The organism is Streptomyces sp. NPDC012935, from assembly GCF_042900345.1.
Taxonomy (GTDB): Bacteria; Actinomycetota; Actinomycetes; order Streptomycetales; family Streptomycetaceae; genus Streptomyces.
In genome coordinates, this window is record NZ_JBIBBC010000003.1 from 455,379 (window position 1) to 510,767 (window position 55,389).

Annotated in this window: 53 protein-coding genes (2 of these 53 running past the window's edge); 22 read left to right on the top strand and 31 right to left on the bottom strand. The window is 71.3% G+C overall.

Annotation, left to right across the window (positions count from 1 at the left end; translation table 11 throughout):
• On the top strand, nt 1–901 hold the 3' portion of the coding sequence (locus tag ACFY5C_RS10865) for an acyltransferase family protein (protein ID WP_389443012.1). 194 nt of this gene lie to the left of the window's left edge; only the last 901 of its 1,095 coding nucleotides appear in the window; its start codon lies off the left edge, out of view; the stop codon is at nt 899–901.
• A gap of 9 nt (nt 902–910) precedes the next feature.
• Here the strand turns inward: ACFY5C_RS10865 and ACFY5C_RS10870 are convergent, their stop codons facing one another.
• From ACFY5C_RS10870 to ACFY5C_RS10880, 3 genes are all read right to left on the bottom strand, one after another.
• Nucleotides 911–1,507 (bottom strand): TetR/AcrR family transcriptional regulator, encoded by a 597-nt coding sequence (locus ACFY5C_RS10870; protein WP_389443014.1) that lies wholly within the window; start codon nt 1,505–1,507, stop codon nt 911–913.
• 19 nt (nt 1,508–1,526) lie between these two features.
• A complete protein-coding gene (locus tag ACFY5C_RS10875) occupies nt 1,527–3,590 on the bottom strand; it encodes a discoidin domain-containing protein (RefSeq protein WP_389443016.1) in 2,064 nt (687 codons plus the stop codon).
• A 136-nt stretch (nt 3,591–3,726) separates the two neighbouring features.
• On the bottom strand, nt 3,727–4,503 hold the full coding sequence (locus ACFY5C_RS10880) for a class I SAM-dependent methyltransferase (RefSeq protein WP_389443018.1): 777 nt from the start codon (nt 4,501–4,503) through the stop codon (nt 3,727–3,729).
• Nucleotides 4,504–4,908: 405 nt separating this feature from the next.
• Here ACFY5C_RS10880 and ACFY5C_RS10885 point away from each other — a divergent pair, with 405 nt between their 5' ends.
• Entirely contained in the window at nt 4,909–6,852 is a 1,944-nt protein-coding gene (locus tag ACFY5C_RS10885) for a glycoside hydrolase family 5 protein (protein ID WP_389443020.1), read from the top strand.
• A 30-nt stretch (nt 6,853–6,882) separates the two neighbouring features.
• Complete coding sequence (locus ACFY5C_RS10890) at nt 6,883–7,584, top strand: CPBP family intramembrane glutamic endopeptidase (RefSeq protein WP_389443022.1); 702 nt, start codon at nt 6,883–6,885, stop codon at nt 7,582–7,584.
• A gap of 4 nt (nt 7,585–7,588) precedes the next feature.
• Here ACFY5C_RS10890 and lpdA read toward each other — a convergent pair whose 3' ends face one another.
• From lpdA to ACFY5C_RS10910, 4 genes are all read right to left on the bottom strand, one after another.
• Nucleotides 7,589–9,001, bottom strand: coding sequence for a dihydrolipoyl dehydrogenase (lpdA, locus tag ACFY5C_RS10895; RefSeq protein ID WP_389443381.1), 1,413 nt, complete (start codon nt 8,999–9,001; stop codon nt 7,589–7,591).
• Between the two features lie 158 nt (nt 9,002–9,159).
• Nucleotides 9,160–10,008 (bottom strand): hypothetical protein, encoded by an 849-nt coding sequence (locus ACFY5C_RS10900; protein ID WP_389443024.1) that lies wholly within the window; start codon nt 10,006–10,008, stop codon nt 9,160–9,162.
• A gap of 173 nt (nt 10,009–10,181) precedes the next feature.
• Nucleotides 10,182–13,376, bottom strand: coding sequence for an amidohydrolase family protein (locus ACFY5C_RS10905; RefSeq protein WP_389443026.1), 3,195 nt, complete (start codon nt 13,374–13,376; stop codon nt 10,182–10,184).
• 134 nt (nt 13,377–13,510) lie between these two features.
• Nucleotides 13,511–14,101, bottom strand: coding sequence for a hypothetical protein (locus tag ACFY5C_RS10910; protein WP_389443028.1), 591 nt, complete (start codon nt 14,099–14,101; stop codon nt 13,511–13,513).
• A gap of 182 nt (nt 14,102–14,283) precedes the next feature.
• Between ACFY5C_RS10910 and ACFY5C_RS10915 the strand changes: the two genes are divergently transcribed.
• Nucleotides 14,284–15,600, top strand: coding sequence for a sensor histidine kinase (locus ACFY5C_RS10915; RefSeq protein WP_389443030.1), 1,317 nt, complete (start codon nt 14,284–14,286; stop codon nt 15,598–15,600).
• On the top strand, nt 15,597–16,199 hold the full coding sequence (locus tag ACFY5C_RS10920; protein ID WP_389443031.1) for a DNA-binding response regulator: 603 nt from the start codon (nt 15,597–15,599) through the stop codon (nt 16,197–16,199). The genes ACFY5C_RS10915 and ACFY5C_RS10920 overlap by 4 nt, the downstream gene beginning before the upstream one ends.
• Nucleotides 16,200–16,220: 21 nt before the next feature.
• Here the strand turns inward: ACFY5C_RS10920 and ACFY5C_RS10925 are convergent, their stop codons facing one another.
• Nucleotides 16,221–16,652 (bottom strand): helix-turn-helix domain-containing protein, encoded by a 432-nt coding sequence (locus tag ACFY5C_RS10925; RefSeq protein ID WP_389443033.1) that lies wholly within the window; start codon nt 16,650–16,652, stop codon nt 16,221–16,223.
• A gap of 73 nt (nt 16,653–16,725) precedes the next feature.
• On the opposite strand from ACFY5C_RS10925, the gene ACFY5C_RS10930 reads away from it, so the two are divergent.
• The 3 genes from ACFY5C_RS10930 to ACFY5C_RS10940 all read left to right on the top strand — a co-directional run bounded on the left by ACFY5C_RS10930 (nt 16,726) and on the right by ACFY5C_RS10940 (nt 19,507).
• On the top strand, nt 16,726–17,616 hold the full coding sequence (locus tag ACFY5C_RS10930) for a class I SAM-dependent methyltransferase (protein ID WP_389443035.1): 891 nt from the start codon (nt 16,726–16,728) through the stop codon (nt 17,614–17,616).
• Between the two features lie 92 nt (nt 17,617–17,708).
• On the top strand, nt 17,709–18,419 hold the full coding sequence (locus tag ACFY5C_RS10935) for a ThuA domain-containing protein (protein ID WP_389443037.1): 711 nt from the start codon (nt 17,709–17,711) through the stop codon (nt 18,417–18,419).
• Entirely contained in the window at nt 18,389–19,507 is a 1,119-nt protein-coding gene (locus ACFY5C_RS10940; RefSeq protein ID WP_389443039.1) for a Gfo/Idh/MocA family protein, read from the top strand. Before ACFY5C_RS10935 ends, ACFY5C_RS10940 begins: the two co-directional genes overlap by 31 nt.
• Before the next feature lie 25 nt (nt 19,508–19,532).
• Here ACFY5C_RS10940 and ACFY5C_RS10945 read toward each other — a convergent pair whose 3' ends face one another.
• Nucleotides 19,533–21,011, bottom strand: coding sequence for a glutamate--cysteine ligase (locus ACFY5C_RS10945; RefSeq protein WP_389443040.1), 1,479 nt, complete (start codon nt 21,009–21,011; stop codon nt 19,533–19,535).
• Nucleotides 21,012–21,215: 204 nt separating this feature from the next.
• Here ACFY5C_RS10945 and ACFY5C_RS10950 point away from each other — a divergent pair, with 204 nt between their 5' ends.
• Nucleotides 21,216–22,385 carry an MFS transporter gene (locus ACFY5C_RS10950; RefSeq protein ID WP_389443042.1) on the top strand — a complete coding sequence of 390 codons (1,170 nt, stop codon included), beginning with the start codon at nt 21,216–21,218 and terminating at the stop codon, nt 22,383–22,385.
• Between the two features lie 43 nt (nt 22,386–22,428).
• Nucleotides 22,429–22,842 (top strand): VOC family protein, encoded by a 414-nt coding sequence (locus ACFY5C_RS10955; protein WP_389443044.1) that lies wholly within the window; start codon nt 22,429–22,431, stop codon nt 22,840–22,842.
• A gap of 55 nt (nt 22,843–22,897) precedes the next feature.
• Here the strand turns inward: ACFY5C_RS10955 and ACFY5C_RS10960 are convergent, their stop codons facing one another.
• Nucleotides 22,898–23,473: a DM13 domain-containing protein gene (locus ACFY5C_RS10960; RefSeq protein WP_389443046.1), complete on the bottom strand. Its 576-nt coding sequence runs from the start codon at nt 23,471–23,473 to the stop codon at nt 22,898–22,900.
• Between the two features lie 158 nt (nt 23,474–23,631).
• Here ACFY5C_RS10960 and ACFY5C_RS10965 point away from each other — a divergent pair, with 158 nt between their 5' ends.
• Nucleotides 23,632–24,372: a maleylpyruvate isomerase family mycothiol-dependent enzyme gene (locus ACFY5C_RS10965; RefSeq protein ID WP_389443048.1), complete on the top strand. Its 741-nt coding sequence runs from the start codon at nt 23,632–23,634 to the stop codon at nt 24,370–24,372.
• A 41-nt stretch (nt 24,373–24,413) separates the two neighbouring features.
• Here ACFY5C_RS10965 and ACFY5C_RS10970 read toward each other — a convergent pair whose 3' ends face one another.
• On the bottom strand, nt 24,414–24,791 hold the full coding sequence (locus tag ACFY5C_RS10970; RefSeq protein ID WP_389443050.1) for a MarR family winged helix-turn-helix transcriptional regulator: 378 nt from the start codon (nt 24,789–24,791) through the stop codon (nt 24,414–24,416).
• An 85-nt stretch (nt 24,792–24,876) separates the two neighbouring features.
• Between ACFY5C_RS10970 and ACFY5C_RS10975 the strand changes: the two genes are divergently transcribed.
• Nucleotides 24,877–26,355 (top strand): MFS transporter, encoded by a 1,479-nt coding sequence (locus tag ACFY5C_RS10975; protein WP_389443051.1) that lies wholly within the window; start codon nt 24,877–24,879, stop codon nt 26,353–26,355.
• Here the strand turns inward: ACFY5C_RS10975 and ACFY5C_RS10980 are convergent.
• A complete protein-coding gene (locus ACFY5C_RS10980) occupies nt 26,339–26,902 on the bottom strand; it encodes a GNAT family N-acetyltransferase (protein ID WP_389443053.1) in 564 nt (187 codons plus the stop codon). The genes ACFY5C_RS10975 and ACFY5C_RS10980 overlap by 17 nt on opposite strands.
• Before the next feature lie 123 nt (nt 26,903–27,025).
• Between ACFY5C_RS10980 and ACFY5C_RS10985 the strand changes: the two genes are divergently transcribed.
• On the top strand, nt 27,026–27,331 hold the full coding sequence (locus ACFY5C_RS10985) for a DUF6332 family protein (RefSeq protein ID WP_389443055.1): 306 nt from the start codon (nt 27,026–27,028) through the stop codon (nt 27,329–27,331).
• Here the strand turns inward: ACFY5C_RS10985 and ACFY5C_RS10990 are convergent.
• The 3 genes from ACFY5C_RS10990 to ACFY5C_RS11000 all read right to left on the bottom strand — a co-directional run bounded on the left by ACFY5C_RS10990 (nt 27,292) and on the right by ACFY5C_RS11000 (nt 30,007).
• Nucleotides 27,292–27,957, bottom strand: coding sequence for a response regulator (locus ACFY5C_RS10990; RefSeq protein ID WP_389443057.1), 666 nt, complete (start codon nt 27,955–27,957; stop codon nt 27,292–27,294). The two genes, ACFY5C_RS10985 and ACFY5C_RS10990, sit on opposite strands and share 40 nt — an antisense overlap.
• Nucleotides 27,954–29,213 (bottom strand): sensor histidine kinase, encoded by a 1,260-nt coding sequence (locus tag ACFY5C_RS10995; protein WP_389443058.1) that lies wholly within the window; start codon nt 29,211–29,213, stop codon nt 27,954–27,956. The genes ACFY5C_RS10990 and ACFY5C_RS10995 overlap by 4 nt, the downstream gene beginning before the upstream one ends.
• A 104-nt stretch (nt 29,214–29,317) precedes the next feature.
• Nucleotides 29,318–30,007 carry a TetR/AcrR family transcriptional regulator gene (locus ACFY5C_RS11000; RefSeq protein ID WP_389443060.1) on the bottom strand — a complete coding sequence of 230 codons (690 nt, stop codon included), beginning with the start codon at nt 30,005–30,007 and terminating at the stop codon, nt 29,318–29,320.
• A 140-nt stretch (nt 30,008–30,147) separates the two neighbouring features.
• Here ACFY5C_RS11000 and ACFY5C_RS11005 point away from each other — a divergent pair, with 140 nt between their 5' ends.
• Nucleotides 30,148–30,597 (top strand): nitroreductase family deazaflavin-dependent oxidoreductase, encoded by a 450-nt coding sequence (locus ACFY5C_RS11005; protein ID WP_389443062.1) that lies wholly within the window; start codon nt 30,148–30,150, stop codon nt 30,595–30,597.
• Nucleotides 30,598–30,654: 57 nt separating this feature from the next.
• Here the strand turns inward: ACFY5C_RS11005 and ACFY5C_RS11010 are convergent, their stop codons facing one another.
• The gene (locus tag ACFY5C_RS11010; RefSeq protein WP_389443064.1) at nt 30,655–31,911 is read right to left on the bottom strand and encodes a geranylgeranyl reductase family protein; all 1,257 of its coding nucleotides are present in this window, start codon (nt 31,909–31,911) and stop codon (nt 30,655–30,657) included.
• 133 nt (nt 31,912–32,044) lie between these two features.
• Between ACFY5C_RS11010 and ACFY5C_RS11015 the strand changes: the two genes are divergently transcribed.
• Both ACFY5C_RS11015 and ACFY5C_RS11020 read left to right on the top strand, forming a co-directional pair.
• Nucleotides 32,045–33,400 carry a dipeptidase gene (locus ACFY5C_RS11015; protein ID WP_389443066.1) on the top strand — a complete coding sequence of 452 codons (1,356 nt, stop codon included), beginning with the start codon at nt 32,045–32,047 and terminating at the stop codon, nt 33,398–33,400.
• Nucleotides 33,401–33,424: 24 nt separating this feature from the next.
• Nucleotides 33,425–34,483, top strand: coding sequence for a protein kinase family protein (locus ACFY5C_RS11020; RefSeq protein WP_389443068.1), 1,059 nt, complete (start codon nt 33,425–33,427; stop codon nt 34,481–34,483).
• On the opposite strand, the gene ACFY5C_RS11025 is transcribed toward ACFY5C_RS11020, so the two are convergent.
• The 3 genes from ACFY5C_RS11025 to ACFY5C_RS11035 all read right to left on the bottom strand — a co-directional run bounded on the left by ACFY5C_RS11025 (nt 34,450) and on the right by ACFY5C_RS11035 (nt 36,952).
• Nucleotides 34,450–35,493 (bottom strand): NUDIX domain-containing protein, encoded by a 1,044-nt coding sequence (locus tag ACFY5C_RS11025; protein WP_389443070.1) that lies wholly within the window; start codon nt 35,491–35,493, stop codon nt 34,450–34,452. The two genes, ACFY5C_RS11020 and ACFY5C_RS11025, sit on opposite strands and share 34 nt — an antisense overlap.
• Before the next feature lie 143 nt (nt 35,494–35,636).
• Nucleotides 35,637–35,915: a hypothetical protein gene (locus ACFY5C_RS11030; protein WP_389443072.1), complete on the bottom strand. Its 279-nt coding sequence runs from the start codon at nt 35,913–35,915 to the stop codon at nt 35,637–35,639.
• A 50-nt stretch (nt 35,916–35,965) separates the two neighbouring features.
• Nucleotides 35,966–36,952 carry a TIGR01777 family oxidoreductase gene (locus ACFY5C_RS11035; RefSeq protein WP_389443074.1) on the bottom strand — a complete coding sequence of 329 codons (987 nt, stop codon included), beginning with the start codon at nt 36,950–36,952 and terminating at the stop codon, nt 35,966–35,968.
• Between the two features lie 181 nt (nt 36,953–37,133).
• Here ACFY5C_RS11035 and ACFY5C_RS11040 point away from each other — a divergent pair, with 181 nt between their 5' ends.
• A complete protein-coding gene (locus ACFY5C_RS11040; protein WP_389443076.1) occupies nt 37,134–39,143 on the top strand; it encodes an NPCBM/NEW2 domain-containing protein in 2,010 nt (669 codons plus the stop codon).
• A gap of 53 nt (nt 39,144–39,196) precedes the next feature.
• Here ACFY5C_RS11040 and ACFY5C_RS11045 read toward each other — a convergent pair whose 3' ends face one another.
• Nucleotides 39,197–40,147, bottom strand: coding sequence for an ROK family protein (locus ACFY5C_RS11045; RefSeq protein WP_389443078.1), 951 nt, complete (start codon nt 40,145–40,147; stop codon nt 39,197–39,199).
• A gap of 270 nt (nt 40,148–40,417) precedes the next feature.
• On the opposite strand from ACFY5C_RS11045, the gene ACFY5C_RS11050 reads away from it, so the two are divergent.
• Together ACFY5C_RS11050 and ACFY5C_RS11055 are read left to right on the top strand one after the other, a co-directional pair.
• Nucleotides 40,418–41,467, top strand: coding sequence for a LacI family DNA-binding transcriptional regulator (locus ACFY5C_RS11050; protein WP_389443080.1), 1,050 nt, complete (start codon nt 40,418–40,420; stop codon nt 41,465–41,467).
• A gap of 19 nt (nt 41,468–41,486) precedes the next feature.
• A complete protein-coding gene (locus tag ACFY5C_RS11055) occupies nt 41,487–42,257 on the top strand; it encodes a hypothetical protein (protein ID WP_389443082.1) in 771 nt (256 codons plus the stop codon).
• A gap of 2 nt (nt 42,258–42,259) precedes the next feature.
• Here ACFY5C_RS11055 and ACFY5C_RS11060 read toward each other — a convergent pair whose 3' ends face one another.
• Both ACFY5C_RS11060 and ACFY5C_RS11065 read right to left on the bottom strand, forming a co-directional pair.
• Entirely contained in the window at nt 42,260–44,359 is a 2,100-nt protein-coding gene (locus ACFY5C_RS11060) for a protein kinase (protein WP_389443083.1), read from the bottom strand.
• A gap of 103 nt (nt 44,360–44,462) precedes the next feature.
• Entirely contained in the window at nt 44,463–45,758 is a 1,296-nt protein-coding gene (locus ACFY5C_RS11065; RefSeq protein ID WP_389443085.1) for a DUF6986 family protein, read from the bottom strand.
• Nucleotides 45,759–45,962: 204 nt separating this feature from the next.
• Here ACFY5C_RS11065 and ACFY5C_RS11070 point away from each other — a divergent pair, with 204 nt between their 5' ends.
• The gene (locus ACFY5C_RS11070; protein WP_389443087.1) at nt 45,963–46,874 is read left to right on the top strand and encodes an endonuclease/exonuclease/phosphatase family protein; all 912 of its coding nucleotides are present in this window, start codon (nt 45,963–45,965) and stop codon (nt 46,872–46,874) included.
• An 81-nt stretch (nt 46,875–46,955) separates the two neighbouring features.
• Here the strand turns inward: ACFY5C_RS11070 and ACFY5C_RS11075 are convergent, their stop codons facing one another.
• The 4 genes from ACFY5C_RS11075 to ACFY5C_RS11090 form a co-directional block, all read right to left on the bottom strand.
• Nucleotides 46,956–47,918, bottom strand: coding sequence for an electron transfer flavoprotein subunit alpha/FixB family protein (locus ACFY5C_RS11075; RefSeq protein ID WP_389443089.1), 963 nt, complete (start codon nt 47,916–47,918; stop codon nt 46,956–46,958).
• Between the two features lie 74 nt (nt 47,919–47,992).
• A complete protein-coding gene (locus ACFY5C_RS11080) occupies nt 47,993–48,781 on the bottom strand; it encodes an electron transfer flavoprotein subunit beta/FixA family protein (RefSeq protein ID WP_389443091.1) in 789 nt (262 codons plus the stop codon).
• A 242-nt stretch (nt 48,782–49,023) separates the two neighbouring features.
• On the bottom strand, nt 49,024–49,533 hold the full coding sequence (locus ACFY5C_RS11085) for a flavin reductase family protein (RefSeq protein WP_389443093.1): 510 nt from the start codon (nt 49,531–49,533) through the stop codon (nt 49,024–49,026).
• Between the two features lie 209 nt (nt 49,534–49,742).
• Entirely contained in the window at nt 49,743–50,156 is a 414-nt protein-coding gene (locus ACFY5C_RS11090) for a TlpA family protein disulfide reductase (protein ID WP_389443095.1), read from the bottom strand.
• Between the two features lie 77 nt (nt 50,157–50,233).
• On the opposite strand from ACFY5C_RS11090, the gene ACFY5C_RS11095 reads away from it, so the two are divergent.
• The gene (locus ACFY5C_RS11095; protein WP_389443097.1) at nt 50,234–50,650 is read left to right on the top strand and encodes a DUF4395 domain-containing protein; all 417 of its coding nucleotides are present in this window, start codon (nt 50,234–50,236) and stop codon (nt 50,648–50,650) included.
• Nucleotides 50,651–50,837: 187 nt separating this feature from the next.
• Nucleotides 50,838–51,566: a lysophospholipid acyltransferase family protein gene (locus tag ACFY5C_RS11100; RefSeq protein WP_389443099.1), complete on the top strand. Its 729-nt coding sequence runs from the start codon at nt 50,838–50,840 to the stop codon at nt 51,564–51,566.
• Between the two features lie 12 nt (nt 51,567–51,578).
• Here ACFY5C_RS11100 and ACFY5C_RS11105 read toward each other — a convergent pair whose 3' ends face one another.
• The 5 genes from ACFY5C_RS11105 to ACFY5C_RS11125 form a co-directional block, all read right to left on the bottom strand.
• Nucleotides 51,579–52,274 carry a B3/4 domain-containing protein gene (locus tag ACFY5C_RS11105; RefSeq protein WP_389443101.1) on the bottom strand — a complete coding sequence of 232 codons (696 nt, stop codon included), beginning with the start codon at nt 52,272–52,274 and terminating at the stop codon, nt 51,579–51,581.
• 20 nt (nt 52,275–52,294) lie between these two features.
• Nucleotides 52,295–52,867 (bottom strand): transglutaminase family protein, encoded by a 573-nt coding sequence (locus tag ACFY5C_RS11110; RefSeq protein WP_389443103.1) that lies wholly within the window; start codon nt 52,865–52,867, stop codon nt 52,295–52,297.
• Nucleotides 52,868–52,951: 84 nt separating this feature from the next.
• The gene (locus ACFY5C_RS11115; RefSeq protein WP_389443105.1) at nt 52,952–54,022 is read right to left on the bottom strand and encodes a threonine aldolase family protein; all 1,071 of its coding nucleotides are present in this window, start codon (nt 54,020–54,022) and stop codon (nt 52,952–52,954) included.
• A complete protein-coding gene (locus ACFY5C_RS11120) occupies nt 54,019–54,768 on the bottom strand; it encodes an SDR family NAD(P)-dependent oxidoreductase (RefSeq protein ID WP_389443383.1) in 750 nt (249 codons plus the stop codon). Before ACFY5C_RS11120 ends, ACFY5C_RS11115 begins: the two co-directional genes overlap by 4 nt.
• Before the next feature lie 44 nt (nt 54,769–54,812).
• On the bottom strand, nt 54,813–55,389 hold the final stretch of the coding sequence (locus tag ACFY5C_RS11125; protein WP_389443107.1) for a DUF6421 family protein. It continues 821 nt past the right edge of the window; only the last 577 of its 1,398 coding nucleotides appear in the window; its start codon lies beyond the right edge, outside the window; it ends in the stop codon at nt 54,813–54,815.

Sequence of the window (55,389 nt, forward strand, 5' to 3'; positions counted from 1 at the left end):
CATGCCGGCGTTCATCGTGATCTCCGGATACTTCTCCCGAAGCTTCGAAGGCCGCCCGCCGCAGCTCAGACGGCTGGTGACCGGTCTCGTCGTCCCGTACGTCGTCTTCGAGACGGCGTACACCCTGTTCACCCGGTGGACGGACCAGGAACCCGACCGCCCGATCAGCCTGCTGGACCCGCTGTATCTGACGTGGTTCCTCGCGTCCCTCTTCCTGTGGCGGCTGAGCGCACCCCTGTGGCGGCGGGTGCGCCTGCCGCTGCCGCTGGCGCTCGCCGTGGCGATGCTGGCCACCCTCTCGCCGTCCATCGGCAACGACCTCGATCTCCAGCGCACCCTGCAGTTCCTGCCGTACTTCGTGCTGGGTCTTTTCCTGCGCCCGGAGCATTTCCGGATGGTGCGCCGTCGCGCGGTGCGGATCGCGGCCGTGCCCGTGTTCGTGGCCGCGTTCGTGGTGGCGTACTGGGCGGTGCCGCGGATGGCCGGGGCTTGGTTCTACCACCGCGACAGTGCCGAGGAGCTGGGCGCGCCCCAGTGGTACGGGGCCGTGATGACGCCGGTGCTGTTCGCCTGCTCGCTGGTCCTGGTGGCCTGCTTCCTCGCCTGGGTGCCCGGGCGGCGGATGTGGTGCACGGTGCTGGGCGTGGGCACGCTGTACGGCTATCTGCTGCACGGGTTCGTCGCCCAGGCATCCAAGTACTTCGGCTGGTACGACCCCGCCTGGATGCGGCAGCCCATCGGCCCGGTCGTTGTCGGCGTCGTCGCAGCGGTGGTCGTGACCGTGCTGTGCACTCCCCCGGTGCGGCGGGCGCTGCGGTTCGCGGTGGAGCCGGACATGCGGTGGCTCTTCCGGCGGGACGCGACGCAAGAGGCCCGCGATCGGGCAGCCGTATCCGGGTGAGCGCCCCCGTCAGGTTTCGCACACCAGTCCGGCGATGTGCGCGGTGACCGTGTCGAGGATGCCGTTCCAGGCCGCGTCGTCGCCGAGGACGAGGTAGTTGAGGGTGAGGCCGTCGGTCATGGCGGCCAGATAGCGGGCCAGTACCGGGACGGGTACGCGGAGCCGGACGCCCATGGTCTGCCGCAGCTGCTCGATGAGCTCGGCGTACGTCTCGGCGTACAGCTCGTACTGGCGGCGTGCCAGGTGCTCGAAGCCGGGCTGGCGCAGGGCGTACTGCGCCAGCTCGTAGGTGAGCATGTGCTCGTCCGGGTGGGCGCGGACGTGGTCCCAGTACGCCTCGAAGCCGGCCCGGACGGTCTCCTCGAGGGTGGCCCGGGGCCGTAGGGCCTGCTTCACCACCGTCACGTAGTGCCCGGTGATGGTGGTGATGACGGACTCGATCAGCTCCTGCTTGGAGTCGAAGCAGTAGTGGAAGACGCTCAGCGAGACGCCCGCCTCGGCGGCGATGGACCGGGTGGTCGTCCTGGGGACGCCGTCCCGGGCCATCGCCCTGATCGCCGCTTCGGTGAGCTGTCGCCGCCGCTCGGCGGACGGCAACCGTGCCATGGAGCCCCTCTCGTGGGTGTCAGCCGCTGTGGACGCCGACCTCGTAGAGGGAGTAGCCCCAGTCGGTGCCTCGGTCCAGGCCCTGGACACGTACGTACCTGGCCGGTGTGGAGCTGAAGCGGGCCGTGTCGAGGCCGCCGTCACCGGCCGTCGTGGACCAGGCGGTCTGCCAGTTCACTCCGTCGGTGGACAGCTCGATGCGGTACGACTTCGCGTACGCGCGTTCCCAGTCGAGCGTGACCCGCTTGACCACGCGGGTGGAGCCGAGGTCGACCTTGTACCACTGGTCGTCGCTCCAGTCGCTCGCCCAGCGGGTGCCGCCGTCGCCGTCGACGGCCCGCCCCGGCTTGTAGCTCGTGAACAGGCTCCACTCCGAGGAACTGGCCGACGTGCTGGCGCCGCGCGCGAGATTGACGCCGGCCTCGTGGTTCTCGGAGGCCGCCCAGGTGTTGAGGTAGGACTCGGCGCCCCGGAAGAGGTCGTCGACCACGTCCTGGCCGCCGACGCGGCGGATGTCCTCGATCCAGTCGGGCACGAGGCCGTAGTGGGCGGCGCCGTCGGTGTTCAGGTCCCAGGTGCGCTGACCGGTGGTCTGCCGGTCGATGACGGAGCCGCCGTCGACGCTCTTGAAGGGGTACGTCACCTTGTTCGGGGCGTCCGCTCCGCGCGGGCCCGGCCAGCCGCCGACGCCGTTCATGTCGGTGCCGTAGCCGTAGCCGACGCCGTACTTGTCCCGGAGGGCCTCCGTGCGCTTCGCCTCGGAGATGAAGCCGTCGGAGCCGTGCATGTACTGGGCGATGAAGCCGCCGAGGCCGTAGACCCGCTCGGTCCAGTCCATGTCCATCCAGCTGTGCGAGGAGAGCACGCCGGGGTAGGACGCGGACTCGAAGATGTCGAGCACCCGGCCGGTGGCCTTGACGCTCATGTGGTCGATCTCCAGCATCATCCCGCGGTTCATCATGCCGCGGACGGCGTACTCGCCGAGATCGGTGAGCCCTCTGACGTTGCACTGGGCGTCAGCGCTGTACGAGGGGACCTCTGTGCCCGCCGGGAGCTTCCTCTCGGCTGCGGCCGCCGCCGCGTTGCCGATGGGGTTGTCGTGCTGCGGACCCTTGCACGTCTCGGTCTTCCAGAAGGTGCCGGTCGACAGGAACTGGCCGACGTTGATGGCCGTTCCGAGCGAGCCGGAGTCGAAGCGGACCCCGCACAGGGCGTTGTCGAACTTGTGGCACAGGAACATGCTGCGCACGCCCAGCGCGTGCAGCTCGTCCAGGCCCTTGTCGATGTCCTCCTTGCTGCACTGCGCGATGTCGAGGATCTGCTTGCAGCCGAAGGGCTCGGAGGTCTCGACGCCGAGGATGACCGCCAGCTTGCCCTGTTCGATGACCTCACGGGCCTGCGCGCTGTCGGTGACGACGCGGAACCAGCCCTTGCCGGTGCCGCCGTACATCTTGTCGACGAAGGCCTGCATGTCGTACGTCAGCTTGGCCTGCAGCCGGATGGACGTCATCTCGTCACAGCTGCGGTCCTTGAAGAAGTAGACCGAGCAGATCACGCCGTTGGTGACGAGGTCGTTGACCAGCACGCGCTGGCCGCCGCGCCAGGCCCGCTCGACCCAGGCGTAGTAGTTCTGCTGGTGGGTCAGCGAGTCGTGCGCGGGCCAGTCCTTGAAGGTCGGCCAGCCGTTTGGGTCGTGCTTGCCGTCACCGCCGTTGGTGATGAAGTCGAAGATCGCGAGCGAGCCGTCGGGGTAGTGCTCGGGGCAGTCCTTGAGGGCGTCGGCGACGCCGGCCTCGGAGAACGGCTTTCCGCAGATCAGGCGTCCACCGAAGGCCTCGTTGGAGAAGATGTGGTCGTGCGCGTCCACGAAGCCGCGCACCTCGCCCTGGGCGTTGGTCCCCTTGAAGGGCTCCCCCGTGACGTTGACCTGTGAGTCCGGCGCCGGCCGTGCTGTCGGGTTCCACCAGTCGGTTCCGGCCGCCGAACTCGGCGCGGAGCCCAGCGCGAGGGACAGCACGAGCAGGAGGAGCGACACCACGGTCACGTTCTTGCGTCTGCGGTACGGGCGTCCGGAACTGGTCACAGCCCACGTCCCTCGGTCGGCGGGATCGCGCGGTCGACTGATTGTCATGACCTCGCAAGATGTGCGAACGAGGATCGCCACTCCTGCTTTACGAGTCAAGGGTCCGGGACAGTTGACCTGATGACGGGGTGTCGGTTCACCCGGGATGCGTGACCCGGATCTTGGACTGGCCGTGCGGGAGTGCCTCCCAGTCCGCCATGAAGCGGGCTCGCAGGCCGTGTTTCTCGGCCAGCGTCAGGAGGGTCTCGGTGCGGTAGTAGAAGTCCTCCCGCAGGACGTGGTGCTCCTGTCCTTCGGTGCGGTCGAAGGTGAAGTCGAACCAGCCGCCGGGAGCGAGCACCCGGCCGACGTTGGCCAGGCACTCCTCGATGACCGGGAGTGGTGAGTGCGAGAAGACGCTGTGGGCGTGCACCACGTCGAAGTGGGCGTCGGGCAGGAAGCTCAGCTTCAGGTCGCGCACCGGGGTGAGCACGGGCAGCCGCTGCTGCAGCCCCATCGCCACGATGGTGTCCTGCGCTGCGAAGAGGATGTCGGGTGAGATGTCGATGCCGTAGTAGTGGCCGGGCTCCAGGTGGCGGATGAACCGCCAGCCTCCGCGCAGGTTGCCGCAGCCGATCTCCAGCATCCGGTGCTCGGGGCGCAGGCCGTGGCCGAGGAGGTAGTCGAACTGCATCGCCCCGAGGGCCAGCCATCGCTCGCGGTTGCGGCTGCCGACGGCCGCGTCCGGGTCGGCCCGGGTGTCGGAGCGCATCACGGCCCGGTAGTAGGAGACGTGGTCCGGGTGGCGGCGGCGCAGCCACATGTCCCGGGCGGTGCGGACGAGATGACGGGGCACGCGGTCCGGGTGGCGCAGGGCGTAGGTGAAACGGTGGCCGAGGGACGAGCGGTTGGCGGTGAGCTTCTTGGCCGGCATGGGTGGGCCTCCCGGGGACGCGGTACCACCGAGGATGCTCAACAGGGCCGCACCGCGCCACAGGTGCGGGCCGGGGGTGGCGGCTGGTCCGTTTGTGTGCGGAGCCACGGTCGGCCGGATGGGTGAGAGATGCGCTTCCGGGCACTGTCACACGCCCGGACGGGGAGTCGCCGCCGGTTTGCGGCCCCGGTCGCCGTTGATGCACAGCCACCTCCCGACGAACGCGCCCCCACCCCCGCAGTGCGCGGGCCTTGCAGCCGGCACTCCGAGAGGAACGCCGGCAGCCGGCCGACACCCCGGCGCCTGGGCGTTGTTCGCGCCTACGGCGTGTGAGGCCCGCGAAAGACTGGACCAATGTCACGTCATCCACCATGATGACGCCGCCATGACAACACAGCCGTCGGGATGGTGACCGTGCGCGGATCCTTGGTGAGGGCGACTCTCGCCGCCGTACTCCTCCTCGTCCCGCTGGCGTCCCTGCCCGAGGCCGCGGCCGAGCAGCAGCCGGCCACCGCCGAGGCGGTCGTCCCGCCCGCCGCCACGGCCGAAGCGCAGGACTGGACGCCGCCGCTGAGCACACGGGGCCGCTGGATCGTCGACGCGGACGGGGACCGCTTCAAACTGCGCTCCGGCAACTGGCACGGCGCCAGCGGCACCTGGAACGGTTCGGGCGACCAGGCCGACGACGCGAGCCACCACGCCGGCGAGAACTCCGGCCGGATACCGCTCGGCCTGGACCGCGCCTCGGTGTCCGACATCATCGCCGGGTTCCGCGAGATCGGGATCAACAGCGTCCGGCTCCCGTTCTCCAACGAGATGGTCCACGACAGCCGTCCCGTCACGGACGACTCCGTCGCCGCCAACCCGTCGCTGCGCGGCAGGACTCCGCTGGAGGTGTACGACGCGGTCGTGCGCGACCTCACGGCGGCCGGCCTCGCGGTGATCCTCAACAACCACACCAACACCACGCGTTGGTGTTGCGGAGTCGACGGCAACGAACGCTGGAACGCGAGCCAGTCCACCGGGACCTGGGAGAACGACTGGCTGTTCATGGCCCGCCGCTACCGGGACAACTCGCGCGTCGTCGGCGCCGACCTCTACAACGAGGTGCGCCGCAACGTGTGGGACGACCCCAACTGGGGCCTCGGCGACGACCACGACTGGTTCGCCGCCTCCCAGCGCGTCGGCGACCGCATTCTGGCGGAGGCCAACCCGAACCTGCTGATCGTCGTCGAGGGCATCAACTGGACCGGCATCCCCGTCGACGGCCTGCCGCACGAGCGCCCCACCCTGGAGCCCGCCCGCCGCCTGTCCCACACCCTCATCGACTCCGGCAAGCTGGTGTACTCCGCCCACTTCTACGACTACACCGGACCGAACCACAGCGGCGCCACAGGAACGGGCGAGACCAGCGATCCGCGCTACCGCGACCTGAGCCCCGGCGAACTGATCGCGGTGCTCGACCGGCAGGCGTTCTTCGTTGCCGCCGAGCAGGACCAGCACTTCACCGCCCCCGTCTGGATCAGCGAGTTCGGCGTCGGGGGCCGCGACGAGACCGGCCACAAACCCCGGGCCTGGTTCGAGAACTTCGTGGACCAACTGATCCGCACCGACGCCGACTTCGCGTACTGGCCACTCGTCGGCTGGCACCAGGACCGCAAGGGCAACGGCTGGGCGCTGCTGCACTGGGATGCCGAAGGCCGTCGTATGGGCCTGTACGACGGCGACGACTGGCGGGCCGCCGCCTGGACGAGGCTCATCCAGGCCGACGCCCGCACCGGACCGGTGGCACCGGTCGCCGACTGGTCCATGCTCAGCCCCGACCACGGCGACTTCGTCCAGTCGCGGCGGATGCGCGCCCGGCCCGACTGGGACTCCGGCGCCCGCAAGGCCGTCTGTCCCGACGGACAGCGCCTGCTCGGTCTCGGCCACACCGGCAACCGGGGACTGTGCTCGGACGTGACGGCCGGCGCCCTGTGGGACCCGGCCGGCGGACACGAGGTGGTGGTGGACGAGCGTCACGTGACCCCGGGACGGGACTGGGCGTCCGGATACACCAAACTCCAGTGCGCGGAGGGGCAGTTCCTGATCGGCTACAGCGTCCGCGGCACGGCCGTCTCCGCCGCCCTGTGCGCCGCGGCCCCGGCCGGGAGGCTCGGCGCGAGTGGCCGTACGGTCTGGTTCGACCGGGGCGACAACCGGGGGCCTGCCGCCAAGGGCGGCGACTTCGCGCAGGGCCACTACAAGGGCCAGTGCGCGGACGACGAGTACGCGGCCGGCATCGCCTACACCGGACGGGTGGGGTCGGCCCGGACGCCCGACGCGCTGTACTGCCGCGAACTGGGCTGATCGCCGCCGCCGGGGGATGCTGGAACCCGGATGCGGATCACCTGTGCTCTCGCCGTGCTCACCGCCGCGAACCTGCTGAACAACTGGCTCGCGCGGAGCCCAGCCATGTACGTGGTCGTCTGCGTGATCGCGACGGCCGTGCTGCTGATGATCGCCCGCTGGGACGGCCTCACCCCCGCCGACCTGGGGCTCGACCCGGCGGGGGTGCGCCGGGGGCTGCGGTGGGCTCCCGTCCTGGTGGCGATCGTCCTGTTGGTCCTGCTCGTCCTGCTCGCCGTTCCGGCCGGGCGCGAGGCCTTCCGGGACGGCAGGGCGGCGGACCTGTCCCTGGAGGGGATGCTCTGGGGAGCACTGGTGCGGGTGCCCTTCGGGACCGTGCTGCTGGAGGAGACCGCCTTCCGGGGCGTGCTGTGGGCCATGATCCGGCGCCGGCACGGCACGGCCTGGGCCACGGGCGTGTCGTCGTTGCTGTTCGGGGTGTGGCACCTGATGCCGTCCCGTGGCGTCAACCGCTCCAACGCCGCCGTGGGGTCCGTCTTCGGGGAAGGTCAGGCCGGTGTGGCACCGACGGTGGCCGCGGCGATCGTCGCCACGGCCGTCGCCGGTGTCGTCCTGTGCGAGCTGCGCCGCCGCTCCGGCAGTCTGCTGGCGCCGATGACCCTGCACTGGGCGGTCAACGGCTTCGGTTACGCCTTTGCCTGGGGCGCGGCGCGCTGGTGGCTCGACGGCTGAACGGTCAGAAGTTGATCATGTGTCCGGCGAGGCCGTGCACAGCCTCCTTGACCGCCTCGCCGAGGGTCGGGTGCGCGTGGACGTTGCGGGCGACCTCGTGGACCGTGAGGTCCCACTGCTGGGCCAGGGTCAGCTCCGGCAGCAGCTCGGTGACGTCCGGGCCGATGAGATGGCCGCCGAGCAGTTCGCCGTACTTCGCGTCGCTGATCAGCTTCACGAAGCCGGTCGCGTCGCCGAGGCCGTGCGACTTGCCGTTCGCGGTGAAGGGGAACTTCGCCACCTTGACGTCGTGGCCGAGCTCGCGGGCCTGCACCTCGGTGTAGCCGAAGCTGGCGACCTGCGGCTGGCAGTAGGTGGCCCGCGGGATCATCACATAGTCCAGCTCCATCGTCTCGGCGTCCGCGATGGTCTCGGCGGCGATGATGCCCATGGCCTCGGCGGCGTGCGCGAGCATCAGCTTCGCCGTCACGTCGCCGATGGCGAAGATGTGCGGGACGGACGTACGGCAGCGCCCGTCGACGTCGATCGCGCCGCGCTCGGTGACGGTCACGCCGGTCTTGTCCAGGCCGTAGCCCTCGACGTTCGGCTGGAAGCCGATCGCCTGCAGCACCTTGTCGGCCTCCAGGACCTGCTGGCTGCCGTCCTTGCCGGTGACCGTGACGCGCACCTGCTCGCCGGACTCGTCGACGGCGTCGACGCGAGTGGAGGTGAGTACGTCGATGCCCAACTTGCGGTACTGCTTGGCGAGTTCGGCGGATACCTCGGCGTCCTCCAGCGGGGCCATCCGGTCCAGGAACTCGACGATCGTGACCTTCACGCCGTAGTTGTGGAGCACGTAGGCGAACTCGACGCCGATGGCGCCGGCACCCGCGATGACGATCGACTGCGGCAGCTCCTCGGCCAGGATCTGCTCCTCGAACGTCACCACCCGCGCGCTGCGCCGCGTACCGGGAAGCAACTTGGGCGTGGCGCCGGTGGCGATGATGCACTGGTCGAAGCCGATGGTGCGGGTCTCGCCGTCGTAGCCGGCCACCTGGAGGGTGTGCGGGTCGAGGAAGGTGCCGCGGCCGTCGATCTCGGTGATCTTGTTCTTCTTCATCAGGTAGTGGACGCCCTTGACCCGGCCGTCCGCGACCTTGCGGCTGCGGCGGAACGCCTCGCCGAAGTCGAAGGAGACCTGCCCGTCCACCTTGATGCCGAAGGTCTTCGCCTCGCGCGTGAAGATGTGCGCCAGTTCGGCGTTGCGCAGCAGCGCCTTGCTGGGGATACAGCCCACGTTCAGGCAGACGCCGCCCCAGTACTTCTCCTCCACGACCGCCACCCGCTTGCCCAGCTGGGCGGCGCGGATCGCGGCGACGTAGCCGCCGGGGCCCGCTCCGAGGACCACGACATCGAAGCGCTCGTCCTGCTCGACCATGGAGATGTCCTTCCTGAGTACGACGTCCTGCTCTGCTGGTGCCGGCCCTCGCCGGGCGATGGCGTACGGCTTCTTCCAGCATGACCGCATCCACGGGGTTGTGTGGTGATGCGGGAGGGTGACGACGATCTCAGGGGAGGCGCGCTCAGGCGGTCGGGTCAGTTTTCCGTGCCGAGGCACAGGAGGTTGAGCACGCAGAGCTGCGCCGGCGAGGTCGCTTCCGGTGCGGGGCTCGTGGGCGACGTGGAGGTCCCGGAGTCGGAGCCCTCGGTCGGCGTCGGGGTCGGCGCCTGCTGCCCGGCCTCGGTGCCGCCGCTGCCGCCGGGGTTCCCGCCTCCGGGATGCGCGGAGGAAGCCTGCGACTGCGGGGCCGAGGTCGCCGTGGGACTCGGAGTGGTGGCCACGTCCGGTCGGGTGAGGTCCCGCGTGGTGCGCGGGGCCGTGACGGACTCGCGAGCGGCGTTGGTCGGGGACGGCTTCGACGTGGCCGGGTCGGTGCGCCGGGCGTCGGGGGTGTCCGGCGGAGTGGACGCCGGGCGAGTGAGCTCCGTGTGCTGCTGCTCCGGGAGGCCCGCGTTAGGGCGCTCCGGGGCGGTGGCTGCCTGGGCCTTGTCACCGGCCCCGCGGTCCAGCGCCGAGACGGTCAGGCCGCCGCCGACCAGCGCGACGGCGGTGGCGACCACGGCCCGGCGCTGGTTCTTCTTCCAGCGGGCCCGCTGCCGACGGCGCGCCGCCCGGCCCTCGGGGACGGCCGGTACGCCGTCCGAATCACCGGAGGGGGCTGCGGTCACCGTCTCGTGCGCGCCGGCCGACGGCGTCGCCTCGTCACGGAAGTAGCCGTCGTACCACGTGTCGACCGCAGGGTTGCTCCGCTTCACCGCGCCCGGCGCCGCCGACACGGTGCGCCCCGCTGTCGTGGAGGGAGCGATGTCCGGGGCGTAGGCGCCGCATCCGGGGCACACGAGGGCCCCGTTGAGATGCCGGCGGCACGAGGAGCAGTAGTCCATCTGCGGTCTTCCTGGGTTGACTGCGCCATCGGCTCTGCTCGGCCGCGGCCTGGTCACGTCTGCACGTGGGGTCGAACGGCCAGAACGCTAACGATCCTTTCAAAAGGCTGTGTGCATCCCGGGTGATACTCCTGCGCAGATCTTTCACGAAGTGTGTGTGTGCCGTGACCTGCTCAGAGGTCGCAGCACCCCTCGCGGCGCATCTGGCGGCCCACCTCCAGCCAGTCGTCCGTCACCCGGCGCTCGGCGGCGGCGGTGGGGGCGGTGGCGGCGAAGGCGTCCACCAGGTCCGCCTGTTCGAAGAGGACGCCGCCGCGCAGGGCCGCCACCGTGCGGATCAGCGTGGCGAAGTCGGTGAACGGGTCGCCGTCCACGACCGTGAGGTCCGCGAGCTTGCCCTCCTCCACGGTGCCCAGGTCGGCGTCGGCGCCGAAGACCCGCGCGGGCAGCAGGGTCGCGGTGCGCAGCGCCTCGGCCGGTGACAGGCCGGCACGGTGCAGGGCGCGCAGGGCCAGGTGCAGATGCAGGCCGACCGGGACGATGGGTTGGTCGGTGCCGAGCGCGATCAGGCCGCCGTTTGCGAGGACGCGCCGGTAGACGTCCATCTCCCGCCCCAGCGTGGCCAGTTGGGCTTCGCCGGGCGGCTGCCCGGCCTGCTGTCGGACGAGTGCGGTGTCCCAGGGGGGCATGAGGGCGGTGACACGCGGGTCGTCCGCCAGCGCTGAGTCGGCGCCCAGCAGGGCCAGTGCCGTGAAAGGCGTGGCGACGAGGTGGAAGTCGGTCGCGGTGTAGATCTCCTCGACGTCCTGGTAGGCCTGCCCCGCCGCGGACGTCGCGTGGCCGAACTCCAGCCGCTGCGTCGCCTGCAGATGGGTCGTCACGTCCTGGCCCAGCTGCACACCGGGGCTGCACAGGTGACTGCCACTGCGCACTCCGAGTCGCTCGTGCCCGAAGTCCGCGGCCTCCTTCATCACCCATCCGGGCGCCCTTACGTACGTCTTCACGAAGTCCCAGTCCAGTGCGGCACCCCGCGCCAGCGACCGCTGCAGACCCTCGCGGGTGCGGTGGGCGCGGCCCATGCTGTAGGCGACGCGTGTCCCGTCGAGCAGCTCACCGGTGGTCAGCAGCCGGGGCCCGGCGAGGACACCGGCGCAGACCGCCTCCCGGATTCGGGCCTGTTCGTAGGCGAAGCCGCCCAGCGAGACAGCCGTCGTGATGCCGTACGCGAGCTGCAGCGCGGTCTGGCGGCCGCCGTACGTGGTCTGCCAGGGGTGGGTGTGGGCGTCCCACAGGCCGGGGATCACGGTGCGGTCGCTCGCGTCGACGCGGTGTTCGGCCGGGCGGCCCGCTCGGTGCGGGGACACGTCCGCGACACGGCCGTCGCGGATCACGACGTCGACGTCCTCGCGGACGTCCGTTCCGGTTCCGTCCCAGAGGCGGCCCGCGTGCACCACCGTGTCCGCCGGGCGCGGTCTGCGGTAGTCGAGCGGGACGCGGACGGTACGGGTTGTGCCGCTGCGGATGTCGGTCAGGCGCAGGGTGCCCGCGGAGAGGTAGAGCAGGGTGCGGGCGTCGGCCGACCAGGAGGGGTGGTCGGCCGGTTCGGTGGTGAGGCGGCGCGGCTCGCCGTCCGGGGTGCCGTCGGCGCGGACCGGCAGCAGCCACAGCGCCGACTCCGCCACCACGGCCATCCAGCGGCCGTCCGGCGACCAGACGGGGCCGGAGTCGTAGCGGTCGGAGAGCGAGGTGTGGGGGGCGAGGGCGTGCAGGGCTGCCGTTCCGGTGGCCGTGTCGACGACGCGGATCAGGTTGTAGCCCTCACGGAACCGCTGGTTGAGGCGGTTCCGGTCGCACAGCGCCACATACCGGCCGTCCGGCGACCAGCTGGGGCGGCCGGGCAGCCCACCCGCTCCCAGCGGCGCGGCGAGGACGTGTTCGGCCCCTTCGGGCAGGTCGCGCACCAGGAGGTTGCCGGACATGTCGAGGCAGGCCAGCCGCGTCCCGTCCGGCGAGAGGGCCGGGAAGACGCGCCCGCCCTCCGCGAGGACGGTCTCCTCATCGGAGCGGAGGTCCCGGCGCCGTACGGCGAACAGTCCGTCACGGTCGTCGGCGTAGACCAGCGCCGCACCGTCGGGCGTCCAGGCCGGCGCCAGGACATAGCGGGTGGCGGGGACCTGCAGGACCTTGCGGGGTGCCCGGCCGCCTGCCGTCCCGGTGGTCCACAGCGCGTTGAGCGCGGCGAAGGCGACGCTACGGCCGTCGGGCGACAGGGCGGGCAGGTGCAGGGCGCGGACGGGACGGGCGCCGGCGCCCTCGAAGTCGTACGCCTTGCTCCGGTAGCGGGGCCGGTCCACGGGCAGCGTGGCCGTGAAGGGGATCTCCTCGCCGTCGCCCGGCGCGTCGGGGTCGACCAGGCGGAAGTGTCCGTCGACGTTGAGGAGCAGCCGGTCGGCGTCCGTCCAGCGCGGCGGCGCGGGGAGGACGGCGCCCTGCACGGCGACCGGTGTGCCGTCCACGACGAGGGTGCAGGACGCGGCAGGTGAGGCCGTGGTGCGTAGGTGTGCCAGGCGCCCGGTGGGCGACACGGTGGGCGTCATGAGCTGGGCGCCGGAGTCGTCGGTGTGCTCGGTGGTGACCGGACCGGTGCCGTCGGCGGTCACCGACGCGATCGTGGTCGCGCGGAGGGTGCCGGCCTCGGTGACGACGGCCCGCACGAACAGCACCCGCTGCCCGTCGGGCGACCACGTGGGGTCGAAGTCCTCCCAGCGGACGTCCTGCCCGGGACCCTGCTGGTCGGGCCGCCCGGTGAGCCGGGTCAGCGCGCCCGTGCGCACGTCCACCGTCCAGATGCGGTACGGAGAGCCGGTCACGGTGTCGCCGCCGCGCTCGGAAGCGAACGCGATCCGGGAGCCGTCCGGCGACCAGGCCGGGCCCCGGTCGTCCCAGGGCCCGTCGGTGAGTTGCCGCAGCCCGGTGCCGTCGGGCCGCAGCGTCCAGAGGTGGAAGCCGCCGCCGCGGTAGGCGCAGACGACGAGGCGGCTGCCGTCGGGCGAGAACTGCGGGCGCGTGGGTTCGAGGCCGGGCGGGGTGAGCGGGACGGCCGTGCCGCCCTTCCTCGGGATGGACCAGAGCACGTTCTGCACCTCGGCGACCAGCCGGTCACCGGACGGGGCGAGGGTCGCGGAGCCGCCGGTGGCGGCGGTGAAGGAGAGGGTGGTCGCGGCGGAAGCGGCGGCCAGGGCCGGCGTACTCACGGTGGAAAGCGTAGATCCGGTGACGGCCGCGGTGGCGGTTGCGGTGACCTGGAGGAATCTGCGGCGGGAGAGCGGGCCGAGGCGGGGGGCGGCTGCGGTGTCTTCGGGGTCCAAGGGAGCTCCCAGGGCGCGGAGTTGGCGTACCGGACAGGAGTGACCACTGGTGGCAACGTACGGGGCGGTTCCCGGTTACGCGCCCGCCCCGGCGTTTCCCGGCCGTTTTCGGCCACTGGGGGCATCCGTTTCGGCTAGACCAGGAAGAGCAGTTGGACGGCGACGAGTACGTCGATGACGCCGCACCACTCGGCGAACGTACGCGAGACGACCTTGTCGAGCCGCAGGTGCACGAAGTCCCAGACGCCGTGGCAGAACCAGCCGGCCGCCACCAGGTACCGGCCCAGGTCCGGATCCACCGCGAGCCCCGCCGACGCGAGCCCGCAGAAGACGACGGCGCCCGCGGCCTGCACCCCGAACGTGGCCGGCCCGTGCGGAGTCCCGCGGACGGCGCCCCACACCAGGACGGCCGCCGCGAGGGCGACCAGGACCGTCGACGGGGCGACCACATCCTGGGTGGCGAGGGCGAACACGGCCACCAGTCCGGCCCCGAGCACCGGCCAGGTCGCCTGCGGCCTGCCGATCTGGTGGACGACCAGATAGATCAGGGGCAGCAACGGCAGGGTCTCGGCGAATCCTCCGACGGCGTCGGCCACGTCCTGCGAGCCGGACGCGATGACGTTGAGGGCGACGACCGCGGCAGCCAGCGCGGTCGGCCAGCGCCGCCTGAGCGCTGCGGTCGGATGCGGCCGTACGGCCGTCGCGTGAGTGGGGCGTGCCTGCATGACGGGCTCTCCTTCGGTACGAGGGCGGGGAAGCGGCTGCAACTGCCGCATCCGCTGCCGACGCCCTCAGCCTCCGCCGCCACGAGGCCCGCCAGTAGTGCCGAATCCCCCTGCGCACGCCTGGCGTTGTCACGTCCTCGGATGACATTTGTCATGCGGCCGGGCTGGGCCACAATGACCGTGTGGCGGGCAGGAAGATCGATCGCGAGGCGGCGGGGCTGACGGGCTTCCGTCGCTACACGTGGTGGACCGTGCCGGGCATGACCGGTTGTGTCCTGGCCCTCTTCGTCGGCGGGTGGGTACTCGACGGCGATGTCCCGCTGTGGGCGCGCGCACCGGCCGCCGCCGCGCTCGTCGTCGAGGTGTGGGCGTGCGTCGCCCTGCTGAGCCGGCGGCTGACCCTTCTGCCCGTCACCGGCGCACAGCCCGGCGGACCGCCCGTGGGCCTGCTGACCGCCGCGGTCGGGGCAGGAGTCGTGCTCGCGGCGTTCCCCTTGGCCCTGCACAACTACGGGCTGTGGCCGGTGGCGCCCGCGTTGGTGGTCGCGATCGTCGCGACGTACCTCTCGCCACGGCGCAGGCGACTGCTGGTCGGGGGCGCCGTGCTCCTCGCCCTGTTCCCCGGCAGCGTCGCCGGCCTCGCACAGGGCGACGGGGCGTCGGCGTACGCGGCCCTGTTCCCGGCGGGGCTGGTCGCCTTCACGGCCTGGGTGACGCTCGGCCCGTTGTGGGCCTGGGACACGGCACGGCGGCTGGACGAGGCACGGCGGCTGGAGGGGGAGCTGGCGGTCAGGGAGGAAAGGCTGCGGTTCGCGGCCGACCTGCACGACATCCAGGGCCACCATCTCCAAGTGATCGCCCTGAAGAGCGAGTTGGCGGAACGGCTCGTCGAGCGGGATCCGGCGCGGGCCGCCGCGGAGATGAAGGAGATACGGCAGCTGGCGGCGGACGCCCTCAGCGACACCCGGGCGGTGGTGCGGGGTTACCGTCGGACGACCCTGGACGACGAGATCGGCAACGCGACCCGGGTGCTGGCCGCCGCCGGCATCGACGCGAGGATGACGCTCGACCCGGATGCCGTAAGCGCCGCCCTCGCGGACTCCGCCCGGCACCTCCTCGGTCTGGTGATGCGGGAGGCCACCACCAATGTGCTGAGGCACAGCCGGGCCGGACACGCCGAGGTCGACTACCGCACCACCGACGGCCACGCCCGCCTGCGCGTGCGCAACGACGGTGCCGAGGAGCATCCGGCCGCCCTGGACGGCACGGGACTGCGCGGCCTCGCCGAGCGGCTGGAGGCCGCCGGTGGCGAGCTGAAGTGGCAGCACGACGGCGATCGCTTCGTGGTCGAGGCCGCACTGCCGACGTGTTCGCCGGGATCGCAGGGATCGCCGAAGGTATTGGGGTCACCGGAGGCATTGGGGTCACCGGAGCCCCCGGCATCACGAGACTCGCCGTCAACGCAGTCGCCGAACCCCGAGGCCGGAGCCGCCCGATGATCCGTCTGCTGATCGCCGACGACGAGGACCTGCTCAGAAGCGCCCTGGCCGCCCTGCTGGCGCTTGAGCAGGACCTCACCGTGGTCGCCGAGGCGTCCACCTCCACGGAGGCGGTGCGGCTGGCCCGCGAGCAGCGCCCCGACATCGCCGTACTCGACCTGGAGATGCCGCCCACCGACGGGCTCCGTGCCGCCGAGGAGATCCGGGCCGAACTGCCCACGCAGATCGTCCTGGTGACGCGGCACGCCCGGCCGGCCGTGCTGCGCCGGGCCCTGGCAGCCGGCGTCCGCGGCTTCGTCCCCAAGACCACCCCGGCGGTCCGGCTTGCCGAGATCATCCGGGACGTCGCCGCCGGACGCCGCTACGTGGACCCCGACATCGCCGCCTCCGCGCTGACCGAGGACGACTGCCCCCTCACCGCCCGCGAACTGGAGGTGCTGCGCGCGACCCGCACCGGCGCTTCGATCGCCGAGATCGCCGAAGCCGTCCACCTGGCCCCCGGCACGGTCCGCAACTACCTCTCCGCGGCCATGTCCAAGCTGGGCACCCCGACCCGCCATGCGGCCGCGCACCGCGCCTGGGAACAGGGCTGGATCTGATCCCTCGCCCCCTGGCGAGGCTCATGGCGCTCCCGGCGCCCGCTTCCTCGGGACCGCGACAGCGCCGGATGCGGCCGCCTCGAGGAGGCGGCGGAAGGTGGGGCATTCCATGTGGCTCGGGGCGGGGCAGGATGCCGCGTGCCGCAGGGAGTCCCGCAGGACGCCCAGTTCGCGGATCCTCGAGTCCAGTTCCTCCGCCTTCGCCGAGAGCATCTGCCGGTCGATGCGCGGCTGCCCGTCCGGCGCGAACATGTGCGCGATCTCGTCGAGCGAGAACCCGGCGGTACGCCCCAGCGCGATCAGCGCCAGGCGCTCCAGTACGCCAGAATCGTACTGTCGGCGCAGGCCGCGCCTGCCGGTCGAGGCGATCAGCCCCTTCTCCTCGTAGAACCGCAGCGTGGAGGCGGGAACGCCGGCGCGCCGCGCCACCTCGGCGATGTCCAGGTCCGTCATCCGCTTGACCTCAAGTCGACTTGAAGTAGCACGCTGTCACCCCGGCCCGATGAACGCAAGCGCAGGAGGCGATATGGACGACAGGCGCAGGACCGATGACGAACAGGCGGCCCGGTGGAGCGGGCCCGGTGGGAACGCCTGGGTCGATACGCAGGAGGTGCTGGACGGCATGCTCCGGCCGTTCGAGGAGCTGCTCATCGAGGCGATGCCGGCCGGACAGACAGGGCAGGTGCTGGACGTCGGCTGCGGTACCGGCGGCACCACGGTGGCGGTGGCACGGCGGCTGGGTCCGGCGGGTCGCTGCGTCGGCATCGACATTTCCGAGCCGATGATCACCGCCGCGCGGGCGCGCGCCGAGCGGGAGGGTACGGCGGTGTCCTTCGTCCACGCCGACGCGCAGGAGCATGTCTTCGAGCCCGCCACCTTCGACGCGGTCGTCTCGCGCTTCGGCGTCATGTTCTTCAGCGACCCCGTCCGGGCCTTCGCGAACCTGCGGGGCGCCGCCAGGGACGGAGCCTCGCTCCGGTTCATCGTCTGGCGCGGCCCCGCCGAGAATCCGTTCATGACGACGGCCGAGCGCGCCGCGGCGCCGCTCATGCCGAACCTTCCCGTCCGCCGGCCGGACGAGCCGGGGCAGTTCGCCTTCGCCGACTCGGACAAGGTCCGTCGCATCCTGACGGACAGCGGGTGGTCCGGCATCGACATCCGGCCGGTCGAAGTGCCCTGCACGCTGCCCGAGCGGGAGCTGATCCGGTACTTCACCCGCCTCGGTCCGGTCGGGCAGGCGCTGCCCGAGGTGGACGAACTAACCCGCGCGAGGGTCATCGAGACCGTCCGCGCCGCCTTCGACAGCTTTGTGCAGGGCACGGAGGTCCGTTTCACGTCGGCCTGTTGGATGGTCGGCGCCCGGGCGACGTCCGTGTCATCCCCGTCGGCCTCGCCCGCGTCGCCCACCTCGCCGTAGCGAAAGTTTCGCAGAATCCGGCGGCTCTTTCCGAAGGGCTGGAGCCCGGCGCATAGTGATGACGCTGTTCTCCTGCCTCACGAAGGGACGCGATGACGCGGAAGAAGGCCCTGGTGGTCCGAGGTGGCTGGGAGGGGCACGATCCGGTCCGGGCCACGGAGTTGTTCCTGCCCTTCTTGCGGAACAACGGCTACGCCGTCCGGGTCGAGGAGTCGACCGACGTCTACGCCGACGCCACCGAGATGGCCGGCACCGATCTCGTCGTGCAGTGCGTCACGATGTCGCAGATCGCTGCCGAGCAGGTGGCGGGACTGAGCGCGGCGGTCGTGGCCGGCACCGGCTTCACCGGCTGGCACGGCGGCATCGCCGACTCGTTCCGCGCCTCCTCCGACTATCTCCACCTGGTGGGCGGGCAGTTCGCGACGCATCCGGGCAAGGAGCCGTGCGAACGCCGGGGAGTCCAGGAGGACAACTACCTGCCGCACGTCGTCAACATCACGGAGCTGGGCCGTGAGCACCCCGTCACGGCCGGCATCGAGGACTTCGAACTGCACACCGAGCAGTACTGGGTGCTCCACGACGACCTGATCGACGTCCTGGCCACCACCACCCACCCCGCCCGCCCGTGGCAGCCGTGGCCCCGCCCCGTCACTTCCCCTGCCGTCTGGGCCCGGCAGTGGGGCGCGGGCCGCGTGATGGTGACGACACCTGGGCACAGCCTCGACGTGCTGGAGAACCCGAACGTCCGCACCGTGATCGAGAGGGGCATGCTGTGGGCGACGCGCACCGCGTCGGAGTCGTAGGCCTCGGCGTCATCTCCCGCGCCTACCTGGACACGCTCGCCGGCCATCCTGCCGTGCGCGTCACCGCGGTCGCCGACCTCGACGCCGCCCGGTCCGCCGCGGTCGCCGCCGAGTTCCCCGGCGTCGAGGCGCTGCCCGTCGAGGAGTTGCTGAGCAGCCCCGACGTGGACACCGTGCTGAACCTCACGGTCCCCGCGGCGCACGCCGAGATCGCCCTCGGCGCCATCCGCCACGGGAAGAACGTCTACGGGGAGAAGCCGCTGGCCGCCGGCCTCACCGAGGCGCATACCGTGATGGCGGCCGCCGCGAAGGCGGGGGTCGGTGTGGGATGCGCGCCCGACACCGTCCTGGGCACCGGCGTCCAGACTGCGCGCGCGGCCGTGGCCGCGGGCCGCGTCGGACGCCCCCAGTTCGCCACCGCCGTCATGGTCACGCCGGGGCACGAACGCTGGCATCCGCACCCCGACTTCTACTACACGGCCGGGGGCGGCCCCCTTCTGGACATGGGCCCGTACTACCTCTCGTCCCTGGTCCATCTTCTGGGCCCCGTCCGTGCCGTGACCGGGGCGGCCGGCCGGCTGCGTGCCGAGCGCGTCATCGGTTCGGGCCCGCGCGCGGGCGAGCGGATTCCGGTGGAGGTGGACAGTCACGTCACCGGTGTGCTGGAGCACGTCGGCGGCACCCTGACGACGATCACGACGAGCTTCGACGGCGTGGCCACGACCGCGGCTCCGATCGAGGTCCACGGCGAGACGGGGACCCTCGCGGTCCCGGACCCGAACCGCTTCGACGGTGAGGTGCGGCTCTTCGAACTCGGCGACACGCAGTGGCGCACCCTCCCGACCTCGGCGGGCTACGTCGACGGCGCCCGGGGCGTCGGCCTGCTCGACTTCGTCGCCGGGGCCGGGCAGCGGGCGCCGCGCGCGAACGGTGAACTCGCCCTGCACGTACTGGAGACGATGAGCGCCCTGCTGCGTTCGTCGGCCGAGGGCCGCCGCGTCGAGCTGACGACCTCGGCGGAGCCGCCGGTTCCCGTTCCGCTGACGGCCGCGCAGGAGTGGAGAGGCGCAGTGCGGGACGCCGGCTGACCCGAGACGCGGTGCGCGGGAAGGGTCAGTCCACGGGCCAGGTGTGCGCGGCGGCGTTGAGGTGCATGTAGTCCATGTACGCCGTGGTCATCTGCCGCAGGGCCTCCATCCGGTCGGAAACGCCGGCCTTCTCCAGCTGGTGGACCGTCTCCGCCTGCCACAGCGCGCCGTTGCGTGCGGTGATGCAGCGCTGCTCGATGATGCCCAGCAGGGGTTCGCGCCACGCCGCGTCCAGGCCGGCCAGCTCCAGACCACGGTGGGCCAGGGGCAGCAGGCGCCGCAACACCAGTTCCGCGACCGGCACTTCGCCCATGCCGGGCCAGTACAGGCGGGCGTCGATGCCGTCACGGGCCGCGGTGTGCAGGTTCTCCTCGGCGACCGAGAACGACATCCGCGTCCAGATCGGCCGGTCCTCGTCGACGAGGGCGCGGGTCAGGCCGTAGTAGAAGGCGCCGTTGGCGATGATGTCGGCCACCGTGGGCCCGGCCGGCAGGACGCGGTTCTCGATGCGCAGATGCGGACCGCTGTCGGTGACGGCGTAGATCGGGCGGTTCCAGCGGTAGATCGTGCCGTTGTGCAGGGTGAGTTCGCCCAGTTCCGGAGCACCGCCGCCGTCGAGGGCGGTCTGCGGGTCCTCGTCGTCGCACAGCGGCAGGAGCGCCGGGAAGTAGCGCACGTTCTCCTCGAACAGGTCGAAGACGCTGGTGATCCAGCGCTCCCCGAACCACACCCGGGGTCGTACGCCCTGGGCCTTGATCTCCTGCGGGCGGGTGTCGGTGGCCTGTTCGAACAGGGGGATACGGGTCTCGCGCCACAGCTCCCGGCCGAAGAGGTAGGGGGAGTTCGCCGCGAGGGCGATCTGCACGCCGGCGACGGCCTGGGCCGCGTTCCAGTAGGCCGCGAACTCCTTGGGTGCGACCTGAAGGTGGAACTGGGTGCTGGTGCAGGCGGCTTCGGGGGTGATGGTGTCGGCGTAGGTCGCCAGGCGCTCCACACCGTCCACCGTGATCCGCAGGTCCTCGCCGCGAGCCGCGAAGATCTGCTCGTTGAGCAGCTGGTACCGCGGATCACCGGAGAGGGCCCGCTCGCCGACGTCCGCCTCCCCCAGGGTCGGCAGAATGCCGACCATGATCAGGTGGGCGCCCACGGCCGAGGCGCGGTCCTCGGCGTGGTTGAGCGCGTCACGGATCGCCTGCTCCCAGGCGCCGGGCCCACCGGTGGTCAGCTCCCTGGGCGGAATGTTGATCTCCAGGTTGAAGCGGCCCAGCTCGCTCGACCAGGCGGGGTCGGCGATCGCCTGGAGCACGTCGGTGTTGCGCATCGCCGGCAGCCCGTCGTCGTCCACCAGGTTGAGCTCGATCTCCAGCCCGACCTGGGGCCGCTCGCTCTCGAAGGCCGACTCGTGCAGCATCTGCGCCAGCACGTCGAGGCAGGTGTGCATCTTCTCCCGGTACCGACGGCGATCCTCCCGTGTGAACACCAGGGCCGGCACGTCACGTCCCATGCGCCCTCCCGAGTTCCCTCGGCGGATAGCTCTGGTCTTAGCGTCGCACTTAGGGCGGCAGCGGGACAGTCAAGGCACCGACCTGGTCCGCCCCTCCCGCTCTCTCCCCCCGGTCGCCCTCCCCGTCTGCCCCTTGTCGTCACCCACGGACCCGCTTAGCCTGAGTTTGTGCCGCAAATAAACAAAGCCCGATCGCACAACGTCGTGCCGGGCACCCCGAACGACCTCGCCCGCCTCCGTATCGCCCTGACCACCTTCTTCGCCCTGGACGGCTTCCTCTTCGCCGGCTGGGTCGTGCGCATTCCCGCCATCAAGGAGCAGACCGGCGCGTCGGCCGGCGACCTCGGCCTGGCCCTGCTCGGCGTCTCCGCCGGTGCCGTGCTCACGATGACGCTCACCGGCCGGCTCTGCCGCCGCTTCGGCACCCACGAGGTCACCGTGGTCTGCGCCGTCCTGCTCTCCCTCAGCGTGGCGCTGCCTCCGCTCACCCACTCGACGCTCGCCCTGGGTGCCGTCCTGTTGATCTTCGGGGCCGCGTACGGCGGCATCAACGTCGCCTTCAACAGCGCCGCCGTGGACCTGGTCGCCGCCCTGCGCCGGCCCGTCATGCCCAGCTTCCACGCGGCATTCAGCCTGGGCGGCATGGTCGGCGCGGGCCTCGGCGGGCTGGTCGCGGAAGCCCTCTCCCCCACCCGGCATCTGCTGAGCCTCACCGTCATCGGGCTGCTGGTGACGGCAGTGGCGGGACGTACGCTGCTGCGCCACGAGGCGCCGGCGCCCACGAGCCCCGGACGCCCCGCGAAGGACGCCCCGCGCCGCCTCGATCCCCGAACGCGCGCACTGGTGGTCGTCTTCGGCCTGATCGCCCTGTGCACGGCCTACGGCGAGGGCGCCATGGCCGACTGGGGCGCCCTGCACCTCGAACAGGACCTGGCCGCCTCGCCCGGCGTCGCAGCCATCGGCTACTCGTGCTTCGCCCTGGCCATGACCATAGGCCGGCTCTCCGGTACGGCCCTCCTGGAACGGCTCGGCCACGGCCGTACCGTCGTCGCGGGCGGCGCCACCGCGGCGGCCGGCATGGTCCTCGGCTCGCTCGCGCCCTCCCTGTGGGCGGCGCTGCTCGGATTCGCGGTGACCGGGCTCGGTCTGGCCAACCTCTTCCCCGTCGCCGTCGAACGCGCAGGCACCCTCGCAGGTCCGAGCGGAGTCGCGATCGCCTCCACCCTCGGCTACGGCGGCATGCTCCTCGGACCACCGGCCATCGGCTTCATGGCGGACTGGTTCTCCCTGCCCGTCGCCCTCACCAGCGTGGCCGTACTGGCGGCGATCGCCACACTCATCGGCGTCGCGACCCGGCGCACGGCACCCGGCTGACCGAGACCGTACGCGCTCGCCGGCCCAGGACGTTGTCCGGCCCATGCCCCGGCCCCGTCATGGCCGGACGGCACGCCTCCACGACCACGTCATCGACTGTGCCCGTCCGGCCGCCACGGCCCGCTTCTGGTCCGCCGCCCTCGACGACTACGCCATCGCCCCGTACGACGACGCCGAGCCGGCGCGGCTGCGCGCGCAAGGCATCCCGGGCCCGGAGAACGACCCGACCGTGCTCGTCGAACCCCGTGGCGGTGGCCCTCGGCTGTGGTGTCAGCTCGTGCCCAAGCCCAAGCGCGTGAAGAACCGCCTGCACCTGGACCTGGCCGCCACCGACCCGGAGTCCGAGCTCGGCCGGCTCACCACCCTCGGGGCGACCCTCGTGACCCGCCACGAGGACCACTGGGTCCTGGCCGACCCCGAGGGGAACGAGTTCTGCTTGTTTCCCAGCCCGTCCTGAACACCCCGCACCCGCGCCTTGGGCCGCATGGCAGCGCCCGGCGCCCTGACGCCGCTCAGACCCGCGCAAGCTCCGCCGCCCCGAACGACACGTCGAAGCGGTCGCACCAGATGCTGACGCTGCTGTAGCGGGACAGGTCGACGGCCTGCGGCACCACGTAGTTCTGGCTGCCCTTGTTGCCCTTGAGCTTGCCGAGGCTGATGTGCGCGCCGTCGTCGAACACGCGCCAGCCGGCCGTGCCCTTCTTCACCGGAGCGTCCGTCAGCAGCACGCGCAGGTCGGGCCCGTTGCTGGTCTCCAGCTTCTCCAGTCGTACGACATGGGATCCGTCGGCCAGCCGTACGAGCTTCACGGTGCCCGACGTCGCGTGCTCATGGCTGATCAGCTCACCGCCGGCCAGCGTCTTCGGGCCGGGCGCCGAAGAGACCGCCCCCTCCGGCGCGGACGCACCCGGCGAGGAGGTCGCCCCAGCCGGGGCCGGCGCCGCCGCGGGCAGGGCCTCCTCCACGGTCCGGTCCTGCCACAGCTTCCACGGCTGGAACCAGTACAGCCCGAAGCCGCCCACGGCCACGACCAGCACCAGGGCCCCGATGCCCCACGGCCCGAGCAGCTTCCTGCGCACCAGCCCCATAACCGCCCCGCTTCCTGAGAGTCATCCGTCGACCGTCCGTCGACGTCCATTCAACGGAACCCGCCGCCCGCCGTGCACACCGAGGGTGATGACGAAACCCTTACGTCCCGACGCACCGCCGCCAGGACCGCAGGCATCGGGTCCGGCACACTCACCCCATGGAGACCGCCGACTTCGTCCGGACCCTGGACCGCGAGGGTCAGCTGCTCGCGGCGGCAGCCGAGGCGGCCGGGTCCGGCGCCAGGGTGCCCACCTGTCCGGACTGGCAGGTGCGGGATCTGCTGCGGCACACGGGCATGGTGCACCGCTGGGCGGCGGGGTTCGTGGCCGAGGGTCACACCTCCGCGCACCCTGACGGCGGCCTGCCCGACCTCGACGGCGCCGCGCTGCTCGCCTGGTTCCGCGAGGGGCACCGTCACCTCGTCGACACGCTGGCCGGCGCCCCGGCCGACGTGCGCTGCTGGCACTTCCTGCCCGCTCCCTCGCCTCTCGCGTTCTGGGCCCGCAGACAGGCGCACGAGACGACGGTGCACCGTTTCGACGCGGAGGCGGCACGCGGCGGCACCCCGAGCGGGATCGACCCCGACTTCGCGGCAGACGGCATCGACGAGTTGCTGTGCGCCTTCCACGCCCGGCGCAGGAGCCGGGTCCGCAGCGCCGAACCCCGGGTGCTGCAGGTGCGGGCGACGGACGCGAGCGGCGCGGTGTGGACCGTACGGCTTTCGCAGGAACCGCCGGTGGCCGGGCGGGGCGACGCCGCCCGGGCCGACTGCGAGATCTCCGGGCCGGTCGCACGGCTGTATCTGGCGCTGTGGAACCGGCTGCCCTTCCCGCACGTGACCGGCGACGCCGCTGTCGCCACGCTGTGGCGGGAGAACTCCGCCGTCACCTGGAGCTGAACGGAGCCACCGCGCGCGGCCCGACCCGGGCCGTACGCCCGTCAGTTCGCCAGCATCCTGGTCAGCACCGCGCGCTGCACCGGCAGCACCTCGCGGTGCAGCGCGCGCCCCTTCGCCGTGAGGCACACCCGCACGCCCCGCCGGTCCTCCGCGCACAAGCCGCGCTCGACGAGTCCGTCCTTCTCCAGCCGGGCGATCAGCCGCGACAGGGCACTCTGGCTCAGATGGACGCGCTCGGAGATCTCCTGGACCCGGTACGAACAGGCGCCGTCCGCCAGCACGTCCAGGACCTCGAAGTCGCTGGCGCACAGGCCGTGTTGATGCAGCGACCGGTCGAGTTCGCACTGGGTGCGCGCGTGCAGCGCCAGGATGTCCCGCCACTGGTCCACGAGCGCCCGCTCGGCCTTCGTCGCCGCCATGGCCGCACCGTAGCAGAAATCGCGTTTTGTTGCACTGGCATTAAATGCACTTGCATTCGATGCGTGCGCATGTAGTGTCTCGCCCATGACCTCTCCGCTCATCTCCCCCGCGTCCGACGGACGTTGGACCCCCCGGCTGTGGGGCACCTTGCTGGTGCTGTGCGCCGCGATGTTCCTGGACGCACTCGACGTGTCGATGGTCGGCGTCGCCCTGCCGTCCATCGGCGCCGACCTGGGCCTGTCCACCTCGACCCTGCAGTGGATCGTCAGCGGCTACATCCTCGGCTACGGCGGTCTGCTCCTCCTCGGCGGACGCGCCGCCGACCTGCTGGGCCGACGCCAGGTCTTCCTGGTGGCCCTCGCCGTCTTCGCGCTCGCCTCGTTGCTCGGCGGGCTCGTCGACTCGGGCCCGCTGCTGATCGCAAGCCGCTTCATCAAGGGCCTGGCCGCCGCCTTCACCGCGCCCGCCGGTCTGTCCATCATCACCACGACGTTCGCCGAGGGCCCGGTACGCAACCGGGCACTGGCGATCTACACCACCTGCGGTGCCACCGGCTACTCGATGGGGCTGGTCTTCTCCGGCCTGCTCACCGAGGCCAGTTGGCGCCTGACCATGCTGCTCCCGGCACCCGTCGCACTGATCGCCCTGGCCGTCGGCCTGAAGCTGCTGCCGCGCACCGAGCGCGAGAAGACCACCGGCGGCTACGACATCCCGGGCGCCGTCCTCGGCACCGCCTCGATGCTGCTGCTCGTCTTCACCGTCGTCGAAGCCCCGGAAGCCGGCTGGGGCTCCGCGCGCACAGTCCTGTCCTTCGTCGCCGTCGTCTCCCTGCTGACAGCTTTCGTCCGCGTCGAACGGCGCAGCCCGAGCCCGCTGATCCGGCTCGGCGTGCTGCGCTCCGGGGCCCAAGTGCGAGCTCAGCTCGGCGCGTTGACGTTCGTCGGCAGCTACATCGGCTTCCAGTTCCTGGTCACGCTGTACATGCAGGAGCTGCTCGGCTGGTCGGCGCTGCACACGGCTCTGGCGTTCCTGCCTGCGGGCGCACTCGTGGCGCTGTCGGCGACGAAGGTCGGTGCGATCATCGACCGGTTCGGCACGGCACGGCTGATCGCGATCGGCTTCGCGCTGATGGTCGCCGGCTATGTCCTGTTCCTGCGCATCGACCTCGCCCCGGTCTACGCGGCGGTGATCCTGCCCACCATGCTGCTGGTCGGCTCGGCGTTCGCGCTGACCTTCCCCTCGCTGAACGTCCAGGCCACGAACGGCGTCGACGAACACGAGCAGGGCATGGTCTCGGGCCTGCTCAACACCTCGGTCCAGGTGGGCGGTGCGCTCTTCCTGGCGGTGGTGACGGCCGTGCTGACCGCGAACACACCCGAGGAGTCCGCGTCCCCGCAGGCCCACCTCGACAGTTACATGCCGGCTCTGATGGTGATCACGGGCATCGCGGTCGTGGGGCTGCTGATCGCCCTCACCGGACTGCGCACGCGTCGCGAGCAGCGGACCGTGGTGGTCGCCAAGTCCACGTCCCCGGAGGCGGAACGCGTCACCGTTCGCGACTAGGGACCGCGGCCGGTGTCGGACTCCACACGCCGAACCACTGCTCGGCGCCGTACTCCTCGAACCGCTCCACCTCGGTGAACCCCAGCTTCCTTGCGAGGCGCATCGCGCGGTGGTTGGCGGTCCGGGTGGTGAGCACCACTGGTTCGCCGGGCAGCGCGTCGGCGAACCAGTCGAGTGCCGCCGCGCATCCCTCGCCGGCGTACCCGTATCCCCACGCCTCCGGCAGGAACAGGTAGCCGAGTTCGGTCCTCCCGGCATCCGGAAGGACGTGACCCGGCCGCTCTGCGTCGCGTCGATCGAGCGTGATCATGCCGATCATCGCTCCGTCGAGGTCGATCACGAACAGGCCGGGACGGCGCCCTGGCACCTCGGGCACGGCTCGCTCGAGCTCATCACGCGGTCGAGGCCCCCCGATGCAGGTGCCCACCTCCGGCGAGGCGAGCAGCTCGACGAACGCCGTACGGTCGCGGGCCTCGGACTCGCGGAGCACGAGCCGCCCGGTCCTGATCGGTGCAGGTGGCCAGAGAACGGCTCCAAGCTCCGTCATGACGGGCGACGTAACGCACGGCCGTGAGAGTGACCCGACACAGACGGCCCGGGGGAACTTCCTCAAGGTGCGCCCGGCGGCGCCCGCTTGCTCCGCCGGGCGCACGCCTGTGAAACTCCCTGTATGACCATGTATGGGGGACGGCGCAGTCAGGCCGAGCGGGACGCGATCACCGTCGAGATCGGATACGCCCTGTGCAGTGCGGCGTTCGCGGCGGCCGTGCTGTTCGGGGCCGTGGCCGGACCGGCGTTCGCCTTCGATGTGTCGGCCGGGACGCGCTCGACGCTCGTCGCGGCGGGGACGACCGCGGCGGCCGTGCTGTTCGCCGCCCGGGTCGTCAGTGTGCTGGTCCGCTTCGGGAGGCGGAAGGCCGCCGCAGGCGAGACCGGTCAGCCCAGCCAGCCCGGCCGTACCAACCCGGACTCGTAGGCCAGGACGACGAGTTGGGCCCGGTCTCGGGCGCCGAGCTTCACCATCGTTCGGCTGACGTGCGTCTTCGCGGTGAGCGGGCTGACGACCAGGCGCCGGGCGATCTCCTCGTTGGACAGTCCGATGCCGACCAGAGCCATCACCTCCCGCTCGCGCTCGGTGAGTTCGGCGAGGGCGTCGGCGGCCGCGGGCTCCTTGGAGCGGGCGGCGAACTCGGCGATGAGGCGGCGGGTCACACCCGGCGACAGGAGCGCGTCACCCTCGACGACCGCCCGTACGGCGCGCAGGAGTTCGTCCGGCTCGGTGTCCTTGACCAGGAAGCCGGAGGCGCCCGAGCGGATGGCCTCGAAGACGTACTCGTCGAGCTCGAAGGTGGTGAGCATGACCACCTTGACGCCCTTGAGGTCGCCGTCGTCGGTGACCCGGCGGGTCGCGGCGAGCCCGTCCACGAGCGGCATGCGGATGTCCATCAGGACGACGTCGGGCCGCAGTTCGCGCACCTTGCGCACCGCCTCCTCGCCGTCGGATGCCTCTCCCGCCACCTCGATGTCGGGCTGTGCGTCGAGCAGCGCGCGGAAGCCGGCCCGCACCAGCGACTGGTCGTCGGCGAGCAGTACGCGGATCACCGGTCCTCCTTGACGTGGTTGCTCGGTTCGCCGGCGGGTGCCTTCAACGGCAGTACGGCAAGCACCCGGAACCCGCCGTCGGCTCGCGGGCCCGCCTCGATCGTGCCACCGAGCGCGGCCGCCCGCTCCCGCATTCCGGCGAGTCCGTTGCCGCTGCCGCCCGCGTCGGTGCCGGTCGCGGGACCGTCGTCGTCGATGCGCAGCCGTAGCGTCGTCCTGTCGGAGTGATCGAGGTGCACGCGGGCGTGCCGTGATTCCGAGTGGCGTACGACGTTGGTGAGGGCTTCCTGGATGATCCGGAAGGCGGCGAGGTCCGTGCCCGGTGCCAGGCGGGGCGGCTCGCCCTCGACCTCGACGGTGAGGCCCGCGCTCGCGGCCTGCTCCACGAGTTCGGGCAGCCGGTCGAGGCCGGGGGCCGGGGCGCGAGGCGCGTCGCCGGGGGTGCGCAGGGTGTCGAGCACCTGGCGGACCTCGCCGAGCGCCTCCTTGCTCTTGGCCTTGATGGTGGTGAGGGCCGATCGCGCCTGCTCGGGGTCGGTGTCGAGGAGGGCGAGTCCGACGCCCGCCTGCACATTGATCACGGAGATGCTGTGCGCGAGGACGTCGTGCAGTTCGCGGGCGATCCGCAGCCGTTCCTCGTCGGCGCGCCGCCGGGCCGCCTGCGCCCGTTCGGCCCGCTCCCGCACCCACTGCTCGCGCCGCGTCCTGGCCAGCTCCGACACCGCCACGATCGCCGCCACCCAGGCGGCGATCACGCCTTCCTGTCCCCAGGGGGCGGCCGGGTCACCGGACGGCGGCAGCCACCGGTACAGCCAGTGGGCGACCAGGGCGTGCCCGATCCACAGCACCCCGACCGCCGCCCATGCGGCTCTGCGGTGTCCGGTGACGATGGCGTTGAAGCAGGCCACCGCGACGGCCAGGAAGACCGGGCCGTACGGGTATCCGGCGCCGAGGTAGAGCGTGGCGGCGACCGCCGTCCCGAAGACGACGGCCACCGGGTACCGCTTGCGCCAGAGCAGCAGGGCCGACGCCACGAACAGCAGGACGCGTGCGAAGGGGTCGAGCGCGGCCCGGTCGTCCAGCTGCCCCTCGGCCGCGAAGTTCGAGCCTGCCATCACGAAGACCGTGATCAGCAGCGTGGATCGCCAGGGCCAGCGAGAGGCGTGCTCCTCGTCCTCCCAGCGGTTCCACCACGGCGGCCCCTGCCGCCACCACATCGGCGGACCGCCGCCCCGGCGTACCTGCTGCTCATCCATGTCCGCCACGCTAGACGCGATGGTCGCCGGGCGGCGTCACCCGGGCGTGGTGATCACGCATACTCCCTGCGAAGTACGCCCTCCCCTCCCCCCCCGGCGGCGGCTCACTCCAGGCCCACGCCCCGGGCGAGCCGTCCCACGGCATCCCGGAAGAACGTCTCCCGGTCCTCCACGACCCGGTGGAACTGCCCGAACAGCTCGAACCCGACGAGCCCGAAGAGCTGGGCCCAGGCGGCGATCAGGGCCGCGACCGTCGCCGGTGGGAGGTCGGGGGCCAGGTCGGCGGCCATGCGCTCGGCCTCGGGGCGCAGTTCGGCGGACAGGGGCGGTTCGGTAAGGCCGGAGTGCTGGTGGGCGTCGCGGAGGATGCCGATGAACAGAAGGCCGACGCGGGAGGCGGGCGGGACCGTGGTGTCGGGCGCGGTGTAGCCGGGCACCGGTGAGCCGTAGATCAGCGCGTACTCGTGCGGATGCCGCAGCGCCCAGTCGCGCACCGCCTCCGCGACCGCCGTCCAGCGCCCCACGGGCCCGGCGTCAGCGGCCTTGCCGTGCGCGGCCTCCGCGCTCTCGCCGAGGGAGTCGTAGGCGTCGATGATGAGAGCGGTCAGCAGGTCGTCCCGGCTGGGGAAGTACCGGTAGAGGGCGGAGGAGACCATGCCGAGTTCGCGGGCCACGGCGCGCAGCGAGAGCTTCGCGGCGCCCTCGGCCGCGAGCTGTCTGCGCGCCTCGTCCTTGATGGCCGCGGTGACTTCCATCCTTGCCCGGGCACGTGCGCCCTGTGTGGTGCTGCTCATGTGAGCCACTCTCCCACGAATAACGGAGCACTGCACATATTCGAGAGCACTGCTCTTGCTCTGGATCGGCAGTCTCGTGCACACTGCTCTCAAGCGAGAGCACCGCTCTCTCAAATCGAGATCGAACTCCGGGAGTCACCATGTCGTCGCCGTACTACCTCAAGGGCAGCCCGCTGACCGTCCGCTTCAACAGCGTCGTCGGCTGGCTGGCGCGGCACGGATTCAGCATCGCGGGCACGGCGGAGATGTCCGTGCGCGGGCGCAAGAGCGGCACCATGCAGCGCATCCCGGTCAACCCGCACACGTACGACGGCACGCAGTACCTCGTCTCGGCCCGCGGTCACTCCCAGTGGGTGCGCAACATGCGTGCCGCCGGCGGCGGGGAACTGCGCGTCGGGCGCAAGGTGCGCCAGTTCTCCGCGGTGGAGATCCCCGACGAGGAGAAGCTCCCGATCCTGCGGACCTACCTGGAGAAGTGGGGCTGGGAGGTCAACCAGTACTTCGACGGCGTCACCGCGAAGTCCTCCGACGAGGAGATCATCGCGGCCGCCCCGGACCACCCCGTTTTCCGGATCTCCATCGGCAAGTGACCGGGGCCTCGTACGCAAGCGCCCCGGTCTGTCGTCACGCAGCGACCGGGATCATCGTCAGGAAGTGGCCTCGTCGGCCGCCGGCGCCGGAGTCGGGTTCGCCGACTGACGGTTGTCCAGCGCGGTCAGGGCCCGCTGTGCCATGGGGTGAGTACGGACCATCTCACCCAGCGACGTGGCGCCGCGGGTGATGTCCATGAACGCCTTCCAGGCCGGCCGGAAACCGGTCAGGGCCATGTGGAAGAGCCCGGGACGACGCTCGAACACCGTCAGCAGCCGCTTGCCGACACTCATCTCGACGCCGAGGCCCGCCTTGATCGCGAAGGCGTAGTTCAGCGCCTGCCGCCGGGTGTCCACCGCGTCGTTCGCCTCGGCGATCCGGACCGCCCACTCCCCCGCGAGCCGCCCCGACCGCAGGGCGAAGGAGATTCCCTCGCGCGTCCACGGCTCCAGCAGACCCGCCGCGTCACCGCACACCAGCACACGCCCGCGCGACAGCGGCGAGTCGTCGGCGCGACAGCGCGTCAAGTGGCCGGAGGAGATGCTCGGTTCGAAGCCGGCGAGCCCGAGCCGCCCGATGAACTCCTCCAGATACCGCTTGGTCGCGGCGCCTTCACCGCGCGCCGAGATCACCCCGACCGTGAGCGTGTCGCCCTTGGGGAAGACCCAGCCGTAACTGCCGGGAATCGGCCCCCAGTCGATGAGCACCCGCCCCTGCCAGTCCTCGGCGACCGTCTCCGGCACCGGGATCTCCGCCTCCAGGCCGAGGTCCACCTGGTCGAGCTTCACCCCGACGTGGGCTCCTATCCGGCTGGCGCTGCCGTCCGCGCCCACGACTGCCCGCGCGAGCAGGGTCTCGCCGCCCTGCAGGACCACGGCGACGCTGCGCCGGTCCGGCACCGCCGAACCGTGCTGCTCCACGCGCTGCACGGTCACGCCCGTACGCAGCTCGGCGCCCGCCTTCTGGGCGTGCTCGACCAGTTGCTGGTCGAACTCGGGCCGGTTGATCAGCCCGAACAGCATGTGCTTGGAGCGGCGGGTGCGGGTGAAGCGGCCGTTGTTGGAGAACGTGACCGCGTGCACCCGGTCCCGGAAAGGCAGCTCGAAGCCCGGTGGGAGCGAGTCGCGCGAGGGGCCGATGATGCCGCCGCCGCATGTCTTGTAGCGCGGCAGCTCCGCTTTCTCCAGCACCAGCACGCTCCGCCCGGCGACGGCCGCCGCATACGCGGCCGAGGCCCCCGCGGGTCCCGCGCCCACCACGACGACGTCCCACACCTGCTGCACGTCGTCCGCCGAAGAGTTCTCGCTGCTCACGATGGTCTACTGCTCCCGATCAAGCCGCCTACGCCTGCTGTCCCCCGCATCCTACGGCGGGCATCGTCGCAGGCCGCTGTGGGAGGATCACAGCACTCACTGGTACAACGTCGCACCCACAAGGAGCGTGCCCATGTCGTCGAATCCGGTCGCCGAGACCGTCGCCTCGCTGATGCCGAGGGCGAAGGCGGAGCTCACCGAACTGGTGGCCTTCAAGTCGGTGGCGGACTTCGACCAGTTCCCGAGGAGCGAGAGCGAGGGCGCCGCCCGCTGGGTCGCCGACGCCCTGCGCGCGGAGGGCTTCGAGGACGTGGCCCTGCTGGACACCCCCGACGGCACTCAGTCGGTGTACGGCTACCTGCCCGGCCCCGCGGGCGCGAAGACGGTCCTGCTGTACGCCCACTACGACGTGCAGCCCCCGCTGGACGAGGCCGCCTGGCACACCCCGCCCTTCGAGCTGACCGAGCGCGACGGCCGCTGGTACGGGCGCGGCGCCGCCGACTGCAAGGGCGGCCTGATCATGCACCTGCTGGCGCTGCGCGCACTCAAGGCCGACGGCGGGGTGCCGGTGCACGTGAAGGTGATCGCCGAGGGCTCGGAGGAGATGGGCACGGGCGGTCTGGAGCGGTACGCCGAGGCGCACCCCGACCTGCTGGCGGCCGACACCATCGTGATCGGCGACGCGGGCAACTTCCGCGTCGGCCTGCCGACGGTCACCTCGACGCTGCGCGGCATGACCCTCATGCGCGTGCAGATCGACACACTCGAAGGCAACCTGCACTCGGGCCAGTTCGGCGGGGCGGCTCCGGACGCCCTCGGCGCGCTGATCCGCGTCCTGGACTCGCTGCGCGCCGAGGACGGTTCCACGACGGTGGACGGGCTGACCGACGAGTCGGCGTGGCAGGGGCTGCAGTACGACGAGGCGCAGTTCCGCAAGGACGCCAAGGTCCTCGACGGCGTCGAGCTGATCGGCTCGGGCACGGTCGCCGACCGTATCTGGTCACGCCCCGCCGTCACCGTCCTCGGCATCGACTGCCCGCCCGTCGTCGGCGCCACCCCGTCCGTGCAGGCGAGCGCCCGGGCGCTGATCAGCCTGCGGGTGCCGCCGGGCGTCGACACCGTCGAGGCGACCAAGCTGCTCCAGGCCCACCTGGAGACGCACACGCCGTGGGGAGCCCGGGTGCACACCGAGCAGATAGGCCAGGGCCAGGCGTTCCGCGCCGACACGAGCAGCCCGGCGTACCAGGCCATGGCGGACGCGATGGCGGTCGCGTACCCGGGCCAGGAGATGCAGTACGCCGGCCAGGGCGGCTCGATCCCGCTGTGCAACACCCTCGCCTCCCTCTACCCGCACGCGGAGATCCTCCTCATCGGCCTGAGCGAGCCGGAGGCGCAGATCCACGCCGTGAACGAGAGCGTGTCGCCGCAGGAGCTGGAGCGGCTGTCGGTCGCGGAGGCGCTGTTCCTCCGTAATTACGCGGCGAGTTGAGGGACCCCAGCTGATGATGGGGCGATGATCCGCACCGAACGCCTCGCCGCCCACACCGACATCGCCACGTCCCTGGCGCTTCTCAGCGACCACGAACTCGCGGCCCTCGTGGAGTCGGGCGAACCGCTCGGCACCGGGATCGGCGGCCGCTCGACGCTGATCGAGGTGGACGGCCGACGGGTCTTCGTGAAGCGGGTGCCGCTCACCGACGCCGAGTTGCGGCCGGAGAACGTCCGCTCCACCGCGAACCTCCTCGGGCTGCCGACGTTCTTCCACTACGGCATCGGCAGTCCGGGGTTCGGTGCCTGGCGGGAACTCGCCGTGCACACGATGACCACGAACTGGGTCCTGGCCGACCGGTTCGCGGGGTTCCCGCTGACGCACCACTGGCGGGTCCTGCCCGACGTACCGCAGCCGTTGCACGAGTTGCTGTCCGACGTGGAGCGGGCCGTCGACTACTGGGGCGGCGCCCCGGCGGTACGCGAGCGCATCGAGGGACTGCGGACTGCGTCCGCGAGCCTGACGCTGTTCCTGGAGTACGTGCCGTTCACGCTCAACGAATGGCTGGACGCCCGGCTGCGCACGGAGGAAGCCGACGCCGCGTGCGCTTTTGTGGAAAGAGAGCTCGCGGCCACCGCCGGCTTCCTCCGCGAGGCCGGGCTGGTGCACTTCGACGCCCACTTCCTGAACTTCCTCACGGATGGCCACCGGCTCTACCTCGCCGACTACGGCCTCGCCCTCTGCGCTCGCTTCCCTCTCACGCCGCCGGAGCGCGACTTCTTCGAGCGGCATCGGCACTACGACCGCGACTACACCGCCTTCCACTTCGTGAACTGGCTCGCGACCGCCCTGTACGGCTTCGGCACGGACGATCGCGAGGCCTTTGTGCGGGACTGCGCCGACGGAGCGACGCCGCGGGACATCCCGCGCACCGCCGCCGGCATCATCGAGCGCCATGCGCCGCTGGCCGTCGTGATGGGTGACTTCGCCAAGCGGCTGCAGCAGGAGAGCCGGCTGACCCCGTACCCGTACGACGAGCTGCGGCTCGCTCAGGAAGGCGCCGGCACGCCCGCCTCCAGATAGAGCGCCGCACCGCGTTCCCGCGCCCGCAGTGCCCAGCGCAGCCGCTCGTACCGCACCGGCGGCAGCAGCTCGGCCGCCTCCGCCTCGGTGACGAAACGCCAGTCGCGCAGTTCGGGCCCGGGCAGCAGGAGCTGTTCGGCCTCCGCCGAGTCGAGCCGCCCGCCGTCGAAGAGGAGGCGCAGACCTCCGTAGCCGGGGGGCGAGGGCCGCTCCCAGTCGACGACGAGGAGGCGCGGTACGTCGTCCAGCCGTATCCCCGTCTCCTCGGCGACCTCGCGTATGCCCGCGCGCGCGGGCGCCTCGCCCGGTTCGACGACGCCACCGGGGAACTCCCAGCCTGCCTTGTAGGTGGGGTCGACGAGCAGCACGCGGTCCTCCTCGTCGAAGAGCAGGACACCCGAGGCGAGGGTCTCGGCGGTGGGCTCGGGCGTCTGCACGATGTCGCAGGCGGGGACCGAACCGCTGCCGACGGCCTCCGCGATACGGACGGCGGTCTCGTACGGTGTCAGGCCACCGTTGTCGACGGGATGGGCGTCGGCGGTGAGCCAGGAAGCCAGCGCGGCGCGATACGGCTCTATGCGGTCGTACGACCACTGTCTGACCCGTATCTCGCCGTCGGGCAGGTCGGACGGAACCTCCCGCCCGGCTATTCGCTCCCGCAGGATCGTTTCCGCCGGGGCGAGGAGCACATGCTGGACGGTGATGCGGCGGGCGGCGAGGCCACCGAAGATCTCGTCGCGGTACTCCTGGCGCAGCAGCGTCATCGGAACCACGAGGGTCCCGCCCAGCTCGGCGAGCAGCGCGGCCGCCGTGTCGATCACGAGACGTCGCCAGATCGGCAGGTCCTGGAAGTCACCGACCTCGGTGAGGTGTTTGGGCGGAAGCAGGTGAGTGAGTGCTCCGCCGATGACCTCGGGGTCGAAGAGCGTGCTGTTCGGGATCAGCTCGATCAGTTCCCGTGCGGTGGTGGTCTTCCCCGCACCGAACGCACCGTTGATCCAAACGATCACGTTTCCCCCTCTTCTGTTGGCCCCCTGTGGCTTGCCCGCTCCACCCTGCCACGGAAACCAGCTCCCGTAGAGAGCGCATGACAACGGCGCCGGAGCCCCTCGGATGCGGGGGCTGCGGCGCCGTGCGGTCGTGCCTGGGCTCGTCAGCCCTTCTTGCCGTTCTTGGTCTTTCCGTGCGGGGCGTCGTTCACGGCCCGGTCCGTCTCCCGGTTGATGGCCCGGCCGACGGTGTCCAGGGCGTCGTTCACGTTCACACCGGCGACCTTCGTCTGAGCGCCGCTGACAGGGATCCCGGCGGCAGGCAAGCCGGTGGCGGGGGAACCACCGGTGGCGGGGGTTTCGGCGGCGTGGGACGGAGTGACCGCCGCGACGACGAATCCGGTGGCCAGGGAGGCGATGGCGAGCATGCTGCGCTTCTTCATGGTCGGTTCAACTGTGGAACGGCGCGCGGGTCACGCCCCTCTTCGGGCGATCAGGTCAGTGACGGGACTCCGGCCCCGGTCCGGCCCCGGCGGAGCCCGCGCTGCCGTACGCGCCGTACGAGGTCGTCGGCCGCTTCCGGCCAGCGGGCGTACTCGAAGGCGAACCCCTCGTCGAGCAGCCGGCCGGGCACGACTCGGCGGCTCTTGAGCAGCAGCTCGGTGTCCGAGCGCAGGGCGAACGCGCCGATCTCCGCCATCCACCTCGTCGCGGGCAGGCCCACGGGGACGTGCGACGCGGAGCGGAGGTCCCGCATGAACGCGCGTTGCGGGAGGGGTTCCGGGGCGGCGATGTTCACCGGCCCGACGAGGTCCTCCCGCTCGATCAGGAACTCGACCGCGCGGACGAAGTCGCGGTCGTGGACCCAGGAGATGTACTGGCCGCCGCCCGCGACGGGGCCGCCGAGGCCCAGTCGCGCGAGCCGCAGCAGGATGTCGAGGACGCCGCCGCGATCCGGGCTCATCACCATGGCGGAGCGCAGGGCGACCTTCCGGGTGTGCGGCGTGTCGGCCTCCTCCTGCGCCCGCTCCCAGGACCTGGCGATGTCGACGCTGTAGGACCAGTAGTCCGGCACATCGGGCTCACTGCCGCCGATGACACCCGTCGCCTCGTCGTTGGGCGCGTCGAAGCGGTGGGCGTAGATGGTGGCCGTGCTCATCTGCAACCAGACCCGCGGCGGGCGCGCTGCGCTCGCGATCGCCTCGCCGACGACCTGGGTGGAGTGCACCCGCGAATCCATCATGGCCTGCAGATTGGGCGCGGTGTAGCGGCAGCTGACACTGCGCCCCGCCAGGTTGATCACGACGTCGCTGCCGTCGATCGCCGTGGCCCACGGTCCCAGGGTCTCGCCGTCCCAGTGGACCTCGCCGTCGCGCGTGGGCCGCCTGGTCAGGACGACGACCTCGTGTCCCGCGCTGCTCAGCGCACGCTTCAGGACCGCGCCCACCTGCCCGGTTCCCCCGGGAATCACTATCTTCATGGGCTCCCCCTCTCGTGTGGGGACGACCTTACCCCAGGGTGTTGAACATGTTCAAAAACTCTGTCCGGATCGCCGTTCCACCCTCCGACGACTTCCAACACACTCCGACAGGTTCTACCGTGAACGCACTATGACGCGTACATGCCGTCATCCGTCTTCGCAGGTACGGAGGAACGTAACGGTGCGTAACCTTCACACCCGCACAACCCGCACTGGAGTGGTCGGAGCACTCGCCGCAGGCCTGCTCTGCGCGGCGGGACTCGCCGCGCCCGCCGCCGCGGCTCCCCCAGCTCCCGCCCGGGCGGAGAGCCTCGCCCTCACGCCGCCCATGGGCTTCAACAACTGGAACTCCACGCACTGTCGTGCCGAGTTCAACGAGTCCATGGTCAAGGGGATCGCGGACATCTTCGTCGAGAAGGGCCTCAAGGACGCCGGATACGAGTACGTCAACCTCGACGACTGCTGGGCCCTGCCGTCCAGGGACGCGAACGGAAAGCTCGTACCCGACCCCGTCCGCTTCCCGAACGGGATCAAGGCGGTCGCGGACTATGTCCACTCCAAGGGCCTGAAAATGGGCATCTACACCAGCGCGGGCACGAAGACCTGCAACACCGCCGGCTTCCCGGGCTCCCTCGGCCATGAGTACAGCGACGCCCAGCAGTTCGCGGACTGGGGCGTGGACTACCTCAAGTACGACAACTGCAACAACCAGGGCGTGGACGCCAAGCTGCGCTACACGACCATGCGCGACGCGCTCCGGGCCACGGGCCGCCCCATCGTCTACAGCATCTGTGAGTGGGGCGAGAACAAGCCCTGGGAGTGGGCGGCCGACGTCGGCCAGCTGTGGCGCACGACCGGCGACATCAGCGACAACTGGGGCTCGATGCTGTCGATCCTCAAACAGAACCTGCCGCTCGCGCCGCACGCCGGGCCCGGTCGCTGGAACGACCCCGACATGCTGGAGGTCGGCAACGGCGGCATGACGGACACCGAGTACCGCTCGCACTTCTCGATGTGGGCGATCATGGCCGCGCCGCTCCTCATCGGCTCCGACCTGCGCTCGGCCGGCGAGGAGACCTTCGAGATCCTCGGCAACCGCGAGGTCATCGCGGTCGACCAGGACCCGCTGGGCAAGCAGGGCACAGTGGTCTCCTCGCAGGGTGGACGCTGGGTCGTCGCCAAGGAGATGCGGGACGGCAGCCGCGCGGTGGCCCTCTTCAACGAGTCCGGCACCGCCCAGCGCATCACCACGAGCGCCGACGCGATCGGCCTGCCCGCCGCCGACGCCTACGCGCTGCGCGACCTGTGGCAGCACCGCAGCCACAACACCGCGGGCACCATCTCCGCGACCGTCCCCGCGCACGGCACCGTCCTGCTGCGCGTCGCCGCCGATCCCAGGTCGGTCCAGCACCCGCCCGCCGTCGAACTCGGCCTGGACGGCAGCCCGCTGGTCGAGGCGGGCAAGAAGGCAGGCCTTACGTCGACGGTCACCGACCTCGGGCGTACGACGGCCAAGCGCGTGTCCGTCACGCTGACCGGCCCCGAGGGGTGGTCCGTCAAGGCGACGTCCCCCACCACCTCGCCCGCGCTCTCCACGGGCCGCTCCCTGCGCACCAACTGGGCGGTCACCGCACCGCAGGGGACTCCGCCAGGGTCGTACGGCCTCACTCTCAGGGCGGGTTACCGCTCCCCCTCCGGTGTCCGCGTCGACAGCGCGCTGCCGCTGACGGCGACGGTGGTGGTGGCACCGCCGTCGGGGACCTCCGGGCTCGGTGACCTTCCGTGGCTCTCGGCAACCAACGGGTGGGGCCCCGTCGAGCGCAACACCAGCAACGGTGAGAGCGACGCGGGCGACGGACACCCGATCACCATCGGCGGCGTGGCATTCGGCAGCGGGCTCGGCGTCCACGCCGACAGCACCGTCGAGTACTACGGCGGCGGCGCGTGCGAGACGGTCACCGCGCAGGTCGGGGTCGACGACGAGGAGGGTGCCGACGGCACCGTCGCCTTCGAGATCTGGGCGGACGGCACCCGTGCCGCGTCGACCGGCGTCCTCACCAACGCGATGCCGGCCCAGGCGCTCACGGCCGATGTGACCGGCGCCCGGGTGGTCCGGCTCGTCGTCACCGACGGCGGCGACGGCGTCACCTCGGACCACGGGGACTGGGCGCAGGCGCGACTGACCTGCTGAGGGCGGTCCGCCCGCCCCACCCGGCGGCTGAACGTTCCTGCTCGCCGGCGGGCTCAGACCCCAGCCGCCGCGCCCGCCTTCCCGGCGAGCGCGGCCGCCGCGGCCCCCACCAGCCCGGCGTCCGTTCCCATCTGGGCCGGTGTGATCGTCAGGCGCTGGACGAAGGACAGGGTGGCGTAGGCGCGCAGGGCCTTGCGGAGCGGGGTGAACAGGACGTCGCCCGCCTTGCCCACTCCGCCGCCGATCACCGCGATGTCGATCTCGACGAGGGTCGCGGTGGCCGCGATCCCGGCGGCGAGGGCCTGCGCGGCCCGTTCGAAGGAGGCCACGGCGACCGGGTCGCCGGCCCGCGCGGCGGCGGCCACCGCGGCGGCGGACGTGTCACCGTCCGGACCCGGCTGCCAGCCGTTCTCGATCGCGCGCCGGGCGATGTTGGGACCGCTCGCGATGCGCTCCACGCAGCCGCGCGAACCGCACGGGCACAGATCGCCGTCCAGATCGACGCTGATGTGACCGATGTGGCCGGCGTTGCCGGTGGGGCCGGGGTGCAGTCGGCCGTTCAGGACGAGGCCGCCTCCGACGCCCGTCGAGACGACCATGCAGAGCGCGTTGTCATGCCCCCGGGCCGCGCCCTGCCAGTGTTCGGCCGCAGTGATGGCCACGCCGTCGCCGATCAGCTCGACGGGCAGGCCACCGGCGGCCTCGCGGACGCGCTGGACCAGCGGGTAGTCGCGCCAGCCGGGCACGTTCACCGGACTCACGGTGCCCGCGGAGGCGTCCACCGGTCCCGCGCTGCCGATGCCGAGGGCAGCGGCGCGTCCCCACAGGGGCGATGCGGTGAGCTCGCCGACGACCTCCTCGACGGCCCGCATCACGGTGTCGCCGTCCTCCCGGGCGGGCGTCGCGCGCTGAGCCCGGACCACGATCTTGCCGTGGCCGTCCACCAGCGCTCCGGCGATCTTGGTGCCGCCGATGTCGAGCGCAGCCACGAGGTCGGTGTGCATCAGTGTCAGTTCTCCCCGTCAACCATTCGGATCTCCCCGTCAACCACGGGAATTGGGCGAGCCGGTCTCGCGGTGGGGGCGCAGGCCGGAGATTGCGGTGGACAGTGTCCCCTGGATCTGACAACGTTGTCCAGGCTCTATGCTCGACGCCACATCCTCATACAAACCCATGGACCGACGCATCCCCATGGACAGACGCATCCGCGCGGACCGAGTCAGCCTCATGGATCGACTCCTCCCGCGGACGACGACAGGACAGGACACCGCATCGTGGCCGAGACCATCCGCCGCTCCGACCGCCTTCCGGAGAACCGCTACGGCAACCGTCCGACCATGAAAGACGTCGCGGCGCGTGCCGGAGTGGGCCTGAAGACCGTCTCGCGCGTGGTCAACGGAGAGCCCGGCGTCACCCCGGAGACCGAGCGTCGCGTCCAGGAGGCCATCGACGCCCTGGGCTTCCGCCGCAACGACAGCGCGCGGGTGCTGCGCAAGGGCCGTACGGCCAGCATCGGCCTGGTTCTCGAGGATCTCGCGGACCCTTTCTACGGCCCGCTCAGCCGGGCGGTCGAGGAGGTCGCCCGCGCGCACGGCGCCCTGCTCATCAACGGCTCCAGCGCCGAGGACCCGGACCGCGAGCAGGAGCTGGCGCTGGCGCTGTGCGCGCGGCGGGTGGACGGGCTGGTGATCATTCCGGCCGGTGACGACCACCGGTACATGGAGCCCGAGCTCAAGGCGGGCGTCGCCACCGTGTTCGTCGACCGCCCGGCCGGGCGGATCGACGTCGACTGCGTCCTGTCCGACAACCGCGGCGGCGCCCGCGACGGCGTCGCGCACCTCATCGCCCACGGGCACCGCAGGATCGGCTTCATCGGCGACATGCCCCGCATCCACACGGCCGCCGAGCGGCTGCGCGGCTACCGGGCCGCCATGGAGGACGCGGGCATACCGGTGGAGGACGCCTGGATGTCCCTGGGCGTCACCGACCCGGAGCGGGTGCGCCGCGCGGCCGAGGAGATGCTCTCCGGGCCCTCCCCCGTCACCGCGATCTTCGCGGGCAACAACCGCGTGACGGTCACCGTGATCCGTGTCCTCGCCGAGCAGACCCGCCGTGTCGCCCTCGTCGGCTTCGACGACATCGAACTCGCCGACCTGCTGCAACCCGGCGTCACCGTCGTCGCCCAGGACGCCGCGGCGCTCGGCCGTACTGCCGCCGAGCGGCTGTTCCGCCAGCTGGACGGCACCCTGGTCACCCCGGAACGCATCGAGCTGCCGACGCGATTGATCACCCGCGGCTCGGGCGAGCTGCCGCCGGCGGACTGAGCGGCCCATGGACCACCGCATGAGCAGTTCGCGGCCCTTGCACGACCGCACCCTCGAGGCGCTCGGCCTGGCGGAGGCGCCGCGCGACCACCCGTTGCGCTATCCGGGAGCCTGGCCGTCGGACTCCGGACTCCTCGACGGGGACCGGCTGCTGCCCCTGGACCGCCTGGTGTACGACGACCGCGTGCCCGTCCTCGCGGTCGGCTCCAACGCCTGCCCCGGCCAACTGCGGCGCAAGATGGCCGCCTTCGGCATCGTCACTCCCCTGCCGATGGTGAAGGTGCGGGTGACGGGCATCGAGGTCGGTGTCTCCGCACACGTGAGCCGTATGGGGTACATGTCCGCGTCGCCCTTCGAAGCGCCGGGCCACGTACGGGAGTTGTTCATCACCTGGCTCGACTCCGAGCAACTCGCGGTGATCGACGCCAGCGAGGGCGTACCGGCGCCGGGCGGCAACTTCGGCCGCGCATGGCTGCCGGCGCCCGAGGTTCGGATCGAGACGGCGGACGGCAGCGCGCTTGCGGGCACCTTCGTGTACGTCAACCGCCATGGCGTCCTGCACGACGGCTCCGGCGCGCCGCGCACCCACCCCGGCCAGCATGCGCTGATCGCGCAACTCCTGCTGGGATCGGCCCGGTTGCGGGAGCTGTTCGGGGTCACTCCCGAGGAGTTCTGCGAGCGGGCGCGAGCCGACGCGGGGTTGTGCGAGCAGGGAACGCGGCTGCTCGCTCAGGAGCGGCTGGTGACGACCTCCGGGCTGGAGAAGTACCTCCGGGGCGACCGGCACTGAGCTCAGCAGACCGGGAGTCCCGGCACCGGCTCGTCGTTGTTGCCGCCCTCGAGGTAGACGTCGCTGACGAAGACGTTCGTGTTGCCGCGGTCGTCGTCCGTCTTGGCCCACCAGACGTTGGTCCACTGGCCGGACGTCTCCCGGCGGCCCAGGTTCTGCTGGCAGTAGAAATAGTTGGTGCCCGCGTTCAGGACGCCGACCTCGGTGCCGGAGGCGGTGTAGGACTTGGCGGTCGTCCAGACCTGGCAGTTGTACTTGCCGCCGCCGATGGCGAAGCAGGCCGGGTCCGGCGTGGTACCGCCGCCCCCTGTGGTCCCGCCACCGCCTGTGGTTCCGCCACCGCCCGTGGTGCCGCCGTCGCCGGAACCACCGCCCGTGGTCCCGCCGTCGGTACCGCCTGCCCCCGAGGTCTTGGTCGGGGACGAGGTGGTGGGGCGATCCGTGGGCTCGCTCTTCGCCGTGCCGCTGGGGGACTCGGTCGCGTCGGGGGACTTCTTGTCGTCGTCCTTCTCAGTCAGGCCTCCGTCGCCCGGGCGGTCGGCGTCCGGACTGCCGTCGGCCTCGGCGGACTTGTCCGTGGCGGCGACCGCCGACGTGCCCGGCTCCTTGGCCTCGGCCTTCCCCGAGTTGTTCAGCAGGGCGACCGTGACCCCACTGGCCGCGAGGACGACGGTGACAGCCACGGCGGCGAGCAGGGCGCGGCTCTTGCGCCGGGAAGGGCTACCGGAGGACGTGACCATGGGGCCGGTGGCGGCGGAGTCGTGCGACGAGGGGCCGGGGCTGCCGAAGCCGTGCGGGGGCCCGCCGGAGTGCCCCGGCACACTGCCGTACGGCGAGGCGGCCGGCTGCCCCAGGGCATTCGGTCCATGTCCCGGTGCGGGCGGGCCGGGATGGCCGGCGGCGCCGAAGCCCTGTGCCGGTGACGTGCCTCGGCCGGGAGTCGCGGGGCCGCTCGCGCCCTGCCCTGCAGCCCCGAAGCGTGGCGCCCCGGGCAAGTCCGACGCGGGCACGCCCTGCTGTGGCGTGTCGGCACTCCGGGGTGCTGGCGCACTCTGGCCCTGGCCGCCGTATGCCTGCTGGGCGGGCCCGTTCGGCGCGGATGCCCCGGATCCTCGCCCGTCAGGGGCGACGGCGGCCGTGGGCCCGAATCCTGGCGGCACCGAGGGGACGTTGCGCTCCGTCTCGTCGCGTGCGGTCCCGGAGTCCGCCGGGCCCCGCAGGGCCGTTGTCGGCGCGTCCATGGCGCCCGACCCGGCCACCGCCAGGAGGAGTTCGCGTGCCTCGTCGGCCTCCGGGCGGGACTCGGACCGCTTGTCCATCAGCCGCGCCAGGACGGGGCCGAGTGGCCCGGCGTTGACGGGCTCCGGCAGGGGTTCGGAGACGATCGCGGTGAGGGTGGAGAACGTCGACGTACGGCGGAAGGGCGCGGAGCCCTCCACCGCGGCGTACAGCGTGGCGCCCAGGGCCCAGACGTCCGAGGACGGGCCCGGGTCGGCGCCCTGGGCGCGCTCGGGAGCCAAGTAGTCCAGGGAGCCCACGAGATGGCCGGTGCGGGTGAGCTGGGTGGCCGCGCCGTCGCCCGGGTCGTCCATGGCGGCGATGCCGAAGTCGGTCAGGACGACCCGGCCGGAGCGGTCGAGCAGGATGTTGCCGGGCTTGACGTCACGGTGCAGGACGCCGGCGCGGTGGGCGGCGGCCAGCGCGTCCATGACCTTGGCGCCGATCCCGGCCGCCTCACGCGGGTCGAGGGTGCCGCGCTCGCGCAGCACCGCCTCCAGGGAGGGGCCGTCGACCAGCTCCATGACGATCAGCGGGCGTCCGTCGACCTCGGCGACGTCGTGCACGGCCACGACGCCCGAGTGCTTGACCCGGGCCGCCGCGCGGGCCTCGCGCTGCATCCGCAGCCGCAAATCGGCCAGTTCGGGACCGTCGGCGTCCGAGTAGGTGCGCAGTTCCTTGACGGCGACCTCACGGCCCAGCACCTCGTCGAGGGCACGCCAGACCACGCCCATGCCGCCGCGCCCGAGTTGCGCCAGCACGCGATAGCGCCCGGCCAGCAGCCGACCGGTCTCGTCCGCCTGTCCGTTCTCCCCCGATGACACCGCTGCCCCGTTCCTGTGACACCACTGACATGCCTTGCGTGGCGTACAGACTACGGGGCAGGAGTGACAACGCCGGCCGGTGGTTGCGAATGTGACAGGGCCGCTACTTCGCGGAGGCCGTCAGGTCGCCCCGCCGGGGCGACGCGAATCCCTCCAGATCCGCACGGGTCAGACCGGTCAGCCGGGCGACCTCGCCGATGTCGAGGGCACCGCAGTCCAGGCCGCGCAGCAGATAGCCGCTGAGCGCCTTGGCGGTGGCGGGCTCGTCCATGACGTCGCCGCCGGTCCGGTTGGCGTACCGGGCGAGGCGGGCCGCCGCCTGCTCGAAGCCCTCGCGGTAGAAGGCGAAGACGGCCGCGTAGCGGGTCGGGATGTGCCCCGGGTGCATGTCCCAGCCCTGGTAGTAGGCGCGGGCCAGGGCGCGGCGGGTGAGGCCGTAGTGCAGTCGCCAGGCGTCGTGGACCTTCGCGGTCGGGCCGACGGGCAGCACGTTCGTCGAGCCGTCGGAGACGCGTACGCCGGTGCCCGCCGCCGCGACCTGCATGATCGCCTTGGCATGGTCGGCGGCCGGGTGGTCGCTGGCCTGGTATGCGGCGGAGACGCCCAGGCAGGCGCTGTAGTCGAAGGTGCCGTAGTGCAGGCCCGTGGCGCGGCCCTCGGCGGCCTGGATCATGCGGGCGACGGTGGCGGTGCCGTCGGTGGCGAGGATGGACTGGCTGGTCTCGATCTGGATCTCGAAGCCGATCCGGCCCCGCTCGAGCCCGCGCGCCTTCTCGAACTCCTCCAGGAGCCGCACCATGGCGGTGACCTGCTCGGGGTACGTGACCTTGGGCAGGGTGAGCACCAGCCCGTCGGGCAGACCGCCGGCCTCCATCAGGCCGGTGAGGAAGATGTCGAGGGTGCGGATGCCCCGGTCGCGTACGGGCGCCTCCATGCACTTCATGCGGATGCCCATGTACGGGGCCGCCGTGCCGTTCTCGTACGCCTCGGCGATCAGCCGCGCCGCGCGGGCGGCGTCCTCGTCCTCGTCGCGGCCGTGGTAGCCGTCCTCGAAGTCGACGCGCAGGTCCTCGATGGGCTCGCGCTCCAGCTTGGCGCGCACGCGCGCGTGGACCGGCTCGGCGAGTTCCTCGGACAGGCCGAGCACGGCGGCGAACGACGCGGCGTTTGGAGCGTGTTCGTCGAGGAGCGCGAGGGCCTGGTCGCCCCAGGAGCGGATGGTGTCGGCGGCGAAGACGTCACCGGGGACGTAGACGGTGTGGACGGGCTGACGGGTGCCGGGGTCTCCGGGGTAGTGGCGCTCCAGCTCGGCGTCGACCGGCGCGAGGGAGGCGCTGATCTCCTCGCTGACGGTACCCGCGAGGCTGGTCGCCACCTTCTCCTGCTGGCCCTGACCCATCCCACATCCTCCTGACTTCCGCGATACGGAATCAACAATCCGTAGAATGAAGTTATCCGGCGACCTTCCGACTGGTCAACACCATGTCCACGGGGAGTCACCCACCCAACCCGCCATGTTCACGCCCATCTCAGACCGCGGTATCACACTTCCATACGCACGCCCCGCACGACTCGTCCGGCAGTTCCCATCGAAGGAGCCTCAGTGCCGAACCACAGCCGAGTCACGCGCCGTCTGGGCCTGAAGGCCGCATTGGCCGCGGCGGTCACCGCACCCCTCTCCAGTACAGCACTGCCCACGACGTCCGCTTCGGCGGGCGAACGCCCGGCCGCCCGCCGGCACCTCCAGGTCATGTCCTTCAACCTGCGCTTCGCGAGCACCACCGAGCCCAACAGCTGGACCGTGCGCAGACCGGTGATGCGCGAGCTGCTGCGGCGCGAGGCCCCGCACGTCCTCGGCACCCAGGAGGGCATCTTCTCCCAGCTGCTCGACATCGACTCCGACCTCGGCCCCCGCTACGACTGGGTCGGCACCGGCCGGCTGCACGGCAGCCGCGACGAGTCCATGGCGATCTTCTACGACTCCCACCGCCTGCGCCCGACCGAGTACGACCACTTCTGGCTTTCCGACACCCCCGACGTGATCGGCTCCAACACCTGGGGCGCGGCCTTCGCCCGCATGGTCACCTGGGTCCGGTTCCGCGATCTGGCCGACGGCGGACGGGAGTTCTACGTCCTCAACACCCACTTCGACCATGTGGGCCAGTACGCGCGCGAGCGCAGCGCGGCACTCATCGCCGAGCGGATCGCCGGCCTCGACCGCTCCCTGCCGGTCGTGGTGACGGGGGACTTCAATGTCGCCGCCCACGAGAACACGGTGTACGACACGCTGCTCGGCGCCGGTCTCGTCGACACCTGGGACACCGCGAGCGAACGCAGCGCGCTCTACGCGACCTTCCACGGCTACAAGCCGCTGACACCGGACGGCGACCGCATCGACTGGGTCCTGACCACGCCCGGCGTCACCGCGCACCGGGCGACGATCAACACCTTCTCCGACGACGGCCAGTTCCCTAGCGACCATCTGCCCGTGCAGGCGTCCCTGACCCTGGGCTGAAACGGGGAGCCTGGGCTGAAACGGGCCGAGGCCCCCGTGACCGCCGGACGGTCACGGGGGCCTCGGTGTGCCCGTGCGGGATCAGCCCTTGCGGGTCTTGATCTCCTCGGTCAGGGTCGGGACGACGTCGAAGAGGTCGCCGACGACGCCGTAGTCGACCAGGTCGAAGATCGGGGCCTCGGCGTCCTTGTTGATCGCCACGATCGTCTTCGAGGTCTGCATACCGGCGCGGTGCTGGATCGCACCGGAGATGCCGGAGGCGATGTACAGCTGCGGCGAGACCGACTTGCCGGTCTGGCCGACCTGGTTGGTGTGCGGGTACCAGCCGGCGTCCACGGCGGCACGCGAGGCGCCGACTGCAGCGCCGAGCGAGTCGGCGAGGGCCTCGATGATCCCGAAGTTCTCGGCGCCGTTGACGCCACGGCCACCGGAGACCACGATCGCGGCCTCGGTCAGCTCCGGACGGCCGGTCGACTCACGCGGGGTGCGGCCGGTGACCTTGGTGCCGGTCGCCTGGGCGGAGAAGGACACCGACAGGGCCTCGACCGCACCGGCGGCCGGAGCGGCCTCCACGGCGGCCGAGTTCGGCTTGACCGTGATGACCGGGGTGCCCTTGGAGACACGGGACTTGGTGGTGAAGGACGCGGCGAACACCGACTGGGTGGCCACCGGGCCCTCGTCGCCGGCCTCGATGTCGACGGCGTCGGTGATGATGCCGGACCCGATGCGCAGCGCCAGACGGGCGGCGATCTCCTTGCCCTCCGCGGAGGACGGCACCAGGACGGCGGCCGGGGAGACGGCCTCGACGGCGGCCTGGAGGGCGTCGACCTTCGGGACGACCAGGTAGTCGGCGTACTCGGCGGCCTCGTGGGTGAGGACCTTGACCGCGCCGTGCTCGGCGAGCGTGGCGGCGGTGTCGGCGGCGCCGTTGCCCAGCGCGACGGCGACCGGCTCGCCGACGCGGCGGGCCAGGGTCAGCAGCTCCAGGGTGGGCTTGCGGACGGCACCGTCCACGTGGTCGACGTAGACGAGAACTTCAGCCATGGGATTGCTCTCCTGCGGATTGCGAAGGCTTAAGGGGCGGAAGGGGTGTTGAGCCTCAGCGGGCCGACGGACCCTTAGATGAACTTCTGGCTCGCGAGGAACTCGGCGAGCTGCTTGCCGCCCTCGCCCTCGTCCTTGACGATCGTGCCGGCGGTGCGGGCCGGACGCTCGGCCGCGCCGTCCACGACGGTGTACGCACCCTCCAGGCCGACCTCCTCGGCCTCGATGTCGAGGTCGGACAGGTCCCAGGACTCCACCGGCTTCTTCTTGGCCGCCATGATCCCCTTGAAGGAGGGGTAGCGGGCCTCGCCCGACTGGTCGGTGACCGACACGACGGCCGGCAGGGCGGCCTCGAGCTGCTCGGAGGCGGCGTCGCCGTCCCGGCGGCCCTTGACCGTGCCGTCCTCGACGGAGACCTCGGACAGCAGGGTGACCTGCGGTACGCCCAGGCGCTCGGCCAGCAGGGCCGGTACGACACCCATGGTGCCGTCGGTGGAGGCCATGCCGGAGATCACCAGGTCGTAGCCGGCCTTCTCGATCGCCTTGGCCAGCACCAGCGAGGTGCCCAGGGCGTCGGTGCCGTGCAGGTCGTCGTCCTCGACGTGGATCGCCTTGTCGGCGCCCATGGACAGCGCCTTGCGCAGCGCGTCCTTGGCGTCCTCCGGGCCCACCGTCAGAACGGTGATCTCCACGTCGTCGTCGGAGTTCTCGGAGATCTGCAGCGCCTGCTCGACCGCGTACTCGTCGAGCTCGGAGAGCAGACCGTCCACGTCGTCCCGGTCGACGGTCAGGTCATCGGCGAAGTGCCGGTCGCCAGTGGCGTCGGGCACGTACTTCACGGTGACAACGATCCTCAAGCTCACGCCGGCTCTCCTACTGCGTCGACATTTCTCTGCTGCCTACTTGCAGGCAGCATAGGCGCCCCAAGCGGCCGATCCCGTTCGGGGCGACCCGCGCTCCGAACGAAATATTACTCGTCAGTACACCCAGTTCATTCCCGCTAAGCAAGCGCTTTGAACTGTGACCTTTGCAACGCAGCGTAATCGGAAACCGACCGCTTCGCAGAACCGTGGGCAGCCGGTTCCGTCACATCGCTGCGGTGAGGTCAGTCACGCAGGCCGTTGAACCGCCCCTGGTGGTACAGAAGCGGACGCCCAGGACCGGTGGAGTCGCCCAGTACGACCTCGGCCAGCACGATGCGGTGATCGCCGGCCGGCACCCGCGCCACGACCCGGCACACCGTCCAGGCAAGGACGCCGTCGAGGACGGGGACGCCTTCCGGCCCCTCACCCCAGGCCGTGGGCGGGCCGAAGCGGTCCGCGCCGCTGCGGGCGAAGGTGGCGGCGAGCTCCTGCTGGTGCTCGCCGAGTATGTGGACGCCGACGTACTCCGTCGCGGCTATCGCCGGCCAGCTGGACGCACCGGTGCCGATGCCGAACGAGAGCATCGGGGGATCCGCCGAGACGGACGTGACAGAGGTGGCGGTGAAGCCGACCGGGCCCGTCCCGCCGCGGGCGGTGATCACCGCCACTCCCGCGGCATGCCGCCGGAAGACGGAGCGGAGCAGGTCGGGAGAGGCGAGCTGAGGGGTACCGAGGCCGGACGTGGCCGTCATGGAGTTGTCCTTCTGCAAGGGGAGGCGTGGCGATCCGTGGGCACTCAACAGCCCGGACAGCGCGCGCTCGCGGTGCGGGCCAGATCGACGTGAGCCCGTCCGAAGAGAAGGAGTTCCTCAGGCATAAGGTCAGGCTGACGATAGGTGGTACGCGCAGTCAAGTGGGTTCCGGGATGTGGGAGATGACTCACCCTCGGCCTCACGGCCCCTCAGACCGCTTCGCCCAGTGCCGCGATCACGTCCGCCTTGCGGGGCTGACCGGTGGCCCGCCGCACGACGTTTCCGGTGGCGTCGAGGACCAGCACGGTCGGCGTCTTGAGGATGTCGAGGCGGCGTACGAGGTCCAGGTGGTCCTCGGCGTCGATCTCGACGTGGGTCACGCCCGGGACCATGCCGGCGACCTCGCCGAGGACGCGCCGGGTGGCCCGGCAGGGGGCGCAGAACGCGCTGGAGAACTGCACGAGGGTGGCGCGCTCGCCCAGCGCCGCGCCCAACTCGGCGGCTTCGAGCCGCTTTCCGTCATCGCGCCCGCGCACCCGCACTCTCCCGCTCCGCCGCCGCTGCAGCACTCCGTAGGCACTCGCCGCCGCGAGCACCGCCACGCACACCACCAGTCCGGTCATCACCCTGCTCTAGCGTTCACGAGACTGCAAAGATTCCCGACTCCCCGGAAGCCTTTCCATTGCGGAATGCTTGATTCATGGACATTGATGTGAGGGGGCCGCGCTTCGGGGCGGCCGTGACGACCGTGGTGCTGGCGGTCGTCCTGGTCACCGGAAGCGCCTGGCTGCTGGCCTGGCAGACCCTGGCGTTCGCGCTGGGCGCGGCGGGCGGGGTGGGCCGCTCGCCGTACGGCCGGCTGTTCCGGACAGCTGTACGACCCCGGATCGGCCCGCCGACCGAGTTCGAGGCGCCGGAGCCGCCGCGGTTCGCCCAGGCGGTCGGGTTGCTCTTCGCGGGCCTCGGGCTGGTCGGGTACACGCTCGGTCCGCAGTGGTTGGGACTCGCCGCGACCGGAGCCGCACTCGCGGCCGCTTTCCTGAACGCCGTCTTCGGGTACTGCCTGGGCTGTGAGGCGTACCTGTTGCTGCGGCGAGTGACGGTGCGCGCCGAGTAAAGACGGCACAAAAGCCCGAGGTGGATCACGGGTCGACGTGACGAGGATCTCGCCGTTCCCAGGCACTTGGGCTTGGCCCTCGGCCGTTCTTGGGGCACGATCTGCGACAAGCCGTAAACCTACGGCTGCGTAACTTTTCCACTGGGAGCGTCCTTCCCAGGCAGAGAAGGAAGGGTCCACCCCGTCCATGGCAGAGCTTGTCTACCGTCCCGTCGTCGGTTTCGCCCAGGCGTTGTTCAAGGTGTGGGACCTCAAGATCGACTGCCAGGGATCGGAGAACATTCCACGCTCGGGCGGCGCCGTGCTGGTGAGCAACCACATCAGCTATCTGGACTTCGTCTTCAACGGCCTGGCGGCACTCCCGCAGAAGCGCCTGGTGCGCTTCATGGCGAAGGAATCGGTGTTCCGGCACAAGATCTCCGGTCCGCTGATGCGCGGGATGAAGCACATCCCGGTGGACCGCAAGCAGGGTGAGACTGCGTACGCCCACGCGCTGGACTCGCTGCGGTCCGGTGAGATCATCGGGGTGTTCCCGGAGGCCACCATCTCGCAGTCGTTCACGCTGAAGAGCTTCAAGTCGGGTGCCGCCCGGATGGCCCAGGAGGCCGGCGTGCCGCTGATCCCGATGGCCGTGTGGGGCACGCAGCGCCTGTGGACCAAGGGCCACCCGCGCAACTTCAAGCGCAGCCACACCCCGATCACCATCCGCGTCGGCGAGGCGATCGAGGCCTCCAAGGACAAGTACGCGGGCGCGATCACCCGCCAGCTGCGCGGGCGAGTCCAGGAGCTGCTGGAGGCCGCCCAGCGCGCCTACCCCGTGCGCCCGAAGGACGCGGACGACACCTGGTGGATGCCGGCCCACCTCGGCGGCACGGCGCCCACGCCGGAGCAGGTGCGCGAGGCCGACGCGCACTGAGGCCCGACCGGTTCAGCAGGTCGGGGGACGCACCGTGATGCGCGCTCCCGGGCTGAACTTCTCGAGGAGTTGGGCGAGTTCGGCCGCTGCCTGCTCGGCTGCGGAGACCGGCACGGGTGGCAGGGTCTCCAGGAGGAAGATCCCGGAGACTGACTCCTCGGTGAGCCGGGTGCGCGGCCCCTGGCGCCAGTTCCAGCGGCGGCAGGTCACGCCCGCGTCGTCGCGCCACACGACCTCGCCCGCGTCCGGGTGTTCGACGACCTCCTCGCCGCCGGCGACGGTCACGAAGTCCTCGTCGCCGGTGGCGCGCACCAGGCGCATGCCGCCCTCGATGTGGTCGATGTCCTCGCCACCGACGGGGATGAGGTGGGCGACGCTGATGGCGTTGTAGACGTCCACCAACAGGTTGATCCGGGGCAGTCCCGCCTCCGACAGTGCCCTTTTGGCCAGCGCCTCCGCGGAGTTGCGGGTCCGGGACGGCTTCGACCCGAACGCCGTGTAGAGCTCGCGCCAGGCCGCCATGTGCGGGTCCTCCTGCGGAGCACCCCCGTCGAGGCGTACGGCGAGCCGGCGGGCCGCGTCGTCGAGCAACCCGGAACTCGCCTCACTGCTCGGCCCGTTGACCAGACCGTGCGCCTCGACCGCCACGTGGGTGAAGCCGGGCGCCAGTGCGCGCACCTCGTCGGAGACGGTCAGGGTGAGGGTCATGGTCCGCCTTGTCTCGGGGTTCACAGTGCGGCGGGCAGGGTCTGCCACAGATACGGCCGGTCGGGGGCGGCCTTGAGGGCATCGAGCACGACCGGGTGCGGTGCAGCATACAGGACTGGATAGTCCATCTCATTGGACGCCGGATCGGGCGTGAAGGCCAACCGCTCGCCGTCGAGCGAGAACTGGGCGTCCACGCCAGGCTTGTTGCCCCGCGGATCCTGCCGATGCCAGGCACCGTTGAACCGCACGGCGACCAAGCCGTGCACCACGTCGAACTTCTGGTAGCACAGCGCCGCCGGAATGTCCTCGGCCCGCAGCAACGCGGCCAGCGCGTGCGACTTGGCGTAGCAGATACCGGTGCCCAGCGTCAGGACGTCGGAGGCGCGCCAGGTGACGCGGGGATCGCCCGAGTCCTGTGAGTGCGGGACGGTGTCACGCACGTACTCGAACGCCACCCGCGCATACTCATACGAGTCCGCCACGCCACAAGCAAGCCTCGCGGCTACCTCACGAACGACTGGATGGTGATGGTCGATCACCTCGTCAGCACCCAAGTAGGCGGAGAGGTCGGCGGTTTGCTGCATCATCTGCATGAGCGCAGAGCGTAGGCGGGGGCGTTCGAGCCCGTCAATCAACTTTCCATGTGCTGCATAGCTATGCACCACCCGGCCCGTCGGCTAGCGGGCCATCTCCTCCTTCAGCGCCGCCACGAACGCGTCCACGTCGTCCTCGGTCGTGTCGAACGCGCACATCCAGCGCACGACGCCCGCCGCCTCGTCCCAGAAGTAGAAGCGGAACCTCTTCTGGAGTCGCTCGCTCACGTCGTGCGGGAGCTTGGCGAACACGCCGTTGGCCTGCACGGGGTAGAGGATCTCGACGCCGTGCACGGCGCGCACGCCCTCGGCGAGGCGCTGGGCCATCTCGTTGGCGTGCCGGGCGTTGCGCAGCCACAGGTCCTTGGCGAGCAGGGCCTCCAACTGCACCGACACGAAGCGCATCTTGGAGGCGAGCTGCATGGACAGCTTGCGCAGGTGCTTCATGTGGCTGACGGCGTCCTGGTTGAGGACGACGACCGCCTCGCCGAACAGGGCGCCGTTCTTGGTGCCGCCGAGGGAGAGGATGTCGACGCCGACCGCGTTGGTGAACGTCCGCATGGGGACGTTCAGGGAAGCGGCCGCGTTGGCTATCCGGGAGCCGTCCAGGTGCACCTTCATGCCGTGCGCGTGGGCGTGGTCGCAGATCGCGCGGATCTCGTCCGGCGTGTAGAGGGTGCCGAGTTCGGTGCTCTGGGTGATCGACACGACCTGCGGCATCGCCCGGTGCTCGTCCTCCCAGCCGTACGCCTGCTTGTCGATCAGCTCGGGGGTGAGCTTGCCGTCGGGCGTGGGCACGGTGAGCAGCTTGAGGCCGCCCATCCGCTCCGGTGCGCCACCCTCGTCGACGTGGATGTGCGCGCTCTCGGCGCAGATCACCGCGCCCCAGCGGTCGGTGACCGCCTGGAGTGCGACGACGTTCGCACCGGTGCCGTTGAACACGGGGAACGCCTCGGCGCCGGCACCGAAGTGGCTGCGCACGATCCGCTGGAGGTTCTCGGTGTAGTCGTCCTCGCCGTACGCGACCTGGTGCCCGCCGTTGGCCAGGGCGAGGGCGGCGAGCACCTCGGGGTGGGCACCGGCGTAGTTGTCACTGGCGAAGCCGCGGACGTCCGGGTCGTGGTGACGGCGGGCGTCGGTCTTCGGAGGGTTCACGGCTTCTCGGTCAGCCACAGGCGGTTTCCGTTCACTTCGGCGGCGGGCTTGTCCCAGACGCCGACGACGGCATCGGCCAGGTCCTTGACGTCCGTGAAGCCCGCGAACTTCGCGTTGGGGCGGTCGGCGCGCATCGCGTCGTGCACCAGCGCCTTGACCACCAGGATGGCAGCCGCGGAGGTCGGCCCCTCGGGGCCCCCGGCCTTGCGGAAGGCGTCGGCCAGCGCGAGCGTCCAGGCCTCGGCGGCGGCCTTGGCGGCGGCGTACGAGGCGTTGCCCGCGGTCGGCTTCGACGCGCCGGCGGCGCTGATCAGCACATACCGTCCCATCGCGCTGCGCTGGAGGCCCTCGAAGAAGGCCAGCGAGGTGTGCTGCACGGTGCGGATCAGCAGCAGTTCCAGGAAGTCCCAGTCGTCGAGACTCGTCTTGATGAAGGTCTCGCTGCCGCGCCAGCCGCCGACGAGATGGACCAGGCCGTCGACGCGGCCGAAGTCCTTCTCGATACGGTCCGCCCACTCGCGGGTGGCCTCACGGTCGAGCAGGTCGACCGTGTCCCCGACGACGGTGGCCCCGCCGTGCGCGTAGCTCGCCGCGTCCACGGCCTCGGCGAGCCGCTCCGGGTCGTTGTCCGAGCCGATGACGGTCGCGCCCGCCTCGGCCAGTCGCAGCAGCGCCGCCTGCCCGGCGGGTCCGCCCGCGCCGGCCACCGCGATCACCGCACCGCTGAGAGCTCCGTTCCCCGCCATCTTCTTCGCCTCCTGCTGAGCTGTGTTCTCGGTGCCGCGGTCGCTCACGCGGCGATCCGCTCGGTGCCGTCCGCCGTGATGCCCTTGGTGGAGGCGATCACGTTCTTGAGTTTCTTGGACAGGGCCTCATAGAACATGCTCAGCGGAAACTCGTCCGGAAGCACGTCATCGACGAGCTTGCGCGGCGGCAGGCTCAGGTCGAGGGCGTCGGGACCCTTGGCCCACTTGGAGCCCGGGTGCGGGGAAAGGTAGGCGGAGACGAGCTCGTAGCCCGCGAACCAGTGGACGAGCTTCGGGCGGTCGATGCCGTCGCGGTACAGCGTCTCGATCTCGGCGCACAGCTGGTTGGTGACCTGCGGGGCGCGCTGCCAGTCGATGAACAGCTTGTTGTCGGTCCAGCGGACGACGTCGTGCTTGTGCAGGTAGGCGAAGAGGAGCTGGCCGCCGAGGCCGTCGTAGTTGCGCACGCGCTCGCCGGTGACCGGGAAGCGGAACATGCGGTCGAAGAGCACCGCGTACTGCACGTCACGGGCCTGCGGGACGCCGTCGGCCTGGAGCTTCACGGCCTCCCTGAAGGCGGTGAGGTCGCAGCGCAGCTCTTCGAGGCCGTACATCCAGAAC

Excerpts from the sequence above, each read along its gene's own strand:
- ACFY5C_RS10870 (WP_389443014.1), bottom strand. The coding sequence starts at position 1,507 with ATGGCACGGTTGCCGTCCGCCGAGCGGCGGCGACAGCTCACCGAAGCG.
- ACFY5C_RS10880 (WP_389443018.1), bottom strand. The coding sequence starts at position 4,503 with ATGCCGGCCAAGAAGCTCACCGCCAACCGCTCGTCCCTCGGCCACCGT.
- ACFY5C_RS10885 (WP_389443020.1), top strand. The coding sequence starts at position 4,909 with ATGGTGACCGTGCGCGGATCCTTGGTGAGGGCGACTCTCGCCGCCGTA.
- ACFY5C_RS10890 (WP_389443022.1), top strand. The coding sequence starts at position 6,883 with ATGCGGATCACCTGTGCTCTCGCCGTGCTCACCGCCGCGAACCTGCTG.
- lpdA (WP_389443381.1), bottom strand. The coding sequence starts at position 9,001 with ATGGTCGAGCAGGACGAGCGCTTCGATGTCGTGGTCCTCGGAGCGGGC.
- ACFY5C_RS10900 (WP_389443024.1), bottom strand. The coding sequence starts at position 10,008 with ATGGACTACTGCTCCTCGTGCCGCCGGCATCTCAACGGGGCCCTCGTG.
- ACFY5C_RS10910 (WP_389443028.1), bottom strand. The coding sequence starts at position 14,101 with ATGCAGGCACGCCCCACTCACGCGACGGCCGTACGGCCGCATCCGACC.
- ACFY5C_RS10920 (WP_389443031.1), top strand. The coding sequence starts at position 15,597 with ATGATCCGTCTGCTGATCGCCGACGACGAGGACCTGCTCAGAAGCGCC.
- ACFY5C_RS10925 (WP_389443033.1), bottom strand. The coding sequence starts at position 16,652 with ATGACGGACCTGGACATCGCCGAGGTGGCGCGGCGCGCCGGCGTTCCC.
- ACFY5C_RS10930 (WP_389443035.1), top strand. The coding sequence starts at position 16,726 with ATGGACGACAGGCGCAGGACCGATGACGAACAGGCGGCCCGGTGGAGC.
- ACFY5C_RS10935 (WP_389443037.1), top strand. The coding sequence starts at position 17,709 with ATGACGCGGAAGAAGGCCCTGGTGGTCCGAGGTGGCTGGGAGGGGCAC.
- ACFY5C_RS10945 (WP_389443040.1), bottom strand. The coding sequence starts at position 21,011 with ATGGGACGTGACGTGCCGGCCCTGGTGTTCACACGGGAGGATCGCCGT.
- ACFY5C_RS10955 (WP_389443044.1), top strand. The coding sequence starts at position 22,429 with ATGCCCCGGCCCCGTCATGGCCGGACGGCACGCCTCCACGACCACGTC.
- ACFY5C_RS10960 (WP_389443046.1), bottom strand. The coding sequence starts at position 23,473 with ATGGGGCTGGTGCGCAGGAAGCTGCTCGGGCCGTGGGGCATCGGGGCC.
- ACFY5C_RS10965 (WP_389443048.1), top strand. The coding sequence starts at position 23,632 with ATGGAGACCGCCGACTTCGTCCGGACCCTGGACCGCGAGGGTCAGCTG.
- ACFY5C_RS10970 (WP_389443050.1), bottom strand. The coding sequence starts at position 24,791 with ATGGCGGCGACGAAGGCCGAGCGGGCGCTCGTGGACCAGTGGCGGGAC.
- ACFY5C_RS10975 (WP_389443051.1), top strand. The coding sequence starts at position 24,877 with ATGACCTCTCCGCTCATCTCCCCCGCGTCCGACGGACGTTGGACCCCC.
- ACFY5C_RS10980 (WP_389443053.1), bottom strand. The coding sequence starts at position 26,902 with ATGACGGAGCTTGGAGCCGTTCTCTGGCCACCTGCACCGATCAGGACC.
- ACFY5C_RS10985 (WP_389443055.1), top strand. The coding sequence starts at position 27,026 with ATGACCATGTATGGGGGACGGCGCAGTCAGGCCGAGCGGGACGCGATC.
- ACFY5C_RS10995 (WP_389443058.1), bottom strand. The coding sequence starts at position 29,213 with ATGGATGAGCAGCAGGTACGCCGGGGCGGCGGTCCGCCGATGTGGTGG.
- ACFY5C_RS11000 (WP_389443060.1), bottom strand. The coding sequence starts at position 30,007 with ATGAGCAGCACCACACAGGGCGCACGTGCCCGGGCAAGGATGGAAGTC.
- ACFY5C_RS11005 (WP_389443062.1), top strand. The coding sequence starts at position 30,148 with ATGTCGTCGCCGTACTACCTCAAGGGCAGCCCGCTGACCGTCCGCTTC.
- ACFY5C_RS11015 (WP_389443066.1), top strand. The coding sequence starts at position 32,045 with ATGTCGTCGAATCCGGTCGCCGAGACCGTCGCCTCGCTGATGCCGAGG.
- ACFY5C_RS11020 (WP_389443068.1), top strand. The coding sequence starts at position 33,425 with ATGATCCGCACCGAACGCCTCGCCGCCCACACCGACATCGCCACGTCC.
- ACFY5C_RS11030 (WP_389443072.1), bottom strand. The coding sequence starts at position 35,915 with ATGAAGAAGCGCAGCATGCTCGCCATCGCCTCCCTGGCCACCGGATTC.
- ACFY5C_RS11035 (WP_389443074.1), bottom strand. The coding sequence starts at position 36,952 with ATGAAGATAGTGATTCCCGGGGGAACCGGGCAGGTGGGCGCGGTCCTG.
- ACFY5C_RS11045 (WP_389443078.1), bottom strand. The coding sequence starts at position 40,147 with ATGCACACCGACCTCGTGGCTGCGCTCGACATCGGCGGCACCAAGATC.
- ACFY5C_RS11055 (WP_389443082.1), top strand. The coding sequence starts at position 41,487 with ATGAGCAGTTCGCGGCCCTTGCACGACCGCACCCTCGAGGCGCTCGGC.
- ACFY5C_RS11065 (WP_389443085.1), bottom strand. The coding sequence starts at position 45,758 with ATGGGTCAGGGCCAGCAGGAGAAGGTGGCGACCAGCCTCGCGGGTACC.
- ACFY5C_RS11075 (WP_389443089.1), bottom strand. The coding sequence starts at position 47,918 with ATGGCTGAAGTTCTCGTCTACGTCGACCACGTGGACGGTGCCGTCCGC.
- ACFY5C_RS11085 (WP_389443093.1), bottom strand. The coding sequence starts at position 49,533 with ATGACGGCCACGTCCGGCCTCGGTACCCCTCAGCTCGCCTCTCCCGAC.
- ACFY5C_RS11090 (WP_389443095.1), bottom strand. The coding sequence starts at position 50,156 with ATGACCGGACTGGTGGTGTGCGTGGCGGTGCTCGCGGCGGCGAGTGCC.
- ACFY5C_RS11095 (WP_389443097.1), top strand. The coding sequence starts at position 50,234 with ATGGACATTGATGTGAGGGGGCCGCGCTTCGGGGCGGCCGTGACGACC.
- ACFY5C_RS11100 (WP_389443099.1), top strand. The coding sequence starts at position 50,838 with ATGGCAGAGCTTGTCTACCGTCCCGTCGTCGGTTTCGCCCAGGCGTTG.
- ACFY5C_RS11105 (WP_389443101.1), bottom strand. The coding sequence starts at position 52,274 with ATGACCCTCACCCTGACCGTCTCCGACGAGGTGCGCGCACTGGCGCCC.
- ACFY5C_RS11110 (WP_389443103.1), bottom strand. The coding sequence starts at position 52,867 with ATGCAGATGATGCAGCAAACCGCCGACCTCTCCGCCTACTTGGGTGCT.
- ACFY5C_RS11120 (WP_389443383.1), bottom strand. The coding sequence starts at position 54,768 with ATGGCGGGGAACGGAGCTCTCAGCGGTGCGGTGATCGCGGTGGCCGGC.